Annotated in this window: 39 protein-coding genes (1 of these 39 running past the window's edge); 13 read left to right on the forward strand and 26 right to left on the reverse strand. The window is 69.6% G+C overall.

Translation table 11 applies throughout. The features are described from left to right. Positions 1-227: 227 nt before the first annotated feature. Complete coding sequence (locus ACFWP2_RS15490; protein WP_380451218.1) at positions 228-626, reverse strand: hypothetical protein; 399 nt, start codon at positions 624-626, stop codon at positions 228-230. Between the two features lie 315 nt (positions 627-941). Between ACFWP2_RS15490 and ACFWP2_RS15495 the strand changes: the two genes are divergently transcribed. Then, the gene (locus ACFWP2_RS15495) at positions 942-1,511 is read left to right on the forward strand and encodes a hypothetical protein (RefSeq protein WP_380451220.1); all 570 of its coding nucleotides are present in this window, start codon (positions 942-944) and stop codon (positions 1,509-1,511) included. A 196-nt stretch (positions 1,512-1,707) separates the two neighbouring features. Here the strand turns inward: ACFWP2_RS15495 and ACFWP2_RS15500 are convergent, their stop codons facing one another. The 4 genes from ACFWP2_RS15500 to ACFWP2_RS15515 form a co-directional block, all read right to left on the reverse strand. Further along, the gene (locus tag ACFWP2_RS15500; protein WP_380451222.1) at positions 1,708-2,343 is read right to left on the reverse strand and encodes a hypothetical protein; all 636 of its coding nucleotides are present in this window, start codon (positions 2,341-2,343) and stop codon (positions 1,708-1,710) included. A gap of 38 nt (positions 2,344-2,381) precedes the next feature. Further along, entirely contained in the window at positions 2,382-3,515 is a 1,134-nt protein-coding gene (locus ACFWP2_RS15505) for a radical SAM protein (RefSeq protein ID WP_380451224.1), read from the reverse strand. A 34-nt stretch (positions 3,516-3,549) separates the two neighbouring features. Further along, positions 3,550-3,744 (reverse strand): hypothetical protein, encoded by a 195-nt coding sequence (locus ACFWP2_RS15510; RefSeq protein WP_380451226.1) that lies wholly within the window; start codon positions 3,742-3,744, stop codon positions 3,550-3,552. A 202-nt stretch (positions 3,745-3,946) separates the two neighbouring features. Continuing rightward, positions 3,947-4,579, reverse strand: a complete 633-nt coding sequence (locus ACFWP2_RS15515) for a helix-turn-helix domain-containing protein (RefSeq protein ID WP_380451229.1) — start codon at positions 4,577-4,579, stop codon at positions 3,947-3,949. 109 nt (positions 4,580-4,688) lie between these two features. On the opposite strand from ACFWP2_RS15515, the gene ACFWP2_RS15520 reads away from it, so the two are divergent. Then, positions 4,689-6,125, forward strand: a complete 1,437-nt coding sequence (locus ACFWP2_RS15520; RefSeq protein ID WP_380451231.1) for an aminopeptidase P family protein — start codon at positions 4,689-4,691, stop codon at positions 6,123-6,125. A gap of 154 nt (positions 6,126-6,279) precedes the next feature. Here the strand turns inward: ACFWP2_RS15520 and ACFWP2_RS15525 are convergent, their stop codons facing one another. From ACFWP2_RS15525 to paaK, 4 genes are all read right to left on the reverse strand, one after another. Beyond that, positions 6,280-7,587 carry an RNA-guided endonuclease InsQ/TnpB family protein gene (locus tag ACFWP2_RS15525; RefSeq protein ID WP_380451233.1) on the reverse strand — a complete coding sequence of 436 codons (1,308 nt, stop codon included), beginning with the start codon at positions 7,585-7,587 and terminating at the stop codon, positions 6,280-6,282. 143 nt (positions 7,588-7,730) lie between these two features. Further along, entirely contained in the window at positions 7,731-8,210 is a 480-nt protein-coding gene (locus tag ACFWP2_RS15530) for a GNAT family N-acetyltransferase (protein ID WP_380451442.1), read from the reverse strand. A 69-nt stretch (positions 8,211-8,279) separates the two neighbouring features. Continuing rightward, positions 8,280-8,951 carry a class I SAM-dependent methyltransferase gene (locus ACFWP2_RS15535; RefSeq protein ID WP_380451235.1) on the reverse strand — a complete coding sequence of 224 codons (672 nt, stop codon included), beginning with the start codon at positions 8,949-8,951 and terminating at the stop codon, positions 8,280-8,282. 140 nt (positions 8,952-9,091) lie between these two features. Next, positions 9,092-10,441, reverse strand: a complete 1,350-nt coding sequence (gene paaK / locus ACFWP2_RS15540) for a phenylacetate--CoA ligase PaaK (RefSeq protein ID WP_380451237.1) — start codon at positions 10,439-10,441, stop codon at positions 9,092-9,094. Positions 10,442-10,717: 276 nt separating this feature from the next. On the opposite strand from paaK, the gene ACFWP2_RS15545 reads away from it, so the two are divergent. The 3 genes from ACFWP2_RS15545 to ACFWP2_RS15555 all read left to right on the forward strand — a co-directional run bounded on the left by ACFWP2_RS15545 (position 10,718) and on the right by ACFWP2_RS15555 (position 14,174). Beyond that, positions 10,718-12,364: a hypothetical protein gene (locus ACFWP2_RS15545; RefSeq protein WP_380451239.1), complete on the forward strand. Its 1,647-nt coding sequence runs from the start codon at positions 10,718-10,720 to the stop codon at positions 12,362-12,364. Further along, on the forward strand, positions 12,361-12,765 hold the full coding sequence (locus ACFWP2_RS15550; RefSeq protein WP_380451241.1) for a hypothetical protein: 405 nt from the start codon (positions 12,361-12,363) through the stop codon (positions 12,763-12,765). The genes ACFWP2_RS15545 and ACFWP2_RS15550 overlap by 4 nt, the downstream gene beginning before the upstream one ends. A gap of 245 nt (positions 12,766-13,010) precedes the next feature. After that, entirely contained in the window at positions 13,011-14,174 is a 1,164-nt protein-coding gene (locus tag ACFWP2_RS15555) for an ROK family protein (RefSeq protein ID WP_380451244.1), read from the forward strand. Positions 14,175-14,205: 31 nt separating this feature from the next. Here the strand turns inward: ACFWP2_RS15555 and ACFWP2_RS15560 are convergent, their stop codons facing one another. The 3 genes from ACFWP2_RS15560 to ACFWP2_RS15570 all read right to left on the reverse strand — a co-directional run bounded on the left by ACFWP2_RS15560 (position 14,206) and on the right by ACFWP2_RS15570 (position 15,766). Beyond that, entirely contained in the window at positions 14,206-14,454 is a 249-nt protein-coding gene (locus tag ACFWP2_RS15560; protein WP_380451246.1) for a hypothetical protein, read from the reverse strand. Continuing rightward, positions 14,451-14,861: a hypothetical protein gene (locus ACFWP2_RS15565; protein WP_380451248.1), complete on the reverse strand. Its 411-nt coding sequence runs from the start codon at positions 14,859-14,861 to the stop codon at positions 14,451-14,453. The genes ACFWP2_RS15560 and ACFWP2_RS15565 overlap by 4 nt, the downstream gene beginning before the upstream one ends. 113 nt (positions 14,862-14,974) lie before the next feature. Further along, on the reverse strand, positions 14,975-15,766 hold the full coding sequence (locus tag ACFWP2_RS15570; protein ID WP_380451250.1) for a GntR family transcriptional regulator: 792 nt from the start codon (positions 15,764-15,766) through the stop codon (positions 14,975-14,977). Positions 15,767-16,106: 340 nt separating this feature from the next. Between ACFWP2_RS15570 and ACFWP2_RS15575 the strand changes: the two genes are divergently transcribed. Continuing rightward, entirely contained in the window at positions 16,107-16,901 is a 795-nt protein-coding gene (locus tag ACFWP2_RS15575; protein ID WP_380451444.1) for an exodeoxyribonuclease III, read from the forward strand. 318 nt (positions 16,902-17,219) lie between these two features. On the opposite strand, the gene ACFWP2_RS15580 is transcribed toward ACFWP2_RS15575, so the two are convergent. The 9 genes from ACFWP2_RS15580 to ACFWP2_RS15620 form a co-directional block, all read right to left on the reverse strand. Then, positions 17,220-21,383, reverse strand: a complete 4,164-nt coding sequence (locus tag ACFWP2_RS15580) for a hypothetical protein (protein WP_380451252.1) — start codon at positions 21,381-21,383, stop codon at positions 17,220-17,222. Positions 21,384-21,505: 122 nt separating this feature from the next. Beyond that, positions 21,506-22,771: a TIGR02679 family protein gene (locus ACFWP2_RS15585; RefSeq protein ID WP_380451254.1), complete on the reverse strand. Its 1,266-nt coding sequence runs from the start codon at positions 22,769-22,771 to the stop codon at positions 21,506-21,508. Next, positions 22,768-27,075, reverse strand: a complete 4,308-nt coding sequence (locus tag ACFWP2_RS15590; protein ID WP_380451256.1) for a TIGR02680 family protein — start codon at positions 27,073-27,075, stop codon at positions 22,768-22,770. The genes ACFWP2_RS15585 and ACFWP2_RS15590 overlap by 4 nt, the downstream gene beginning before the upstream one ends. Next, entirely contained in the window at positions 27,072-28,502 is a 1,431-nt protein-coding gene (locus ACFWP2_RS15595) for a DUF2398 family protein (RefSeq protein WP_380451258.1), read from the reverse strand. The genes ACFWP2_RS15590 and ACFWP2_RS15595 overlap by 4 nt, the downstream gene beginning before the upstream one ends. Further along, the gene (locus ACFWP2_RS15600) at positions 28,502-30,091 is read right to left on the reverse strand and encodes a TIGR02677 family protein (RefSeq protein WP_380451260.1); all 1,590 of its coding nucleotides are present in this window, start codon (positions 30,089-30,091) and stop codon (positions 28,502-28,504) included. Before ACFWP2_RS15600 ends, ACFWP2_RS15595 begins: the two co-directional genes overlap by 1 nt. 417 nt (positions 30,092-30,508) lie before the next feature. Further along, positions 30,509-31,468 (reverse strand): hypothetical protein, encoded by a 960-nt coding sequence (locus ACFWP2_RS15605; RefSeq protein WP_380451263.1) that lies wholly within the window; start codon positions 31,466-31,468, stop codon positions 30,509-30,511. A gap of 673 nt (positions 31,469-32,141) precedes the next feature. Then, positions 32,142-36,776 carry a trypsin-like peptidase domain-containing protein gene (locus ACFWP2_RS15610; protein WP_380451265.1) on the reverse strand — a complete coding sequence of 1,545 codons (4,635 nt, stop codon included), beginning with the start codon at positions 36,774-36,776 and terminating at the stop codon, positions 32,142-32,144. After that, a complete protein-coding gene (locus tag ACFWP2_RS15615) occupies positions 36,773-37,165 on the reverse strand; it encodes a CU044_2847 family protein (RefSeq protein ID WP_380451267.1) in 393 nt (130 codons plus the stop codon). Before ACFWP2_RS15615 ends, ACFWP2_RS15610 begins: the two co-directional genes overlap by 4 nt. 729 nt (positions 37,166-37,894) lie before the next feature. Beyond that, positions 37,895-38,542 (reverse strand): DCL family protein, encoded by a 648-nt coding sequence (locus ACFWP2_RS15620; RefSeq protein ID WP_380451269.1) that lies wholly within the window; start codon positions 38,540-38,542, stop codon positions 37,895-37,897. Positions 38,543-38,851: 309 nt separating this feature from the next. On the opposite strand from ACFWP2_RS15620, the gene ACFWP2_RS15625 reads away from it, so the two are divergent. From ACFWP2_RS15625 to ACFWP2_RS15645, 5 genes are all read left to right on the forward strand, one after another. After that, a complete protein-coding gene (locus ACFWP2_RS15625; RefSeq protein WP_380451271.1) occupies positions 38,852-39,151 on the forward strand; it encodes a hypothetical protein in 300 nt (99 codons plus the stop codon). A 359-nt stretch (positions 39,152-39,510) separates the two neighbouring features. Continuing rightward, positions 39,511-40,146, forward strand: a complete 636-nt coding sequence (locus ACFWP2_RS15630) for a hypothetical protein (RefSeq protein WP_380451273.1) — start codon at positions 39,511-39,513, stop codon at positions 40,144-40,146. A 191-nt stretch (positions 40,147-40,337) separates the two neighbouring features. After that, positions 40,338-42,566 carry a hypothetical protein gene (locus ACFWP2_RS15635; protein WP_380451275.1) on the forward strand — a complete coding sequence of 743 codons (2,229 nt, stop codon included), beginning with the start codon at positions 40,338-40,340 and terminating at the stop codon, positions 42,564-42,566. Between the two features lie 631 nt (positions 42,567-43,197). After that, complete coding sequence (locus tag ACFWP2_RS15640; protein WP_380451277.1) at positions 43,198-44,061, forward strand: hypothetical protein; 864 nt, start codon at positions 43,198-43,200, stop codon at positions 44,059-44,061. A 48-nt stretch (positions 44,062-44,109) separates the two neighbouring features. Beyond that, on the forward strand, positions 44,110-46,992 hold the full coding sequence (locus ACFWP2_RS15645) for a hypothetical protein (RefSeq protein WP_380451279.1): 2,883 nt from the start codon (positions 44,110-44,112) through the stop codon (positions 46,990-46,992). 802 nt (positions 46,993-47,794) lie between these two features. Here ACFWP2_RS15645 and ACFWP2_RS15650 read toward each other — a convergent pair. Continuing rightward, a complete protein-coding gene (locus ACFWP2_RS15650) occupies positions 47,795-49,009 on the reverse strand; it encodes an FAD-dependent monooxygenase (protein ID WP_380451281.1) in 1,215 nt (404 codons plus the stop codon). 126 nt (positions 49,010-49,135) lie between these two features. On the opposite strand from ACFWP2_RS15650, the gene ACFWP2_RS15655 reads away from it, so the two are divergent. After that, positions 49,136-50,077, forward strand: a complete 942-nt coding sequence (locus tag ACFWP2_RS15655; RefSeq protein WP_380451283.1) for a TetR/AcrR family transcriptional regulator C-terminal domain-containing protein — start codon at positions 49,136-49,138, stop codon at positions 50,075-50,077. Positions 50,078-50,409: 332 nt separating this feature from the next. Here the strand turns inward: ACFWP2_RS15655 and ACFWP2_RS15660 are convergent, their stop codons facing one another. Both ACFWP2_RS15660 and ACFWP2_RS15665 read right to left on the reverse strand, forming a co-directional pair. Continuing rightward, on the reverse strand, positions 50,410-50,898 hold the full coding sequence (locus ACFWP2_RS15660) for a SitI3 family protein (protein WP_380451285.1): 489 nt from the start codon (positions 50,896-50,898) through the stop codon (positions 50,410-50,412). A gap of 21 nt (positions 50,899-50,919) precedes the next feature. Further along, positions 50,920-51,168: a hypothetical protein gene (locus ACFWP2_RS15665; protein WP_380451287.1), complete on the reverse strand. Its 249-nt coding sequence runs from the start codon at positions 51,166-51,168 to the stop codon at positions 50,920-50,922. Between the two features lie 211 nt (positions 51,169-51,379). Between ACFWP2_RS15665 and ACFWP2_RS15670 the strand changes: the two genes are divergently transcribed. Beyond that, the gene (locus ACFWP2_RS15670; protein ID WP_380451289.1) at positions 51,380-55,024 is read left to right on the forward strand and encodes a DUF4132 domain-containing protein; all 3,645 of its coding nucleotides are present in this window, start codon (positions 51,380-51,382) and stop codon (positions 55,022-55,024) included. A 368-nt stretch (positions 55,025-55,392) separates the two neighbouring features. On the opposite strand, the gene ACFWP2_RS15675 is transcribed toward ACFWP2_RS15670, so the two are convergent. Next, a complete protein-coding gene (locus tag ACFWP2_RS15675) occupies positions 55,393-56,745 on the reverse strand; it encodes a cytochrome P450 (protein ID WP_380451291.1) in 1,353 nt (450 codons plus the stop codon). After that, a protein-coding gene (locus tag ACFWP2_RS15680) for a hypothetical protein (protein ID WP_380451293.1) crosses the window boundary here: on the reverse strand, positions 56,745-57,671 show its 3' portion. It continues 84 nt past the right edge of the window; the window shows 927 of its 1,011 coding nt (coding positions 85-1,011); its start codon lies off the right edge, out of view; its stop codon occupies positions 56,745-56,747. Before ACFWP2_RS15680 ends, ACFWP2_RS15675 begins: the two co-directional genes overlap by 1 nt.

Raw genomic sequence — 57,671 nt, forward strand, 5'->3', positions numbered from 1 at the left:
ACCCCCCTGGGGCCCCCCCCGCGGCCAACCCCCCCCCCACCCCCAAAACCGCCTGGGGGGGGGTTGGTGTCGGGGGGGTGTCTCCTCCCACCCCCCCCCCCCCACGCCGTCATGCGCGCGCTCTCAGCCACCCCGCCGCGAGCATGAATCCGCCCGTCGAGGCGGCGAGGCGAACGAGCACGAACACCGGGGCGCTCACGGCCGGGGTCGTCTGAACCCGCCGCCGGTCAGCGGCCTTCGGCGAGCAGGAAGCGGCCGGAGCGCCAGTGGAGGCGGGCCGGGCCGCCGGTGGGCCAGTCGTGGTTCAGGTGGCGGCGGCCGCGGCCGAGGGCGCCGAGGTCGTGGGGGCGCAGGGTTCCGCTCCTCAGGCCGGTGGCCTCGTCGGCGGTCACCGGCATGATCGTCACATACTGGGCGTCGTCGCCACCCATCCAGTCGACGACCTCGGTGAAGATCCACACGAATCGCTGCGAACAGTCCCGGCAGCGCCGCACGTTGACGGAGAAGCGCGAGCCGTCCACCACCTCCGCCTCGTGCTCGAACCCCTCCCGCTGCCGGCCCCACACCTCCCGCTCATCCTCGCCGTAGCACTTCGCGCAGCCGAACTCCGCCATCGGCCTTCCCATCGGTCGACTCCTGTTCCGCGACGTCCCGGTCGCGGCCCATGATGCCCCCCGGGCCCCGCCGGCCAACGGCGCCGTCACCCGACCGGGGAACAATTCACGGACCGTTCCCGCAGCGTTCCCACCCCAAGACAGAAACCGGCACGGCCGGTTGACGGCCGCGGCGACGGCACGCCGGCCGACAAGACAGTGACGCGTACATGTCCTAGATTTCTAGGATTCTCCTCGCCCACCGGCCTCGTCCAGAATCGGCGACAGGCGCTCCGCCGCGTGCGGGCGCTCGCCAAGTCACCTATCTGAACCGGGAGTTGATCAACCATGACACACTCCTTCAAGCGCGCCGGAGCCGTCCTCGCGGCGGCGGCGATCGCACTCTCCCTCTCCGGCGCGGCCACCGCCGTCGCCCAGCCCGCGGCGGCCGGAGGCTCGGCCGGGCACTGCGTGGTGAGCGCGGAGGGCGGGCCGTCGCAGTGCTTCGGCACCTACCGGGAGGCCATCGAGTTCGCCACCGCCGGGCGGGTCGTCGACGCTCCGGTGAGCGCTGCCGCGGCCGCCCGCGACACCGCGTTCGCCGAGGAGCTGAACAGCCAGCAAGGCCTCAACCTGGTGGTCCTGGGGACGATCTACGACGACTTCTTCTTCGAGGGCCAGTCGATCACCTACACCGGCCCGCACGGCTGCTACGACGGCAACAGCGCCGACTACTCGTTCGACATCGCAGCTCCGCTGACCAACCACGTGTACTCCGTGCGCCCGTACGCCAACTGCTGGTTCAACCTGTTCACCGGCGTCCAGGCCACCGGCTACGCGAGCCCCAGCTACAAGGGCGAGACCGTGCAGGTCGACGAGGCCTGGCGGACCCACTCCAGGTCGCTGACGCTCGGCTGATCAACGGCCCGGCACGCCCCACGCCGTAACCGCGAGGGCGGGGTCGGACGGGGGGCGGCCGGCCGTGCGCCGGCCGCCCCGCCGCCGCGGGCAGTGGCTCGTCGGCGACCGGTCCGCCCCGCCCCCGCGGGTCCGGCCCGGGCCTGGGCAGCGCCGACCCGCCCGGCAGCTGCCGGGAGCTCCCGGAGGCCGCCGCTCATACCTCCAGGAGGACGGCCGGGAGCGCGGCCTCCAGGACCAGGGTGCGCGGCAGGGTGAGGCCGAAGTGGCGGCCGAGGACCTCCAGGCAGCTGCGGTGGAGGTCCTCGCTCGCCCGGTCGTGGTCGGGCAGGCCGACGGCGGCCAGCTCGGCCGTCAGGGCGGCGACGGTGGCCGGCTCTCCGTCGACGCCGTCGGGACCCCAGCTGCCGTCCAGGTGGAGGTTGAGGAAGCAGGTGCTCCGGCCGTCCCGGTAGCCGTGGAAGAACGGCGGCACCGGCTTGCCGTTCTCCTCCTCGAACTCCAGGTGGTAGATCTCCGCGCCGCCGCGCGAGGCGGACGGCGGGACGCTCAGCTCGCCCTGCCAGTAGCCGTACGCCACCGCGAAGGCGAGGTCGCCGGTGCGTCCGTGGTGCAGCGCGATGTCCTCGACGTCGCCGGGGAATTCGAGCTCGTACTCCTCGACCAGGTCCTCGGCGGTGAGTTCGCCGAGCGGCCGCGCGGTGCACCCCGGGAACCCCTCGGCGATCCGGGCCACGAGTTCTTCCGGTGCCAGGCCGCGGGCCAGCACGACGCTGTAGCCGCCGAAGGCGATCGACTGGGGTTCGGCAAGCCAGGTGAGTGGGTCCGTCATGGCGGTCATCCTGCCGCACCCCACCGACAACCGTGCGGTCAGAGCACCGGCTCGGCCGCCGGGGCCGGTCGCGTGCCGATCTGCAGCAGGGCCGGTGCCCGGCGGCGCTCCATGCCCACGTACGGGCAGTGCACCGCCTTCTCGTCGCCCGCCGCCCACCCGCGCACCCACGGGGCCAGCAGCTCGTTGTCGACCCGCAGCGTGCCGTCCGGCAGCAGCCGGCCGATCGCGTTGGCGGGGTCGGTGAGCGCCACCGTGCACTTGGCGACGGTGCCGTCCGCCCGGATCACCAGGGAGTTCGGCCGGGCGGCGTAGCAGACGGGCAGCTCGGCGGGGTCCGGCGCGGCCGGCAGGCCTTCGTACGCCACGGCGGTCAGCTCGTCCAGGACCTGCGCGCGGACGTCCCGTTCGAGGATCTCCATCGCCTGGTCGTTCGGCCCGCCCATCCGCTCCACCGGCTTGAGGTGGAGCGAGAACCGCTCGTCCCGCAGGAAGGTGTCGCGCAGCCGGGCGAGGAATCCGGGCATCAGCGGCAGGTTGGCGGGCGTGAGGTGGACCCTCAGCAGCACGCCGACGGGCAGCCCGCTGTCGCGGATCGCCAGCAGGTTGCGCCAGATCCGGTCGAAGGAGCCGCGGCCGTCCGCGCGGAGCCTGGTCGTGTCGTGGGCCTCGGCCGGGCCGTCCAGGGAGATCTGGTACCGGTCGACGCCGAGGGCCGCGAGCCTGCCGGCCGTTCCGGCGTCGAGCAGGTAGCCGTTGGTCGTCATGTCGGCCCGGTAGTGGAGGCCGGGCCGCTCGGCGGCCAAGTCCGCCATGTGGCCCGCGAGTTCCTCGACGACCGGGCGCGCCAGCAGCGGCTCCCCGCCGAACCAGGAGACGTCCAGGCGCCGCAGGCCCGCCGCGCGGCGGTCGATCAGCCGCTTGATGCCGCCGACCACGGCCTCGCCCATCCGCCCGACGGTGAAGTCCTCGTAGCAGTAGGTGCAGCGGAAGTTGCACTGTTCGGTGGGGAGGACGATCAGGTGCAGGGTCTGGTTCGTCAGGGCCGCCGCGAGCTGCGCCCGGAACGCCGGGGAGGCGCTCCCGAGCGGACCGGACGCACCGGCCGGACCGGGCGTACTGTCTGGACCGGGCGCACCGGCCGAACCGGGCGCGGTGAGGGTCTGCGTCATGGGTGTGGGTCTCCGTCGGGCGGGGCGGTCCGAACTAGACCGGGGTGCCGCAGCCCGCGACCAGGTTGGGGCAGACGTTGATGACGCCGTGGCCGTGCGACTGGGGATCGATGGGGACCTCGCCCCCAGTGCTCACGAACCTGGCCAGCTGAGTTGTGGTCACGACGATGCGGCCCTGCTCGTCCAGCTTGACGTCGACGCCGCCGGAACCGGTCTGCGGAGTGCTCATGGCGACTCTCCTCGGGGGTTGGCGCGAGGGTCCGGGCCCCTCGCCGCGTCGAGAACTCTTCCGCACGCCCTCGGCCTCTGCCACTCCTGGCGCCCACCCGGAGGACGAGCGGGGACGGGTGCCCGGCCGGGACGGCCAGCCGGAACCCCTGTTCGGCAAACCGAACGATCAGCCAGGCCGAACGATCAAGCAGGCCGAACGATCAGCCGGCGGACGAGCCGGACGGGCCCCCGCCTCCGTGCCCGTCCGCCGGGTCGGCGAGGTGCAGCCGCTGCTCCGCGCGGTACTGCAGCAGGAGCACCGAGCGCACCGGCTCCCCGCTCACCGCCGTGTACGAGTGCGGCAGCGAGGCGTCGAAGCCGACGTAGTCGCCCGGTCCGAGTTCGACCTCCCGGCGGCCCGCCCGCACCCGCAGCCGGCCGGACTGCACGACGGTGTGCTCGGTGCCGCCGTGGCCCGCGGAGATCTGGGTGCCGTCGATCCGGATCTGCTGGTCGTAGATCTCGAACACCGCCTCCCCGGCCTCGATCCTGCGCAGCGGCCGCAGGTCCACGCCCCGCCCGCTGAGCACCTCGGCCTCGGCCGCCCGCACCACCGTCACCTCGTCGGCGGGCCGGGCCTCGACCAGGTCGGAGATCGGCACGCCGAGCACCCGGGAGAGCCCGAGCACCGTCTCCAGGGTGGGGTTGCCGGCCCCGGACTCCAGCTGGGAGAGCGTCGCCTTGCCGACCCCGGCCTGCCGGGACAGCTCCGACAGCGACAGTCCGCGCTGGGCCCGCACCCGCTTCAGGTTGGCGGCGAGGACGCCCCGGACGGATTCCTCGGAGTCGTTCACGCTGAACCTCTTCTCTCCCGGCAATGTTCGATATACCGTACGGGACGCACACCGACGGACGGGCAGCGTAGCGGAGTACCGCGCTTCCCCACCCTCACCAGGAGACCGCGTGACCGAGCCCGCCGAGACCATCAAGTACCGGAAGAACGGCCTGACCCGCGGGGTCACGGACGAACTCGCCGAGAGCATGAAGCAGGGCTGGGCCGACACCGAGCGCACCGCCCTGGAGCCGGTCCCGCAGGCCGCGCACACCGCCCGGCGCCGCGCGGAGCTGTCCGCCGCCTTCCCCGGCGAGCTGCTGGTCGTCCCGGCCGGCAACCCCAAGGTCCGGGCCAACGACACCGACTACCCGTTCCGCCCCTCCTCCGACTACGCCTACCTGACCGGCGACAAGTCCGAGGACGGCGTCCTGGTGCTCACCCCGACCGGGGAGAGCGGCCACGAGGCCGCGCTCTACCTGCGCGACCGCTCCCGCGTCGACAACGGCGAGTTCTGGCTGGACACCCACGGCGAGCTGTGGGACGGCCGCCGCAACAGCCTGACCGAGAGCGAGCGGCTGTTCGGCCTGCCCTGCCGGGACGTGCGCACCGTCCGCGCGGACCTGCGCGCCGCCACCGGCCCGGCCCGGGTGCTGCGCCGCCACGACGCGGGCGTGGAGGAGGCCCTCGCGGACCGGACGGCCGCCGAGAAGGACGAGGAGTTCAAGGTCTTCCTGTCCGGACTGCGCCTGGTCAAGGACGAGTTCGAGATCGAGGAGCTGCGCTTCGCCTGCGCCGCCACCGCCCGCGGCTTCGAGGACGTGGTGCGCGTCCTCGGCACCGACTCCGAGACCGCCGAGCGGCTGATCGAGGGCACCTTCTTCGTCCGCGCCCGGATCGAGGGCAACGACGTGGGCTACAGCACCATCGCCGCGGCCGGCCCGCACGCCACCACCCTGCACTGGGTGCGCAACAACGGCCACGCCCGCCCCGGCGACCTGCTGCTGCTCGACGCGGGTGTGGAGACCAACCACCTCTACACCGCCGACGTCACCCGCACCCTGCCGGTCAGCGGCCGCTTCACCGACCTCCAGCGCAAGGTCTACGACGCCGTGTACGCGGCCCAGGAGGCCGGCATCGCGGCGGTGAAGCCGGGCGGCCGGTTCCGCGACTTCCACCACGCCGCCCAGCGTGAGCTCGCCGAACACCTCACCTCGTGGGGCCTGTTCGGCGACCTGAGCGCGGACAAGGTGTACGAGCTGGGCCTGCACCGCCGCTTCACCCTGGCCGGCACCGGGCACATGCTGGGCATCGACGTCCACGACTGCGCCCACTCCCGCACCGAGGAGCACGTCGACGGGCCGCTCCAGCCGGGCATGGTGCTCACCGTCGAGCCGGGCATCTACTTCCAGGAGAACGACCTGACGGTGCCGGAGGAGCTCCGCGGCATCGGCGTGCGGATCGAGGACGACATCCTGGTCACCGAGGACGGCAACGAGAACCTCTCCGCCGGCCTCCCGCGCCGCTCCGACGAGGTCGAGGCCTGGCTGGAGGGCCTGCGCGGCTGACGGCCGCCGACGCCGGGAGTGCGGTACCCGGGGCGTGTCCCGGGTACCGCGCCCGTCACCGCACCCGTCGGTGCAGCCGTCAAGCCGGACAGTCCGAAGTCCTTGGCGAAGCCCCACACCAGGTGGATCCGGTCGGCGTGCCCCGGGTACGCCTTCAGGGCCACCTCGCTGGTGAACGGCATGGTGCCGGTGTCGAGTTGGGAGTGACATTGACATCCTCGCCCGCCTGGAGGAGGGCGATTCCCGTCTGACCCGCCGTTGTCGGGCGGGGCTGCGGGTGGGTTCCTGCTTCTTCGCGCTGTGCCGGTACGAGTACCGGTCCTACCGGCGCTCCACAGGCCGGCACCGCCAGTCCGGCGGCCTTGGCGACGTTGACCGCCGCGTTAATGTCCCGATCGAGGACGGTCCCGCATGCCCCACAGGTCCACTCGCGGACGTCGAGGGGTTTGGGGCCGTCCTTGATCCCGCAGGTCGAGCAGACCTGTGAGGTCGGCTCGAAGCGGCCTATCCGGTGGAACGCACGCCCGTACCGGGCGGCCTTGTACTCCAGCATGGTCACGAACCGCGACCACCCGGCGTCGTGCACGGACTTGGCCAGACGCGTGCGGGCGAGTCCCTTCACCGCCAGGTCCTCCACCGCGACGGCTTGGTTCTCGCGGATCAACGCGGTGGAGAGCCGGTGGTGGAACTCGCGCCGCGCGTCGGCCACCCGTGCGTGCGCACGGGCGACCTTGACGCGGGCCTTGTCCCGGTTCTTCGATCCCTTCACCTTCCGGCTCAGGGCCTGCTGCGCCTTCTTGAGCTTCTTCTCGGCGCGGCGCAGGAACTTCGGGCTGTCGATCTTCGTGCCGTCCGAGAGCACCGCGAAGTGGGCCAGTCCGAGGTCGATGCCGACCGTGGCGTCGGCCTCAGGCATCCGCCCGAGATCGGCAGCCGGGTCGGTCTCGACCACGAAGGAGGCGAAGTACCGCCCGGCGGCGTCCTGGACCACGGTCACCGTGGACGGCACCGACGGCAGCGAGCGCGACCATTTCACCCGTACGTCGCCGATCTTCGGCAGGCGCAGCTTCCCGCCGTCGGTGATCCTCCATCCGGCGTTGGCGGTGAAGCGGATCGCCTGCCGGCTGTCCTTGCGGGACTTGAAGCGGGGCGCTCCGGTCTTCGGCCGTTTGCCCTTGACGCCGTCGAAGAAGTTCCGGTACGCGGTGTCCAGGTCCCGCAACGACTGCTGCAGGATCACCGACGACACCTCACCGAGCCAGGCACGCCCGGGGGTCTTCTTCGAGGCCGTCAGCCGCCTGGACAGCTCGGCCGACGTGACGAACGGCAGACCTGCGGCGCGGGCGTCCTCACGCACGCGCAGCGCGTCGTTGAAGACCGCCCGGGCACACCCGAACGACCTTGCCAGTGAAGCACGCTGACTGACACTCGGGTACGCGCGGAAGCTGTACCGAAGCTGCATGACAGTCACCGTAACATTTTGGTTTATGTCACCACGTTGGAATCCAAATCCAGACGAACTTCACCTCCGGCGTGAACGCCAGAGCACTGGCAAAGCTCAAAGGTAGAAGGCGAGGGCCTATTCGCGGTCAGGCGGGCCGACGCTCAGGCCGGGAGCGGCTTGACCCAGCGGCTCCACTGCGGCTCGGGCCGGTAGCCGGCCGCCTGCCAAGTGCGGTGGCCGAGGGCGTTGTCGTCCAGCACCATGGCGTCGGCGCGCCGCCCGCCGAGCGCTGCGAAGCGCTCCTCGGCGGCGGCCAGCAGCGCGGCGCCGATGCCCCGGCGGCGATGCTCGGGGTCGACGGCGAGGCGGTAGAGATGACACCGCCAGCCATCCCAGCCGGCTATCACGGTGCCGAGGAGGGTCGCCGGGTCCTCGGCCGGGGTGGCGACGATCAGGCAGTCCGGGTCCCGGGCGAGCAGCGCGGCCACGCCCGCCTCGTCGTCCGTGATGCTGGTGCCCTTGGCGGACCGGGCCCAGAGGGCGAGCAGGGCGGGGATCTCGTCGGGGACGGCAGGGCGCACGGCGATCTGGTCGGTCATGCCGGCCTGTCTAGCAGGCCGTTCCGCCCGGCCGCCCGGAATTCCGCGACGTGGACGGGCCTTGGAGCGGCCAGGACGGGACGGTGACCGGCCAGGACGGGCCGTGGTCCGTCAGCCGAGGCGCCAGACCGTGGTGGTCTTGACCGCGGTGTCCTCCAGGTCCGCGACCACCGGCACCTGGTACGCCGCCACCGCGGTGAACCGCTCCCGGGGCAGGTAGGCGCGGCCCGGGTCGCCGACGATCACCGTGGCCCCGCGCGCGGCGGCCCGCTCCAGGAAGGGCAGGAAGCGGGCGGCCATGGCCCGTTCGTAGAAGACGTCGCCCGCGAGCACCACCTCGGCGGGGCCGCCGTCGCCGTCCACCAGGTCCACCAGGGCTCCCGCCACCCGCACCCCGTTGGCGTCGGCGTTCAGCCCGATCGCGGCCACCGCGTAGGCGTCGATCTCGGCGGCGCGCACCTCCGTCGCCCCGCGCAGCGCGGCGGCCACCCCGACCAGCCCGGAGCCGGCCGCGACGTCCAACACCGTGCGGCCGGCGACCAGTTCGGGGTGGTCCAGCACGTAGCGGGCGACCGCCACCCCGCCCGCCCAGGCGAAGGCCCAGAACGGCGGCGGCAGCCCGTCCGCCCCGCGCGCCCGCTCGGTGGTCTCCCACAGGGCGATGGCGTCCTCGGCCATGTGCAGGCTGATCTCGGGCACGAAGGGGACGGGCTTCAGCTCGGTCTCCCGCCTGATGAAGGCGAGGTCCTCGGCGGGCTGAAGAGTGCGCAGCTCACTCGGCATGCCCGCAGCATAGGGCCCGCGAGGGGTGCTCCCGCACGAACGCCCGCCGCCCCCGGCCGGGTTCACCCCCGCTCGGGGTTCACCCACGCTCGGGGTTCACCCACGCTCGTCCACCACCCGCTCGTCCACCACCCGCTCGTTCACCCCCGCTCGTCCACCACCCGCTTGATCTTCCCGACCGAGCGCTCCAGCGTGTACGGGTCCACCACCTCGGCCGCGACGGTGATCCCGACCCCGTCCTTCACCGCCCGGACGATCTCCGTCCGGGCCGCCTCCCGCTGCGCGGTGGAGGCCTCCGGCCTGGCCTCCACCCGGACGGTCATGTGGTCCAGCCGCCCCTGCCGGCCGAGCCGCAGCTGGAAGTGCGGCGCGACGCCCGGGGTGCGCAGCAGGATCTCCTCGATCTGGGTCGGGAAGACGTTCACCCCGCGCAGGATGATCATGTCGTCGCTGCGCCCGGTGACCTTCTCCATCCGCCGGAAGGCCGGCCGCGCGGTGCCGGGCAGCAGCCGGCTCAGGTCGCGGGTGCGGTAGCGGATGATCGGCAGGGCCTCCTTGGTGAGCGAGGTGAAAACCAGTTCGCCGCCCTCCCCCTCGGGCAGCACCTCGTCGGCCCCCAGCCGATCGGACAGCGGGTCGACGACCTCCGGGTAGAAGTGGTCCTCCCAGATGTGCAGCCCGTCCTTGGTCTCCACGCACTCCTGGGCGATGCCGGGGCCGACCACCTCGGAGAGGCCGTAGATGTCGACGGCGTGCAGGTCGAGCCGTTCCTCGATCTCGCGCCGCATCTCCTCCGTCCAGGGCTCGGCTCCGAAGATGCCGATCCGCAGCGAGGTGCCGCGCGGGTCGACGCCCTGCTTGTCGAACTCGTCCAGCAGGGTCAGCAGGTAGGACGGGGTGACCATGATGATCTCGGGCTCGAAGTCCAGGATCAGCCGCACCTGGCGGGCCGTCATGCCGCCGGAGGCCGGGATGACGGTGCAGCCGGCCCGCTCGGCGCCGTAGTGGGCGCCGAGGCCGCCGGTGAACAGTCCGTAGCCGTAGGCGATGTGCACCTTGTGGCCGGGCCGGCCGCCGGCCGCGCGGATCGAGCGGGCGACCACGTCGGCCCACATGGAGAGGTCGTTGTCGGTGTAGCCGACCACGGTGGGCAGTCCGGTGGTGCCGCTGGAGGCGTGGATCCGGCGGACCCGGTCCATCGGGACGGCGAACATGCCGAAGGGGTAGCCCTCGCGCAGGTCGGCCTTGGTGGTGAAGGGGAAGCGGGCGAGGTCGTCCAGGGTGCGGCAGTCCTCGGGGCGGATCCCGACGGCGTCGAACTTGCGGCGGTACAGCTCGACGTTGTCGTACGCGTGCCGCAGGGTGGCCCGCAGCCGGGTGAGCTGGTGGGCGCGCAGCTCCTCCGGCCCCATCCGCTCACCGGCGTCCAGGAGCTCCGGCGGGAGCGGCTCCCCGAGGTGTCGGTGCGGGACGGGTGCGGTGCCGGTCATCATCGCTCCTTCGCTGCTCTGCCGATCCGAGGCAACCGACCGATCGTTCGGTCAGCACCCCTTCGGTCCATTGATCCAGTACCCGAACCACCTGTCAAGGGATCGCACAAGGCTTCCGGAATGTGAAGTTCCGACCGCTTCGGGGTGACTTCACCCCGACAGTTTGGCTGTCCGATATGAAAATCATTACAGAAGTTTGACTTGCTACCGGATCTCCGCGCCCCGCCCCCGTGGTTCAGTAGTGCGGTTTCCGCCCCGCACCCCGGAGTGATCACCGTGCCCACGACTCCCGCCCTGGTCAGCGCGCTGCGCGAACTCGGCGACCGACCCGCCGTCGTCGCCGACGGGCGCGCGATCAGCGGCATCGGCCTGCTGCTCGGCGTCTCCCCGCCGGGCGGACTGCCCCGCGCCCTCGCCCGGCGCGTCGCCGAACACGCCGCGCTGCCGCCCGCCGCCGCCCGGGCCGCCGAGCAGCGGTTGCGCTACTGGGCCGGCGTCCTCGGCACGCCCCCGATCCGGCACACCGTGCTCCACCCGGTCACCGACCTCGCCGTCGACCTCGCCCTCGCCACCCTGCTGGCCGGCGGCACCGTCCACTGCGGCGACCCCGAACAGCGGCCCGAACAGCAGCTCGAAGCCGTCGCCGCCGCCCGGGCCACCCACCTCAGCCTGCCCTCCGCCCTGCTCTGGCCGCTCAGCCGGCAGCCCGGCCTCACCGCCCACGACCTCGGCGCGCTGCGCCTGGTCCTGCACGTCGGCCCCGAACCCCGGCAGGAGGACGTCTACGCCGCCGTCGACGCGCTCGGCGCCGTCCTCGCCCACGTCCGCGCCCCGGACAGCAACGCCGAGGCCGCCGACCGCCGACTGCGCGCCGACGCCGAGAGCGCCACGGCCGCCGCCTGGAAGCACGGCATCGGCATCACCGCCGCGCACGTCCGCGACTTCGGCGCCCACCTCGACCGGGCCGTACTCGCCGCACTGCTGCACACCCTCCAGCAGAGCGGCGTGCTCACCGACCCCGCGCGCGGCTACCCGGAGGCCGAGATCCTCGCCACGGCCATGGTCACCCCCGCCCAGCGCCCCCGGGTCGCCCGCTGGCTGGACGCGCTCGCCCGGCACGGCCTGATCACCCGCCAGGACGGCGGCGCCCAGGGCCCGCTCTTCCACGGCGGACCCGGGCCGTCCGCCGCCGCCGACGTCCGGGACACCTGGCGCCCGGCCGTCGAGACCTGGGCGGACGGGCTCGGCCCGGCCGCCGCCCTGACCCGGGTGCGGCGAGACGCCCTGCGCCTGCCCCGGGTGATCACCGGCCAGGAGGCCCCCCGGCCGGCCGCCGCCCCGGTCCGCCGGGCCGCCGCCCGCGGCTACCTCGGCACCGCGCTCGGCGCGCTGGTACGCGGTTCCGCCGAGGCCCACCAGGGGCCAGGGCCGCTGCGCGTGCTCGAACTCGACCCGGAGGGCGGCGAGCCCGCCGTCGCCCGGGCGCTCACCGGCCGGCCACGGCAGGCCGTCGAGCACCACACCGCGCCCGACGGCGAGCGCTACGACGTCGTCATCGCCACCGCGACCGCCACTGCGACCGCGACCGCCACCTCGGCCGCCACCGGCACCGGCGTCGCCACCGGGGAACCGGAACAGGAGATCCCCGCCCTGGTCCGACTGCTCGCCCCCGGCGGCCGGCTGCTGCTGCTCGCGCCCACCGCCGAACAGCTCGACCTGCTGATCACCGGCGACGCCCACTGCTCCACCGCCCGCCCGGCGGAGCAGTGGCAGGCGGCACTGACCGCCGCGGGCTGCCCCACGGTGCTCACCCTGCCGGAGGACGGGCACCCGATGGCCCTGCTCGGACAGCGACTGTTCGCAGCCCGGGTCGGCCAACGGGCAGCGCCCGGGGGTGGGGCTGGCTACGCTCAAGGGTCATGACCGCTTCCCTGCGTCCGTCCCGACCCGTCCGCGGGTCCATCGCCTCCCTCGGCTCCCTCGGTTCGCTGCTGTCGATCGAATCCATCGGGTCGATCGGGTCCGTCCTGTCGATCGGCTCGATCGGGTCCATCCTCTCCGTCGGTTCCATCGGCTCCGTCCTGTCCATCGGTTCCATCGGGTCGATCGGGTCCGTCGGATCGATCGGGTCGATCGGGTCCGTCGGGTCGATCGGTTCCATCCTGTCGATCGGCTCCATCGGCTCGATCAGGTCGGCCTGTTCCACCCTCGGCGCCCTGTCGGCCGAGTCCCGGCGCGGCCTCGGCTCGCTGCTGTCGGAGCGTTCCCTCCGGTCGGTGGGGCCCCGGTGGCTCGCCCACCGGCCCACCGTGGCCGAGCGGTGAAGTCCGGATCACGCACCGCCACCCGATCCGTACCATTTCGATACCGAAGCCTGGATGAGCTGCGATGATCCTCGCCGCCCGGCCCCGTCCCCGGGTAGGCTCCGCTTGTCCTCCGGCCCTCGCGCAGGCGGCCCCCGCCGCCGTGCCGTGTTCTCCGGGGGCGCACCCCCGCGGGCCATTCGGTGGGCACCGCGCACTCGACACCGCGCGCCAGGGCAGTCGCGCGAACGGCGAAGGGCATCGCATTGGCGGATCGGCTCACCGGAGGAGACTCCTCGCTTCTGCGGCGGATCAACGCGGCGGTCACGCTCCGGGCGCTGCGCAACGGCCACTCCGTGACCCTCACTCAGCTCGTCGGCGAGACCGGGCTCTCCCGCCCGACGGTCGAGGGCGTGATCGAGGGTCTGGTCGAGACCGGACTGGTCGCCGAGGTCGAGCAGCCGCGGGAGGACGGCCAGCCGGGCACCGGCCGCCGCGGCCGCCCGGCCCGCTGGTTCCGCTTCCGCGCCGAAGCCGGGCACATCCTCGGCATCGAGATCGGCGTGCACGACATCCGGGTCATCCTGGCCGACCTCACCGGCGAGGTGGTGGGCAGTCACTTCAAGCCGGTGGACGAGACCCTCGACGCCGAGGACCGGCTCGCCGCCGTCCGCACCGCCGTCGCCGAGGTGCTGCGCAAGGCCGGCATCTCCCGGGACAACCTGTGGTCGGTCGGCGTCGGCACCCCCGGCATCGTGGACCGCGAGGGCACCGTCCAGCTGGGCACCGCGATGCCCGGCTGGACCGGGCTCGACCTCGGCGCCCGGCTGCGGCGCTCGTTCCGCTGCCCGGTCCTGATCGAGAACGACGCCAACCTGGCCGCCATCGCCGAGCACTGGCAGGGCGCGGCGGTCGGCGCCGACGACGTCGTCTTCGTGATGGCCGGCCTCAGCCCCGGCGCCGGCTCCCTCATCGGCGGCCGGCTGCACCGCGGGTTCGGCGGCGCGGCCGGCGAGATCGGCGCCCTGCACCTGCTCGGCCAGGAGGTCACCCCCGAGCGCCTGCTGTCCACCACCGGAAAGCCCCTCAACCCGCTGGACGAGGCGGCCGTGGCCCGTGTGCTGCGGCTGGCCCGGGAGGGCGACGAGGTGGCCAAGGTCGCCATGGACCGCTTTCTCACCCGCCTCGTCCAGGGCGTCGCCGCGCTCGTCCTCGCCATCGACCCACAGCTGGTGGTGATCGGCGGCTGGGCGGCCGGCCTCGACGGCGTCCTGGACCCGCTGCGCGAACGCCTGGCCCAGTTCACCCTGCGCGCCCCGGAGGTCGCCCTGGCGGCCCTCGGCTCGGAGGTGGTCGCCATGGGCGCCCTGCGCGTCGCCCTCGACCAGGTCGAGGAGCAGCTCTTCGCGGTGGACCCGCCCCGGGTCTGACGCGGGGCCGGGGGTCGGCTCGCAGTCGTCCCTACCCCCGCAGGCGTCGCTCCGCGACGTCGAGCGCCCAGCGGACGAAGTCGACCGGCAGCGCGTCGACGTCCGGACGGACGCTCAGCACGGCCTCCTCCCAGGGCCCGCCCTCGGGTACGACGACCGCGAGCACCGGGCCACGGGTGTCGAGGTGCCCGTCGCGGAACTCCCACACCCAGGTGTCCGGGTCGGACCCCTCCGACTCGATCACCTCGACCGGCCGGTCACGGAACCGCTCCGCCGTCACGACGCGTAGTCCGGGTCGGTCAGATCGAGGGTGAGGACGGTGCCCCAGTCGTTGACGAAGTGCGCCGACGGCCAGTCGACGGACACCCGGAGGAACGGGTTGCCCTCCGTCGACGTCAGCACCCACAGCAGCCTGCGCTCCCCGTCGAGCCGGGCGAAGAAGCCCTCGTCGCCCAGGGCCCCGCTGCCGCAGCAGACGTAGCCCCGCCCGTCCGGCAGTTCGGCCTCGCCGTCCACCGTGATCCGGTGCGCGTACTCGGGTTCCTCGGCCTCGAACGGCTCGCCCAGCTCCAGGCGCAGCGAGGCGGGCCCGTCGATGAACACCTCCCGCGCCGTTCCGTCCGCCCGGTACAGCGCGCCGTACTCCGGTATCTCCGACCTCGCCCACAGCTCCACGACCAGGCTCACAACCGCCCCCGCCCCCTCACACTGCCGGAGCCGCCCATGCTACGCCGCCAACGGCAAAGGCCCGGACGCCAGTTGGCGTCCGGGCCTCGACCTGAGGGTGATCGGAAAGTGGTTCAGGAGGCGGTACGGACCTCGGCCGGGGCGCCGACCGCGCCGGCCGGGGCGACCGGGGTGACCTCGACGAGTCCGGCCTCGCCGAAGGTCAGCTTGCAGGTGTCCGCCCGGTAGGTGGAGACGGCCAGCGCCACCAGCCGGCCGGCCGCGGCGTACTGGGTGGTCATGACCAGGACCGGGGCGCCGGGCGGGCGCTCCAGCAGGGCGGCCTGCTCGGCCTCGGCGACACCCAGCTCGACCGAGCGGGACTCGCCGTCCACCTCCAGGCGCTCCAGCTGGCGCAGCACCGAACGGGCGCGGTCGCTCTCGGCGCGAAAGCCCGGCAGGTGCGGCAGAGTGGCGGCCGGGACGTGCAGCGACTCGGTGGCCACCGGGCGGCCCTCCACCAGGCGGACCCGGCGCACCGTGTGCACGGTGGCGCCCTCGGCGATGCCCAGGCCCTTCGCCAGCTGCGCGGAGGCGGGGGCGGTGGTGCAGTCGAGCGTCCGCCAGGACTGGCTGCGCGCGGCGCCGGGCCAGCCCTCGTCCTGCCGGCTGACCGGGACGCCGACCCGCGGGGCGGCGATCAGGGTGCCGATCCCCCGGCGACGCACCAGACGGCCCTCCAGCTCCAGCTGGTCGAGCGCCTGCCGCAGCGTGGCCCGGGCGACGCCGAAGCGGGCCGAGAGCTCGCGCTCGTTGGGTAGCACCTGACCGGTGGAGAACTCCGAGTCGATGGCCCGCAGCAGCACCGTGCGCAGGTGCCAGTACTTCGGCTCCGGCACCGCAGAAAGCTGTCCTGTCGTCCCCACCGCGTCCTCCACCCTGATGCTGTCCGCCCTGCGACAAGGAGGGCGGATCCCGGGCCCACTGCCCGCTGTCGCGGCAGGTGGGAGAGCGGGCCTTTATCCGTCCTTCTTTATTAAAGGTCCTTGCAGTAAGTGACCCTAGGCGCTGCGTCCGAAGATGGTCAAGACCAATGGCGGGGCTTGATGGGGCTGCCGCACATCTTCATGCCGCGTTCACGACAGGTCCTGTCAGCCGCTGTCACCATCCACCTCCACCCCCGCATCCCCCGGAGCCGGCCGCCCGGCCCGCGCGTCACGATTCCGGCCGGGAACGTCCAGTCGGTAGGCTGCTCGGGTGATCGTGGTGACGAGTGTGAACGTGAACGGAATCCGGGCAGCGGCCAAGAAGGGCCTCGTCGAGTGGCTGGCCGGCACCGAGGCCGACGTGGTCTGCCTGCAGGAGGTGCGCTCCGAACCCGAGCAGTTGCCCGTCGAACTGCGCGACCTGGACGGCTGGCACGCGGTCTGGGCCCCCTCCGCCACCAAGGGCCGGGCCGGCGTCGCCATCCTCTCCCGCCAGGAGCCGCAGCGCACGGCGATCGGCTTCGGCTCGGAGGAATTCGACGGTGCGGGCCGGTACGTCGAGATCGACCTCCCCGGCCTGACCGTCGCCAGCCTCTACCTCCCCTCCGGTGAGGTCGGCACCGAGCGCCAGGACGAGAAGGAACGCTTCATGGCGGAATTCCTCGTCCACCTCACCGCCCTGCGCGCCCGCGCCGCCGCCGAAGGGCGCGAGGTCGTCGTCTGCGGCGACTGGAACATCGCCCACCGCCCCGAGGACCTCAAGAACTGGAAGGGCAACCAGAAGGCCGCCGGCTTCCTCCCCGAAGAGCGCGCCTGGCTCTCCCGCGTCTACGACGAGGCCGGCTACGTCGACGTCGTCCGCGCCCTCCACCCCGACCGCACCGGCCCCTACACCTGGTGGTCCTACCGCGGCCGCGCCTTCGACAACGACTCCGGCTGGCGCATCGACCTCATCGTCGCTACTGGAAACCTCGCCGAGAAGTGCGTCGAGGCCTACGTCGAACGCGCCGCCACCCACGCCGAACGGTGGTCCGACCACGCACCGGTGACCGTGGTGTTCGACCACCAGTTCTGACAGCTCTCAATGGGCAGGGCTCTAAGGAAACTGGGAGCTCTGCCCAGACATCTCGACCGTAACGACTCGGGCAAAGGGCCAGCCCTTGGGCGCGCGGGGCCGCGTCGCTGCCGGAGGGCCCAACGGGGAGCAATCCCCGCGCGTACGAGTCCAACCTCGTTTCGCCCCTTCCCACCATGCACGTCACAACTACTGGCGGGCGTGAAGACCTTGTGGCACCAACACGGTCAGCCGAGTTCGCTTCCCGAAGTCCCCATTGGCATCCCCTCGCCAACGAGCATACGCCAACGGGGAATTGTGACTGCTTCAATCACCACATCATTCACGATCGATCTTCTTCTTGGCGATAGCAAGATCAGACACTCCATCATCCGACAGAATCTGCTGCGCCACAGGTTTGAGCGCCGCAGGAGCCGTACAGCGAACGGCTTCAAGGCAGTCACGCCAAGAGCCTCTACTCAATGCCTCAATGGCGAATCGGCGACCAACTGCGGTGGAGCCCCAGCTCTCGGCAAGGCTGGCCATGCTGGCTACTTGCCCTTCGGAACGCGCAAGTCCGCTGGCCTTATCAGTAAGGTTACTCGCGAGCGTGGACCGCCCTTCCTGGGCGGCGGCAGCGGCGAGCGACCCCAGGGCCCTTACCTTGTGGGCGGGAGCACTAATAGCATCCGCGATTTTCTCGGCATCCCCATAAGCCCTTTCCTTGACTGCAGCTTGTGCTGCGATCGCGAAGGCCCATGTCTGGTGGTCGAAGGCGTCCACTGTGGCAGCCAGGCCAGCTGCGATTTGGTATTGCGACGCACTCGCCGCCAACATGATCACTGCTGCCAGGGCATGGTCTCGTTGTAGCCGATCACCAATCGTCTTCGCGACTTCGCCGGCGCGATCGTATTCGCCTCCTGCGGCCAGGGCCTCAGCGATGACAGTCAGTGCATCGCCTCGTATGTATTGCGGCGAGATGCCGGACGCGAGGTCCATGGCACGTTCATAAGCCCCGGTCCACGCCAGCGCCCCCACAACCGCAGATACCTTTCGGTCATGTTCATGCGAATCGGTGAGCCGCTCGACCAGGAAGGCGCACTCGACAGCGACATGTTCGGGATCCTCAGGTCCCTTCTCGCCTGGCGCAGTACCTGCGGCCTCGGCCACAGCCGACATAACGGCAGTACGAATGACGGGGTCAACGATGCGCCCGCTGAGCGCCACAGCGAGCTGATTCCGGCGGTCGAGCACCAGCTTTGAAACACGCCTGGCCAGGGCCTGGTCTTGCCACTGCGGAATAGTGACGATGTCCGCCAGCTCCTTCACCGGAGCCTCGAGCGCGGCAACAACACGATGGTCTCCTGCCTGGACAAGGGACTTCGCGAGCACCTCAAACGCCTTAGCACGCCCGTCGAGCGAAGGAGTGGCACAAAGAACAGCGAGGGCTCTCGAGTGCAGGCCAGCCCGCGAGAGCGGCAGCGCGACTGCGGCCAGTGCAGGTCCGGGCCAGGCTGATTCGGCGATGCTATATGCGAGGAGCCCGGCAAATTCGACCTCGCCGGCCCGGGCCATCGCTGCAGCAACACGAGCCAGAGCCTCAGTTCGGGTCCTCTCCCCAGCGCCATGATGGGCTACGCGAATAGCCTCCTGCGAGCGGCCAGCCTCCGCGAATGCCTCAGCCAGAGTAATGACGGCTCTGTCACGGTAGTCGTTGGGATAGAAGCCCTGGGCCTCATGAGCCTGTTCGAAGGCGAGTATCTCCTCGATAAGCTCGGCCGCCAGGGACAGTTCGCCGGCACGTGTGGCAGCACCAGCCGCCAGCGCCAGCGCACGTTCCTGCTCCTCTGAATCAGCGACCGTACGGGCGATTCGAGCAGCCTCACGAAACTCACCAGCGGCAGAGGCCTCGCCGACAACCAGCCTCAGGGTCTCGGCCAGACTGTCAGGACTCACTAGTCTGCCAGCAAAGCTAGCTGCCAACCCGGGTTCTCTCACCGTGGCCAGCGTCACAGCCAGATCGGCTATTCCGTCGATGCTCCCCGTTCGAGTCAGTGCAGATGCTGTGCGGGCAAGCTCCTCGGCCTGGGCGTGGTCCCCGCGATCAGCGATGACACAGGCGATCTGTGCCAGCGCCTCACCGCGGCTGCGCACATCGGTGATCTCCTCGGCCAGCGCCAAAGCATCGTTCAACCGGCCAGCGCTCGCCATGGCCGCAACCAGCGCCACCAAGCCCTCTTCCGGGGAGTGCCCGTTAGAGACACCCTCGAGAAGGCCAACTGCAGTGTCGGTTTCTCCAATGAGCACAAGGGCCTGTGCGGCTACGACAAGCCCCTGATAGCGCAGGTTATCGGCAGTCACACGATCTGCAAGGCCAGAAGACTCCATCGCAAGTATCCGGGCACTAACATGATCACCCGCCTGAGCCAGAACGGCAGCCACCGAGGCGAGCGCCATCATCCGCCGATCGGGCTCCGATAGGCTACGAGCTAGCTCGACGGCGCGATCAACCTTCCCGACATGAGCGAACGCCATAGCGACATCATCTCGCGCCCAATCCTCCCGGACTGAATCCAGCGCTTCGTTCACCAATTTCAGCGCTCGCTCGCCCGACTCGGATCGACTCACAGTAACTGCTAGCGAGGCGAGGGCAATAGCTCGATAGTCACCTTCAAGAGTACGAGCCAGATCGTAGGCGTATTCTTCGCCACCGTGGTCGGCGATGGCCGCGATGACAGGCACCAGAGCACCAGCCTGATACACATCGCGCCGCGCCAGGCTTACGGCGCCTGAGTAGTCGCCTGAGCGTGCCAACCATTCAGCCGTCCAGATGAGAGCTCGGGACCGCCAGGAGTGGTCGTCGATGGCCTCGGCGACCTCGGTTGCTTTGTCAAACATCTGCGCGGTCGCCATCATCAGTACGACATTCCCCTGGGCTTCACCCAGCCAGTGTGAAATGGTGATCGTTGAGGCGAGCTCCCGGGCTTCGACCACGACCTCGGCCGCCTGCTCCAGCCTCCCTTTACCCGCCAGCATCTGCACCACCCCAGTCAGTGCTCGGAGTGCGGCCACCGGGTCCTGCCGAGAGCAAGCCAAGCCCACAGCTTGCCGAGCATGTCCAAGCTGCGCCCAGAGCGCAATGAGCTCGTCCGAGAAGCGGTTGTTGCAGGCGACGAGCTCGGCGCGCCGGATCGAAAGGATCAGCGCACGTTGAACGTCCACATCCTGGTGGTCATCACAGGCGAGGTGAAGCTCAAAGGTGGACGCGATCTCGGTGAGAGCATCAAGGTCTGAACCCGTCAGCTGCCATAGGCACTCATGCCGATGGGGATCGCAGGCCAGTGCCGATATTCGTGTGATGTCCCGCTGGTCACGTAGGAGTTGCGTGTAACCACGCAGCAAATACTCAGGAGTGCGCTCGGGCCATCTGGATTCGCGGTAACTGTCAGCCCAGTTGTGCAGCCGCTTCCGGTACTCACTCAATTCTGCATGGGTTAGAAGGTTGAGGGCTGCCTGTTGGATCTCCTCATGTGCGAGCAGGTAGATCACAGTATCCGGCACACTCGTTGACGTCGATGCCCAGAAAGGCGATTGAGAGCGGAAGACACGCCCGCTGACCGAACCCAGTTCACGTTCGACCAGCCGGGGACGGCTACTGGCGAGATCGGCCAGGTCGAGTACGGTGAGTCCACCGCCTGAGGCTGCGACCAGCCCAACCAGGTCACGGCCCAGCCCTCCCCCGTTCAGCAAGTGCAGCAGGCCGTCCTCCGCCTCGCGTCGCACAGCCTCTGCGTGGGGAGACGGGTTAAGCCATCGGTCGATCGCAGCACTGCGAAGTGCATGCCCCATCGGCACATCGTCAGGAGTCGGCGGGTGGGGCCTACCGGCGACAAGAACACGCATCCCGTGCGCAGGCACCCGAGGCAGCAGTGAAGCAATGCTGAGGCTGTCAGGCCCGGAGAGCACCCCTCGGTCCTCATCCAGGCCGTCGACGACCAGAAGCAGCCGCCGGCCGCGGGCCGAGCACTGCTGGGCGGCGCGGTCGAGCGCGAGCAGCAGTTGCTCGTCCCGTGTGTAGTCGGAGACTGGCGGCTCCTCCTCGCCCAACAGCGCGTACAGCTGACGGTGAACCACTTCACAGAAGGCATTGCGATCGTTCTGGCGGGCATGCCGGGAGGTCACAAAGAACGACACCACATCCACGCCGGATGGAGGGTTCAGTACGAACTGTGCCATCAACGCAGTCTTGCCAGCCCAGGGGGCCGCAAGCCATCGCCAGTACGCACCCGTGACATCGTGCGGCCCTAGATGCGGCACCGTGGCGAAGGCTGCCATCGAGGCCAGCTCACCCTCTCGATCGAGCAATACGGGCGCAGCATGATTCGCCACCTGGTGCATGTAGCCAGACCGCGCGGGTCGTCTGCTGACGATCTGGACGGAACCGGCCTGAATGACAGGACCGTTGAATGTCCCGCCACTGATTTCGTTTCGTACGATGTCCACGAGCCCCCTGGAGACACGATCGGTTCATCATGCCTTATCAGCCAAGCTCCCGGCAGTATCGTGCATGTGGTGCAGCAGCGCGTCGGCGTCGCCTTCATGGGGTGCGGCCGGGAGATGTGTTGTCACCGGGAGAGTGTTCTGGCCAGGTCGTCAAGCAGGGTATCTGCGACCGCCTCTTCGTAGACGGCTTGATTGGTGCGTTGCATGGCTTCGGTGAGCCATGGATCCCAGGGAGTTGGATACGGCTTGCCACTGAGCGGGATGTGGTCATCGCCAGCAGCATTGGTGCCGGCCAGGTAGTCATCGGCGTTCATGCGCCAAGGGTGGGCCCTGTAACGCGTGATGAGCTGGTTGGTCATGTCGATGCCGGGCCAGTCGAAGTCACCGTGGTAGCGGAGCGTTGCCCCGCCTTTGCTGATAGCGCGGGCAAGGCGGTGGAAGGCGGTTGAGGGTCGGCCTTCGGTGCAGACCAACGGTGGGCTCTTCGGGCCGATTTCTCCGGCGGCCCGTCGTAGGACGGCGGGGTTCTCGCATGCGTAGACGATCGGCTGGTTGACGGAGATCGGCAGGGTGACGAGCTGATGGAGGGAGATATGGAAGGGTGTGCCGTGGCGGGCCGCGCCCGTGAGCCATTCGCCCAGGCCTTCGCCGTCAGCGGGCAGGTTGAGCACCAGAACACGGCTGGCGAGGTCGTCAACGATCACGTCGAAGGCGTCCCAGAGGTCGCGGCGCGCCTCGGCGCCGCTCGCGAGGGTGGTGTCCTTCGCGATAGCCAGGGCGCGGAGCACCAGGGTCGGGAGAGCACCGCTGCCGTGGTTGAGGGCTTTGGTGTCACCGGTGGTTGCTTCGGCAAGGACTGGGAGCATGAGCGGTGGCGCGTTGCCTGGGCGCGTGTGAAGGTGCTCGAGGACGCGGATGGCGCGGGTCAGCGCGGCGCCGTCGTTCTTGTTGACGAGGCTGGTGAGGGTGCCGTCTGCTGTGATCACGGTGAGCCAGCTTCGGTACCACGAGTGCTGTTCGTGGAGCGGGCTGGCTTCGGCGGCGGCGGCCAGTTCTGATCGCGCCCGACCCTGTGCTTGCTTCTGTCCCGGGCGATCGACGAGCGGTCCTCCGAACCGGCTGAGGAGGGCTGCCAGTGGGGCGCCGGTGGCAGCGTGGATGGCCGCTTCGAGGTCGGCGAGCTTCACCGTGATTCGGGCGATGCCCGGTGGCCGGTAGCTGCCCGTGATGCCGATCAGTGCCTCGCGTTCGGCTTCGGTGGGGGCTGTGATGCTCACCGAGCCGTCGAGCCGACCACCGGTGCGTTCGAGAGAGCGGCGCGCTGCCGCCAGCAGCCGCTGGTACTCGGGGCCGCCGTAGAGGTCCTGCGGGTCTGCCGGTGTCATCATTCCTCGTCGTCTTGTCCTTCGGTGAGGTCGTCGAGGTCGGTGTCGGGGTTGATGTCGGTGAGGAGGCCGTCACTGACGGGCGCGTGGCGGCGAGGTGCGAACCCGAGGATGTCTGCTGCCAGTTCGTCGGAGCCCGGGTAGCCGAGGTCGTCGTGGATCTGTTCGCCGTCCCAGAGCATGAGCATGGCGGAGACGGTGTGGGTGGCTTCGTCGTGGAGCATGTCGTAGTGCGAGATGCGCGGGACAGACGGGTAGGTGATCCACAGGTCGTGGCCGGTCATGAAGAGGTCGAGGTCGAACTTGACGGTCAGGGCGAGGAGGTCGGGGCGGTAGCGCTCGTCGATTCCGGCGAATGCCTCGTCCAGCGCGATCAGGCGCGGGCATGTGGGGTGGGCTGAGCCGTACTGGGCGTTGGCGGCGGCGAAGAGCGGCAGGTGAATGGAGGCGGACTTCTCACCGCCGGACATTTGGCTGTGCTTGGAGCGGGTGAGCTTCTCTTCCTTTCCTCCGGGGCGGGACAGGAGCAGCTCGAACCGGCGCCAGGATCGGTAGTCGAGGACCTGGGAGATGATCTGCTGGTAGGTCTTGCGGCGGTCGCGGGCTTGTGCGGCCCGGATCTGGTTGCGCAGGTGGGAGCGGAGTTCGGCGAGCCCTGCGGGCCCCAGTGCCCTGGCGTCCTTCTCGAGGAGCTTGTTGACGGCGCGCTGGGAGTCGGTCAGGTTGTCCGACTGGACCCAGCGGATTCCGACCCTGGTTCCGGAGGACATGGGTTTGGCCCGGGTGTCGGCGTCCATGTCCCTGACGAGGTCGCGTGCTTCGATGGTCCGGGAGTGGACTTGTTGGGCGAGGCCGGTGAGGAGGGTGTCCTCAAGCACGGTTCGCTCACGTTCTTCCAGGAGTACCTTCTGGTCTGCCACTTGCTCGGCCAGGCGGACGGCGAAGTCAACGACGGGCGCGGGACCGTCGTTGTCGCGGACGCGGGCGAGGATGATGTCGCCGTCGGGTTCCCATTCGAAGTGGTATCCCTGGCCGGAGGATGCCAGGGCGCTCTCGAGTGTGCTGAGGGCAGTGGACAGTTTGCTGGCGGTGCTCTTGAGGGCGCTGTCGGTGGCTGTCCGGCCGCGGGTGGCCTCGTCGAGGGCGTCATAAAGGGCGCACGTGGCATCGGGGAGGGCGCCGCGGGCTCCGGCTTCGGGGGTGAGGTCGGTGCTCGGGGCGGTGAGCCGCACCATAAGATCCTCTGCGGCCTGATCGGCTGTCGGCCACAGCTCGATGGGTGTCCAGTTGCTGTTGGTAGTCGCGCCCAGGACGCGGAGCAGGTCGGGCCTGCTGTACGGCTGGAGGGCGGCTGCCGTGCGCAGTTGTTCGGCGAGGGCCGTGGCGAGGGCCTCGTGGAGGTACTGGAGGGCCTTGTCGGCGCCGGCGAGTGCGAGCTGCTGGGCTGAGTGGTCCTTGTCGGCTTGTCGGTAGGCGTTCTGAGCGTCCTCGAGCTGCCGCTTCAGGGTGTTGATCTCTTCGTGGATCCGGCGCAGCGGTGCGCCGAGGGTCTCTTCCTGTTTCCGGAGGCGCTCGGCGAGCGCCGTGTGGTCGATACGTCGTTCTTCCAGCGCCTCGGCCTGTTCCTGGCAGGTGGCGGTCTGTTCGTCGACGGTGTTGCGTCGGTCGGTGAGGTCTTTGCGCAGGTCTGTGATGGTGCTCCTGGTTGTCTCCAGGGCGGCTGCGGCGGTGGTGAGGTCGCGGAGGGCGAGGTCCACGGCCTTGAGGCCTTCGGTGTCGGGGGGAAGCTTCAGGGCTGCTGCGCTCTTGTGGAGTTGGCGCTTGCGCTCGTGGGCTTCCGCGATGGCGTTGTCGAGTGCCTTGCTGGCGGTGGTGAGCCGGATTCGGGCGTCGGTCGCCTTGTTGGCGGCGATGACCACCTGTTGGGCTGCGGTGACGATGCTGGTGGTGCTCGGCAGTTGGGCGCGGGCGGTTGCGAAGGCCGCGAGGTTTCCGGCCGCGTGCTGGAGGTCGGCGGTCAAGGTCTTCAGGGTGCTTTCGAGGCCGGCGATGGCGGCGTCGTAGGCGTTGATCCGCTCGCGGCGGCGGGCGGCGCGTGCTGTCGCTCCGATGTACTCGGGCTGGTGCTTGGGGTGGGCGCCGCGGTGGACCCCGAGGGAGAACTGGCCGCGGGTGCTGACGGTTGCGGCCGAGTCGTGGTGGGTGCTCGGGTTCGACATGGCGAGGTCGTCGGTGAGGGCGATGGAGGCGAGGACGGCGCTGATGGCCTGCGCCTCGACATGTTCCTGCTCCTCGGGGACGAGGACGTCGGCGAGGGTGCGGCCGGAAGGGCGCTGTTCGGGGGGAAGCGGGTACAGGAAGCCGTCGGCCTCCTGGTCGGCGACGGCCTGGCGTGTGGCGCTGGGGTGCGGGTGTACCCATGCCGTGAGCAGGCCCGCGCCGTACAGGGCTCCTTCGAGCGCGGCTGTGTGCTCGGGGCTCAGGTGGTCGGCGAAGCGGACGAGCTGCCACAGCGGCGCGCCGGGGCGGTCGGTTCGGTCGGCGGGGCGCAGGTCGCTGGGCGGCGGGGCATCGTCGCGTTGCGCGGCCACGCTTGCACGTTCGGCCCGTGTAGCCTCCAGCGTGGTATCGGTCTCGTCGTACCGGAGTTGGAGTGCATCCTGGTGTCGGCGGGCCTGGGTGCGGCGCTCGTCAGTGGCGTTGTGAAAGACCTCCTGCAGGGAAGTTGCGCCGGGCTCGTCGGCCGTTGCCAGGGCCCGGGTGAGCAGAGCGGTGTCCTCCGGTCCGAGTACGGCGTGCGGGTCGGCGCCCATCCAGCGGTTGATGAATGCTGCCAGCTCGGCGGCTGCCTGCGTTCGCGTGTTGGCCAGTGCTCGGGCTGCTGCGTCGCTTTCGAGTTCGCACTCGGCAACCTCGGCCTCGGCCTTGTCGAGGGCGTCTTGGGCGGTCTTTTGCGCGCTGGCCGCGTCCTGGTAGCGGCTCAGGTGGCCCTGGACGACTCCGATGTCGTGACGCCGGGTGGTGGCTCGGGCGGCGGCTTGGGTCCTGACGTCCTCGGCCAGATCGAGCGGGTCGTCGTCAATCGGGATGCCCGCGTGACGGGCGTGTTCAAGCAGCGCGGTGACGTGCCGGCCGGCGGTCTTCTCCGCTGTGGTCAGCCTTTCGGCGAACCGTTCGGCTTCCTCTTCGAGCTTGGCTACATGCTTCTGGGCCCCTGTGAGGTTGGTCTCGGTCTCCTGAATGGCGCGGTCTTCCGCGCTGACGCGGGCGCGCAGCTCGTCGAGGTCCCGCTCGCCCTTGATCGCTTCGTGGTTCTTGAGGCCGTCCAGTTGAGCCTGTGTCTTCTTCGCCTTCTCCGCTGCCATGTTCCGTTCGGCCTGGGCCTTGGCCAGGGCCGCGGTGGCGTCTCGTCGCTGTTGGGCGGCGTCGGTGATCTTCTGGCAGTGCCCCGCCGTGGCCCGGAGCCGCTCGGCGACCTGGTCGACTCGGTGACGCGCGTGAACACGCATGTAGGCGGTGTACTCGCGCAGGAAGTCCTGGACGGCTGTGTCTGCGCCGATCAGTGCGTCGAGGACGTTCTGGATCTCGGAGAGGTTCTCGAAGTCACCAGCGGCCTGCTTGATCAGGTGTTCATCGAGCGGGCGCAGGCCGGCAGTGAGGGTGGCAGAAAGCTTGTCGGGGTCCAGGTCTTTGGCGAGCAGCGGGCGGCGCAGCTGCAGAAGCAAGTTGACGAGCTGGGCGTAGCGTTCGCGGCCGAGCCCGAACAGGCGACCGTCGACGGCGTCACGGTAGGCGGTGCTGGTGGCGTGGAGTGCCTCCTTCCCGATGAGCTTCTCCAGCTCCGTCTTGCGCAGCGGGCGGGAGTCGGCGGTCAGGAGGCCGAAGTCGACGCCGACGCGGCCGTCGGTGACGAAGAAGACACGACCGGGGCGCTCTTTCGCCTTGTGGGCGAGGAGGCCGATGCCGATGGTGACAGCCTCAAGGAGTCGGCCCTCGGGGGTCGAGCGGGTGAATTCCATCCACACGTAGCCGAAGTTGGACTCCTGGCCGCGGTAGAGCAGGTTGGACTTCATGGTGCGTTCTTCGCCGCTGAACGGGTCGAGGCGGCGGGCGTCGATGCTGCCGTCGAGGACAAGGGGAAAGAGGACTTCGAGGGCTTTGGTCTTGCCGGATCCGTTGTGGCCGCGCAGCACCAGGCGGCCGTCGGCGAAGACGAACTCCTCGTCGTCGTAGTCCCACAGGCCGATGATGCCGGCGCGGGACGGCTTGAAGCGGATGGTGGTGTCGACGGCGTTGGGAGTGGTCATCGGGTGACGTCCTCGGGTGCGCTGAAGTCGAAGGCGAACTGGCCGTCGACGCTCGGGCTGGGGAGGGCTGCGGTGATGTTGCGGTAGCGGCCGGCGGCGGGGCGGATGAGGATTCCGCCGGGGACGCGGTGGACCAGGCGCAGGTCCGCGAGAAGAGTGATCGCTTCATCCAGGAGGCCGGCGGGGTCGGCCTGCCATTTACTGGTGAAGGAGGACGACCCGAACTCCTCGTAGAGTTCGGTGATCATTTCCTCCAGCCGGGCCTGTTCGACGAGAGTCGCGGTCGCCGGCGGGTGTGGCGGCTGCGGGTCGTCGACGTACACGGCCACGGGTGGGTGCTGTCCGGGGGCGGGCGATTCGTCGGCCAGGGCGCTCAGAGTGGCTGTGTGGGGCAGGGCGACGTCGATGTGGGCGATGAGGGTGTGGTGTTCGTCGATGGGGTCGGGCGCGGGAAGCCGACTGAGCCTGCCCGCTTGGGTGGGGTCTTCTTGCAGGTCGGCGACTTTGGCAAGGAGCAGGCCGGCGGTGCGGTTGATCGCGCCGCCGCGTCCGGGGAATCGCTTGTCGGTGAAGTGTCCGGTGGTGTCGACCAGCATGACGCCTTCGGCACGGCGTTCGATCTTCAGGCCGGTGAACCGCGTGAGGTCTTCCACCAGCGCGGGCTGGCGCAATGCGCTGGCCGTCTCGGGGTCGGTGTCGGCGTAGTAGACCACCGGGTGCTCGATGACGGCACGGCGGGCGCGCTGGGCGGTGTAGCGGCGGCGGGCATCGCGGCCGGTACCGGTCGGCGCGGATTCGAGGAGGCCGGCCACGCTGGTGAGGTGCTGAAGGGGCTTTCCGGGCTTGAACAGCGCCGCGCACAGGCTTTGGTCGATGTCGTAGAGCGCGTCGCCGCGTTCGTGGTCCCGGGCCCAGTGCTGGGTGGAGCCGTCGGACAGGCGCAGGGCTCCGCGGTGGACGAGCCAGTCGATGACGTCGACAACGGCGTCCTTGTGTCCCGGGACGGTGGGGTCGAAGCCCAGGTGCTCGATGGTGTTGGCATACTGGGTGAGTTCCCGCACGAGGTCTGCGAGGTTGATCTCGATGCGTGAGTGGTTCAGGCAGGCGAGGACCAGGCAGAGGTAGGCGAGGCGGCGCCGGTCGAAGGGCCGTTTGCTGCTGCCGGCCGCGGTGAAGTCCTGGCTGCCGTCGAGGCTGTCGAGGCGGCGGGTCAGCCGGGCGTGGTAGGAGGTGGTGTGCAGGGTGTAGCCCAGCAGGGAGCGGAAGTCCTTCGCCAGCTCGTCGGCCCAGGGAAGTACGGAGGCCAGTGCGCCCTTCCGTGGATAGCTGTCGGTGACGAAGCTGTACCGCAGCATCAGGCGCGCTGCCTGCTGGTAGGAGCCGAGCTGGGCCGTCTCGACGGTCGCGGCGACACGGTGTGTTGTCATCAGCTGGGCTCCCTGGTGCGGGCGCTTCGGCGAGCCGAGGTGATCTCCAGGTGGAACCCGGGAAGGTGCAGGGTTCCGTTGACGGTCCGCAGTTGGCTGCCTCTTTGGTCGGGGATCAGGCGCAGCGTCATGACGTCGCTGGTTCCGGTGGATGGACGCAGGCGGCCGGCGACCACGGTGCGGCTCTCCAGGGCGCGGGTGAGCAGCTTCAGTACCGCCCGGGTCTCTGCTTCGTCCAGGATCCTGTCGTGGGTGCCGTGCTCGAGCAGTCCGCTCGCGGCGGCTCTCTCTGCGGCTCGGCTCTGCAGATGCTTCTGCCGCAGCGGTGCGCGAATTCCTCGGCTGGTGCGCACCGGTTGCGGCCCGCCGGGGGCGGGGCGTTTGCCGTGCTTGAACAGGCTGACACTGATCTCGACGCCGGGAGCGTCCCACCAGGTCGAGCGGCTGGAGATCTGCTCGTCATCGTCGTGGGCGCCGGCCAGGTGACGCACGTCGCGCAGGTCGAACGCCGCAGCCATCAGCGCGTTCGCCGCCTGCTGGTCCGGCGCTCCGGCGACCCAGGCCGCCAGGTGGCGGAGCTGGGTGGTGCGGCTGACGCCAGTGCGCCGGGATTCGGTGACCTGCCGCAGGAGGGCGATGACGCCGGAGATCGCGTCGCGGGTAGCGCCCTGCAGCTGGACGGCCTTCGGTTCAGCGGGATACTCGGCGACGAACCACTGGCGAAGCCCCGTCCAGCGTCGTCGCCAGTCTTCCCTGCGGGCAGCCACGCTCATCATGGGCCGCCCGTCGACGTCGGCAACGCGGTCGAGCATCGTTTCGATGCCGCTGTCCTCGACCTCGCGGACCGCGTCGAGCAGGCGGGGGGTGTAGCGCTCGAGCTCCGCCGAAAAGTCGCTCATATGTGCGAGCAGGGTGTGCTTGTGGCACAGGAACGTCTCAGGCGAGATGTCGGTGGTGCGGGCCACGTCGTTCAGCGTGAGGTAGAACCGGGCTGAACGTTGGGTCATGTCCTCCAGGACCGCGTCTAGTCGGGAGAGCTTCCGGTAGATCTCCTCGCGGTCCGCGCTGCGGTTCGCCGTCGCCAGGGCCGTCAGGTCCGCGAGGATGTCGGCGAAGACGAGCCGCGAAAGGTTCGCGTCCTCCACTCGGGCCCCGATCACGGCCTCCACCGCCGTGTAGGCCCGGTACCCGATCTCCGTGAACTGGTAGACCGACTGCCGGTTGCGGTACGCGGCAAGCGTTCCAGCGCGGGACGCATCCTCGACCCGGTGAAGAACCTTGCCGCCTTCCCGTCCCCGGTCCTGCTCACCCGAGAGAACATCCAGCATGTTCCGCAGATTCAGATCATCGGGGGCCGGCACATCGGCGTGCGTCTCGCCGAGTTCGGTCAGCGCTCGGGCCACATCAGCAGTGTGAACCTGTACCTGGTGAACCGCACGCAGGACGTTCATTGCCCTCAAGACCCACAAGTAGGCCGTCGAATCGTCGCGTTGGGTGAAGTTGAAGAGTCTGAGCCGGTCTCCCACCGCGAGCGAGTCGAGGTCGAATGATGTCGGCGCCGTGTCGCTCGGGCCCTCGTGTTCTGCCATCCAGGCCACTTCCCCTTCCCTCGTCGGCATCCCGCTCAACGGTGGCATGCCCCAGTGACATTCACGGCCCGGTCAGGCCATCAGCAACCGGAAGAATCCGGGTGGCGCTCGATGCGAGAGCTGGCTCCGCCCGCCGCTCGATGCTCACACTCTCCGCTCGCATCTCCCCGTCCCGAGCCCGCGCATGATCCGTACCGTAACCGCTGGCACCGGCAGTGCGCCGGGAGTTCACCCAACCGGCAGGCTGGCCAGCCAACTTCACGCACGGGCCGCAGGCCACGACGGGGGCGGCTGCGCGAAGAAGGGAAGATCGCCTGGGGACGACACGAAGAAGGGTGCCGGTGACGGGCTGACGGGTGCCCTTTTCCCCGCGGAGCGTCGGCGACCTGCGGCCCGGCACTCAGGCTACGGCTGTCGTCACGCGGCATCCGGCAGCTGCTCCGACGACATCACCGGTTCGCTCACGAGCTGGAACCCGCAGTCTCCCGGACGCCGACCCAGCCTCTGCAGCGTCAGGGCTGCGAGCAGTCCGGCCCCGGGTCCGATCACGGGCGAGCGCTGAGTCCCGACGAAGAAGATGCCGTCCACGTTCGGCTCGGCGCCACCCAGGTCGCTTCCAGAGGCGAGCGCGACACAGAAGCCCCACAGATCGGCACGCAGCCCGCTCGGCAAGCTGGGGTCGACGTAGACGAGCGGACGGCTCTCGCCGTCCTTGTCGTAGCCGAAGGCGACCGCGGCGCCGATGCCCTCGGGCAATGCGGGCGCATCCGAGGGCAGCTCCTCGGCCAGACCATGGTGGCGATCAACGACGATCGCCTTCAACTCGTCGATCACCTCCTCGTCGGTGCGCCAGCCACGCAGCGGGGCCCAGCGGCTCTCCTCGTAGAGCGCCTCGATGTCCGCTGCAGTGTGCCGGTCAGCGTGGGCAACCGCGTCAGCCACTGTGCCTTCGCGCTTTCTGGGGACGCTGAGGATTTCGAACTCGCCGTCGGACTCGAACGCCGGCGCGGCACACATGCCGGTGCCGGGCTTCCCGAGGTAGTACCCGATGAGCTTGCGGATGAGTCGCGAGAGGTCCTGGTCCGTCTGACCGGGTCGCACGTAGATGCGCAGGCCTCTCGACGGATCGCCGAGCATCGCGCCGAGCGCGTTGTACGGCATCTCCGCTTCGCGAGCTGTGGCGTTGAGAAGGTCAAGGAGGACCTCGAGCGGCAGGGCCCAGGCGTCGTGTGCGCGCAGCACATCGGCCCGCTCGCAGACCTGCGGCTCCTTCGAGCTCGTACGGCCCTCGGAGGCTCGCGGCTCGAAGCTGGTGACATTTTCGGCCATGTCGTGTCCCTTCATCGCAGTGGCGATCGATGAATCCAGTTTCTGCACGACCGACGTGCTGCACGGCCTAATCTGGAGAAGCGTGTTCAGCTGCGCTCTGGCCCCGCCAAGCTCCGGGAGCATTCCTCGGTTGCCGTCGGAGGATTAAGATCGCGTGGAGACCAGCTGTTCGATCTACCAGCTACCGAGTTCGCCACCGGGCAGGCCGAGGTTCTAACCCTGCTCTGAGCGTGAACCTGACCGGCTCGGACAATACGCTCGTCGCCGGATCGAGGTTCGCGAGCCTGGTAGCGAGTGTGGCCATGGCCAGGCGCTCGGGGAGTGCCTCGTGGAACTTCAGACCGCACATGGCCTGCCTTCACGTCGACATCGGGCAGGGCGCAGCCGTGCGGCCGCGTCGGCCGTGCCTTGCCTTCCACATCTGCGGAATGAGGTCGGCGCGTAGGCACAGGTATGAGCCCGACGAGGGTAGCTTTGAGTGGCCGGGAGTCGCAGACTGGCCTGACTATCCACCAGGCCAAGCGTCCGTAAATGGACCCGTCACGGCCAGCCTCGACCACAGCGACGCTCAGGCCCTCCAGAACGGCCCGAACCGCGGCAGCGAAGACTACTGCAAGGTGTACATCGCACTCCCATACGCCATCGAACCCTCGCGGTGTGATCGGAGGGATCGCCTATCGAGCTCGTGGTGGTTCGATCAACTGGTGGGCTCTGCTGGTCGCTAAGGTGTCTGCGGGTGACGCCGGATGATCAACGGCGCGTCCGCGACCCATTGCCGGGTGTCGGAGGACAGCGTCGCGTCTGCCGCCATGTTGGTCAGCGTGGCGACGGTGATGCCGCCGCAGGCTGTGTCGATCATCAGCATGAGCCTGGCTGCTTCAGAACGATGGGCGTCCGGCAGCGTGTGGTCCAACGCCAGCCCCGAAAGGCGGGTGAGTGCCTGCGCATGCTCACCTGCCAGGGCCAGCTCCATGCATAGCTGGATCGCCAGGAGCGCGGGCAGCTCCTGCCTAGTTGTCAGCATGCCCAGGACATGTCGGGCAGTCAGTCGACACTGGTCGTCATAGGCCGTGAGCTTTCGGGCGGCAAGCGCACGAATAGCCGGGGTCTCGACGTTGGACTCGGCGAGAGCAGTCAGGATGTCTGAAGCACGAACGCCGGCGCCTCGCCACTCCAGGGTGCCGATTCGCCTGACCGCGGCGATACGGTCGCTGTCACCAGGCGACAACGCATGGTCAACGAGCGCGGATTGCGCGGCTTCATGCAGATCCGGCCCCCAGAGCGCGACGCCTTCGAGTGTGCCAAACCACTCAGGCCATCTCAGTACCGCCCGGCCGGACAGGGCACCGATGTCATCGGCCAGACCGGCGCGAGCACGCGGTCCGAGGTCCGCCAACTCCTGCAAGACCCTCTCTCGCGCAATCAGATCGAGATCACCACTCACCAACTGTGCCCGGAGGATCGTATCCGCCACGTCGCGCACGGTCGGGTCCATATGCGCGAGATCTGCGGCCAGCGCGGCGAGTTCCAGTGGTTGCACTGCCCCGCGCACAGCATCTAGGACGTGCAGTGCCGCCTGAGCATCCGAGCCCTCCAATGTGCTCAGGAGCAGTGCGGCATTCATCTTGTCGATCCCCGCGGTGCCAGGGCCTTGCGCGATTTCGCTGGCATGTGCAATAGCTGACTCAGGGTCATGACTGGCAAGAGCGATCGCCATCGTCAGCCGCTCCGCGGGGTTTCGGGAGCGAATAGCAGCTCTCTTGAGCAGACGGAGTGCTTCATCACGGTCAGCGGCAACAGTCGTGCGGATCAGCTCGTCGACCGCCTGGCACCAACTACTCGCAATATTGGTGAGGCCTATTGCGGCTCGGCTGTCCAGGTAGCTGACGGCATCAGCCCGGAATTCCCCGCCCAGCCCCAGAAGGGTGGAGACCACGATGTAAGGGTCGGCGGTGCGGCGTCGGGTGAGGAAATGGACTGCAGCATCGAGATCAAGGAGGCGGAGCGCCTGGACGATCGCGGTACGGGCGGTATTGGGCAGTTTGAGGTCCAACGCGATAAGGCAGACCCGCTCCGTAACTTGGCCGCGCATCTCGGTGGACCTTGATGCGAGCGTACCTAGCACGGCGGTGACAGCCACGAAGTCCCAGGCGGTCATTTCGGGCGTCAACAACGCGAGGCTTGCCCGCTGGTGCACGGCGTCTCCGTGGGCCAGAAGCGCCGCCAGTAGGAGCCGCTTCGTCCTGCTGAGCGGCGCTGTGTTGGGGGTTACCAACGAGGTGAGGGCCGGTGTTCTTTCCAGCAGTTGCTGAATGTGATCTGCGAGTCGAGATCCAGCGGCTGGTCGGTGATTGGAAAGCCAGGCCGCGACCAGCGGCCAGTACTGAACGCCTCGGCCTCCCGTAACTCGGGATTCGCCGTGGCCTCGTAGCCCGTTCGCAATCGCGTTGACCAGTACCTCAGCCACCGCATCAACCACGTCCTCGGCACGTGCTCGACTATCCAAAGAGAGGAAACTTCCGATGCCCCCTGGCACCTCTGAGTCCTGCTGCCTGTCTGCAACCGACTCCAGCCCCGGCGACGAACAACGATGCGTAATCGGATTAGGCCATCCGGCCGGGCTGAAGCCACTGCGCTCTTCGGGGTGGTTGTCCAGGTTGAGTGGATCGACCACCATCGAAAACGAATGACCCTGCATGTCGCCAGGCTGGACAGGCCGCAGTTCCAGGGGCATAGCCTGAGCAACTTCGCCGGCCAGCATGTCCCCCGCCCACTGACGGTGGAAGGGATGGACAGATGTACCGCCTCCGGCAAGGCCCATCAGGCCGTCTTGCGCCATCTCTGGTTGTCCTGAATCCAGCAGCAGTCGGGCGGCCTCGAGTCGGCGCCCACCGGAGACACCGGGGTCAGCAAGGAGGCGTTGCAGCACCTTCAAAGCGTGTGACCGGTGCGGCTCGCCGCACCGTAGGAGGGTTCGTGAGGCGGCGATGCGAAGTGGCTCCGGTGCTGCAACGTCGTCGATGACGGTGTGCAAGACTCGCTCGACGGGGCGGGATACCGCACGGAGCAGATCGAGCACGGCAATGGCGTGATCATGAAACTGCCGGTCGTGTGTAGCGCGCCAGAGCCAGTAGTCGAGGGTTCGAGCAAGCGCGGCGTGCTGCCCTCGAGCTGCTGGCACACCGTTCGACAGCAACTTGACGGCCAGGATTCGGGCGAGATCGTTGCCGGCCAGGAGCCAGTCGAGGAGTTCCTCGGCCTCTTTGTTGAGCAAGGCACGGTGAAGAATGGTTCGTTGATGCGCTGCGCCACCGGGGGCACAGGCGAGCCGCAGGACTCGCCACCACGCCGCCTCGTCGGGATCGAAGCGAGACGGAAGGCGCCGGGCATCCAAGAGATCACAGATGTGCTCGGCGAAGGTGTGGTGGGTGAAGCGCAATCCATCGCCGTCGTGTGCGAGCAGCCCGGTGGAGGTCAGTACGGAAGCGACGACAGCCGACCAGTCGGGCGGCAGTGGCTGAGGCGCGATGCCTTCGCGGCGAAGCCAGTCCAGAGCAGTGGCCAGCAGGGACCGGGTATGCAATGCATGAGGCGCGAGATACTCGATGAGATTCACACGTGCTTCGATGAGGGCCTGCGCGATACTCTCCGCCTGCGGCCAGCCTGCCAGGCGCGCACGAATATCATCCATCAGTTGCCGGGCCCGCGAGTCGTATAAGTAGGAGAAGTAACGCTCGTACAGGTCGAACCGGCTTGCGGGCAGTGGGTGTTCCGGGTCTTCTTCGAAGACGATGGCAGCAACGGTGATCAGCAGTGGAATAGAGGCAACTTCCGCGAATCGCGCCTCCCCCAGTTCAGCAAGGAACCGGTGGGCGAGACCCTCATCCTGGGCGAACCACGCCTTAGCGAACTCGGCACGCTGGTCATGGCGAAAGGGCTCAATCGTGTATTGGGTGAGGTCCTTGTCCCTCTCCCACGCCCGGCGTTCAGCCATTGGCAGGGGACGTGTCGTCACCAGTAGGTGGTAGTCGCGAGACTGCTCCATGAACACCATCAGCCGCTGGGTGAGCTCGTTGCGCTCCAACGGGTCTGTCACCTCGTCGAGCCCGTCGATAATGATGAGCCATCGACTTCCGGGTGCCTGAGACTCCAACAGGCCCGGATCCAAGCAGTGGGGCAAGAAGCGGGCCAGGCTCACGCGAACCGCGTCTGCGACGGCGGTCATCAGCCGAGTGCGCGGGCGAGCCGCCAAATCCCGGGCCAGAACACGGACGGGCAGAAGCGTGATGTCGCTCCGCCCGCCGGTTAGAAGCAGCTGCCGGGTCGCAAGCTGCAGGGTGAGGCTGGACTTCCCGGAACCGGCCTCCCCGATGAGCAGGACGTGGCGGTGTGCAGCCAGTGCCGCCTCTACGGTCTTGGGCTTCAGGGCTTCTAGGTCTGGTGCTGCGACATTGGTGTCTGGGTGAGAGGCCATGGCACCTCCGGCGACGAGCGATGTCGAGACCTGCTGACGCACATAGACGGTGGCAGGATCCTGGCGGTGAAGTCCCACCGCCCGATAGGGAAACGCCCGGGCGGCGCTGCGCTGGGCCTGTAGCAGTGCCTGTACGTCAGACGACTGGGCTTCAGACTGACCTCGGGACGATCCGAGACAGTGCTCCGCGATCGCATCTGCCCGGATCGCGTAGCTCTGCCGAGCCGGATCGGCGCTATTCAGCTTGGTGTAGGGCAGGACGTGATGCGCACTGACGAGCATGCCGATGACGACCTGGCGCTCGCGGTCCCACAACGGACTTCCGCTGTAGCCGGGCTGCACAGCATGACCGGTCGCCGACCCGCCCAGCACCAGCCACTCATCGGCCACTCCGGTAACCCGTGTGGACACGATCGTTGTGGGTTCACCGCTCCCGAACCATGTCCAGGCCTCCTTCCCAAGCTGCGGGGCGGCGAGTGTGATAGGTCGACCTGGAAGTGAAAGCACGTCAGCTACGCGCAGCAGGGCAATATCTCCGCGCCACCGCTGGTCAGTGCTACGGAGTCTGCTCCCGGCGCCGCCTAGCGAGCGTGCCGGCCACCAGCCGCTGACGCGTGCTCGTGCCCGGACGCCAGGGGCCACAGGGAAGGCCACCGTCACCGTGTCTGCCTCGTTGGGCTCTTCGGCAGCGAACTGGCCGCGCCCCAATGCAAGGTTGACCACATGTGCGCATGTAAGAATCTCCACCTGCCCCGGCTCGGCAGACGCCACAAGGACTCCGCCGCCGACTACCCGTCCATCGGGCTGCAGCACCGAGGCAAACGCGGAACGAATCGGTTCATCCGCTGTCGGTGGATACACCGTTCCAGCGCTCCGGCTCACTCAGATACTGCCTCGGGACCACCGACTTCGCTCACACTTGTGCTGTTCAAGCGCCAGGTTGCCGAGACGTTGAAGCTGGCCTCGCCACCACTGATGATCGCGAGCTTCAGCCCGGCCGTGAGCTTGATCCCGAACTCGACGGTCAGCTCTTCAGGTGCCTGCGGAAGCCGCGTGACCTGGTCGTGCAAGCTCCTGAGGACTGGAACCAGTGGGGCAAAGGCGTCATTCAGGCTCTGGCCTGCATGTTGCACGACACGCGCACCGATCCCCACCGGCTCGATCGCCGAGCTGCCAGGCATCTGGTGGAGCGCATCGGCAGCAGCCGTCGCATGCTCGGTAGGCCACACCTCGACCAAGACGTCAGTACCGTCCGGGAAGTTGAACTCCACGAAATCAGACACGGTCCCCCCGCATTCGCCATGATATGAGCAGCTGTGTGCGACTGCCCCAGGAGCCTCAAGCTCAGCTGAGGGTACCGCCTCAGCTCGCCCAGCCCCGTCGAATCACCCAACTACGGCAAACGGCTACCTCGCGGGATCGCCGGCTCGGCGGCGTTCATCAAATCCCTCGCCTACTACAGAGGGCAGTTCTGCAGCCTCGTACCAGGACCCTCTTCTGCCGTTGCCGCGCCAGGGCCGCGGTGGAGCCCGACCTCCTCAGTGGGCTCAGCCAGCCTCCACACTCGTCCTTCCCCTCCTTGGACCGTGTGCCTATGACCATCGCCCATGACCGAGGCCGCTTGAGGGGCTCCCGAACACGGAGGTCTTGGCAATCCGAGGCTGGGCGTCACTGTGACGCCGTACGAACTGACCCTCCTCGATCAGCTTCCGCTTCCTCTCCTCATGGTCCGGCCACATGTCGGGCCCACGCACGCGGAGGTGCCCTGGGGAACAGGATGGCGACCTCGTCAACGGTGTCGTCAGCTCTGCCCATGCGGAGGCACCCCGCCTCGCCCGTCCGCAGCCGCCTGCCACCGTCACCACGCTGCATGCTGTCCCGGCTGCCACTACGTCGACCACCGATATCGCTCCTGGCGCGCAACCGGTACAACCGACAACCCGGCAGAAGGAACAGCGCGGCCCCGGCCCTCACCCAGAAGCCGGGGCCGCAGTCGGCGATCAGGCGCGCAGGCGGCTGCGGTTCTCCGCCTGGGTCAGGAGACCGAGGACCGCCCGATCCTGCCAATGCGCGCGCCACCGGTCGGCCTGGTCGCGATCGACGAACAGCCCGAGGCCGTAGTCGGTCGAAGGGGTCAGCTCAATGGCCTCCCACCCGCCCTCGGCGGCGGCAAACCCATCGGCGATCTGGGCGAACGCCGGGCCCCGGAAGTGGCTCACGGCGGTGTCGCTCGTGTCCAACGGCACTCCGGACAGGTCAGAGGTGAACGTCCCGGCGGCGCGCCGCGACTCGAAGTAGGCGGTCTTCTTGTCCTCGATCTCCACCTGCATCACGTTGTGTACCTGGGAGCGGAGGCTCGGGGTCGTGAGGCAGGTCTTGTAAGAGAAGTCGATCGCGCTGCCGTCCGTCCGCACCACCTCGAACCCGGGGTATTTGCCTTTCTGCGGAGGGGCGATCCGGATGCCGGCCACACCTACGCCGATCTTCTCCTCGGCCTCGTGATGCATGTCGAGAAGGTCCCGCACAAGATCGAACTCCTCATCGACCAACTCAGTCCCGATCGGGTTCCCGTGCAAGATCTTGCGCACCGCGTCGGCAGCCGCCGTCTTCGTCGTGTACCGACGTCGCCCGATCCAAGTCACTGCCATCAGATCAACCTCCTGATCATCCGCACGCCACATCCGGGTGCCCCACAACGATGGACCCGCCGAACGGCACAACGGAAGCGAGCATCGGATGTGCAAGGGGAGTTCGCACATCCCACACCATCCCTTCGGGTGCGCCCTGGCAGGCTCTCAACCCCTTCGAGCGCATCCTGACGAAGCGCCCCTGCCCATGACGGCCGGACCACCCCACGGGGCAGAACCGTCCCAGCGGCCGTCTGGCGTGCCCTACCCGACGCCGATCCGCTCTGTGCTTCGCCTGCCGGGCCGGCACGTCCGCCCGACACCACGCGGGTGCCGGGCCCGTCCGCGAGGAGCCCCCGGTCCGACCCCTGGCACGGCTTCGTCCGCCCCCTGGAGTCCTGCGGAGCCGCGCAGGAACAGGACCCGGGTTACACGGAGACCGTCACCGCGATCGTCGGCGGCAACACCTTCGACGCCTACTCAGGCTCGGCGGCCCCGCGCCAACCGATCGGCGGCGTACTCCTCCCCGCGCGCCGCAGGGCCGGCGCGACCGACCTGGAGTTCGCCGCCGCTTCCTCACTCCGGGGCGAGCAGGCCACCGTCGTTCACGTGGACAGGTGGACCATGTAACTCAAGTCTTACTATAAATAGTTGAATTGACCGCGTGAAGGCAGTGGATCTAGCCTGGGCGTGTACGAGCCCTCCACGACCTAGTGACCGGCATTCGGCAGGCGGCCGAACGCTACCCGGAAACTCTGACTGGCGGACCTCACAGACTCGTTGAGTCTCAGCAGGCCGTCGAGACAGGGCCCGGGGAGCCTGGTAGTGGGGAGACGCAGCACGTATCGCCCGAATCCGTGTGTCCGACCGTGTCTCAGCCCGGTTGGTCGATCAGTTCGAAGCGGTGCAGCCGCAGATCATCCTGATCATGTTCGGATTCGAGCGAAAGGCCGGGAACCACCATCAACGCCCATCAGTCGGTCGACCGTTTGTGGTACGTCGACGATTCCGGGATCCCCAAGACCGGCCTCGCGCTCTACACCGCGATCGGGGCCTCCCCCGTACTGGCCCCTGAAGTCTTAGCCGACTGGCGGAACATGCGCCGCCGGTGGAACCACGAGCACAGCGTGCCAGTCGGTTTCGAGCTGCACGCGACCGACTTCCTCGGAGGGCGTGGCCGTCCGGGCGGTTTGAATCCCCGCAAGATCGAGCGGTACCGCATGGCCCAGGAGGCCCTCTCCGTGATCGGTTCCTGGCCCTCACTCGACATCGTGACGGTCTACGCCGAAGAGCCCTCGCACTGGGGGACGGCGAAGCGGCGGGCTTACGAGGGGCTGCTCCGTCGCCTGGACCGGCGGCTGGCCGAGATCGGTGAACCTGCTGGGCTGATCGTCGACGGGGACGGGACCGAGGGGCTCTACGAAGAGGTCCACCGGCTGGTGAACCCCCGGTGGATCCCACTGCCGGCCGCGCAGGCTCCGGCCGACACCTCGGAGTGGCTCCAGATGGCGGACCTGGTGGCACACGCCGCGTGCCAGTCGATCGCCAGGCAGGAGGCGAAGCGGATGATGTGGGGCTGGTTCGGCCGGTATCTGCCGAAGGCCCCGGCTCCGGAACGGAGTTGACCGAGGGATCGGACAGGGCGGCGGCATGACGAGACCCCGGCCGTCGGCCGGGGTCCGTGAAAGCAGACCTGGCACGCGCACGGGGCGCGAGCCCTGACTGCGCTCCCCAGTCTAACTGCCGAGGCAGTGGCCAGCCAGTGGAGCAATCGAGGGAAATCAGCCAACTTTGACAGTCTCTTGAAAGGAAAAACATGTCTTACGCCAGCGAATCCCATGTCATCGATGAGGAAGATGGCGACCACGGATCCAGTGTCGTGACACCGGCGAGTAACCCCGAGAGCATCTCGTTCCGTTTCGCGGGGGAGGAGTTCACGGTATCGGGATTCGAGCGGACCCTGCCGACTCCCGCCACCGCAGGTGATCGTTCCGCACTGGTTCGAGCGGGTCTGGCAGCCGAGGGCGCTTCACTGGACGAGGACGGGTGGCACGTCGTGGCTCGTGCCGTCGTCTCCCCCGACGCGGCGGCAGCCCAACTGCGCTCCTCCAAGGGGCAAGCGCCCGCATTGATCGAAGAACACGTGGAGGGGGCAACGCTCCGCTCGCTCCACACCAGGGTATGGCTGACCGAACTGTTCCCGGGGCACCAGCCGCGGACCAGCCAGGGAGCACTGCCCGTGAACGATCCGGAGGTTCACGGCGATGTGGACGAGGACGGACGACCGTACGCCCGTGTCGTCTACCGCTACCGCGACCGCGACCATCTGCGGGACCACCTGACGCAGACCATCGAGCAGACTCGACACGCCAATCCGAATCCCTACGACCGGTCGATCCTGGCCCGGCGGATCACCCGTGCCGTCATCGCGCACCCGTGCCGGCTCGAGTTCGCCGACGGCAGCGAACACATCGACGTCCTCGCCGTGCGCGACGGCATCACGCGTCTGACCAGTGCCTGGGCACTGCTCACCGAAGGGGAAGCACCGTACGCCGACGACATCGCCGCGACGGCTCTCAAGGTGCTGACCGCCGAGAAGCCCCAGCGACGCGGTGCCAGCGAGAAGGCGCTCAGCCAGCGCATGGCGCTCGGTCGGCAGGAGGCACTCGTCGGCTTCCTCGCCGAATTCCAGCGCGGAGTGAACGAGGCGCAGCCGACGGACCGCGCGGTGCGCCTTGGCCAGACCCTTGTCCTGCCGGCCCAGGTCACGGTCGGCGTCCACCGGCACAGCTCGGCCGGGCTCTCCGCGGAGGAGGTCTTCGACGACGCGATCCGCTCCATCCTCGCCTCGATCCACGTCGAGTTCCGGCATTGGGACGCGGCAGCGCAGAACGTCGAGGTCGGTACCCGGGCGATCAGCCGCATCCGCCTTCCCGGGCTGCCGCAGCACAATCTCCTGGAGGAGATCATCGGGCTCGCGATCGGTCGCCGGAAGCCAGCGGAACTACCCGCCGTGTTCCAGAACAACCGCATTCCGGGCACAGCACTCTGGCGGGCCGTCTACCTGGTGAACTTCCTCACCCGGCCCGAGATCTTCGAGCAGGTCAAGCGGTTCGCCAAGGACATCAAGGGCACCAGCAAGATGAGGACGGCCGGGTACGCGGAACTCCTCGGGCCAGTCATCGACCTGCCCTGGCGCGGGTACAAGGCGGGATCGCTCCAACAAGCGCGGAACGCCTGGGCGAACGGCGGCGTGCTCACCAAGGGCGTCATGGGGAACTGGCAGCCGGTTCCCACGGCGGACTTCGCCGAACTCGTCCAACCCGCGTTGAACGGCAACGAGAGTGCGCGGCAGACCCTCGCGGTGGCCGGAGGGGTCGCGCTCATCACGGACAAGCTCATCACGCGCAACGTCGGGTCGGCGGTGGGTCGGACGGTCCCGTTCCGCGCCAACGCGGACCAGATCATCGCCGGGCTCACAGAGTCTGAGGAGGGGTTGTGGACCCTGGCCTTCGCCGCCAAGGCCTTCGACCCTGAGCGGGAGTGCCTCAACGCCTTCACCGACACGCAGCTCCTCGGACGCAACACGGCCACGATGTACTCCGTCCCAGCGGTCGACCTCACGGCCGAGGACAAGATCCGCAAGGACGCGGGGGGTGTGGCCCCCGAAGCACTCAGCCAGTGGAGCATCGTGGTGCTCTCCGACCCGGGGAAGGCTCGCGAGGTCGAGGACGAGCAGAACTCGGAGAAGGAGAAGGCCAGCGCCGATCAGTCCATCCACGCCCAGTTGGCGGCCGAGCGGCGAGCCCTGCGCAATGCCGTGAACGACGCGCGGCAGGCCGTGAAGCGGCTGATGGCCCTCGCGGAAGCTCCTGAGGCACGGGCCACCACCTCGCACCCGTTCGGATCGGCCGAGGAGCAGAACCGCATCATCGACGAGGTGCGCAAGTTGGGTGGCGACATCCTCGTGAACTCCCCGGCCGTGGATCGTCGAGATGACGAGGAGCACGAGGACGACGACGAGGAGTACGAGGACGTCGAGTAGCCGGGGCCGTCGGGACGCGTGGGGTGGGGGTGAAATTGACGGGGTGGGTGAGGGGTGGGCCGATAGGTGGGGCGAACGGGAAATTCGTGTTGCTTCTGATGAGGACTGGCCGAGCATCTATTCGTTCCACTCCGTGATCACGGCCGAGGGACGGACGTACGCGTTTCCCGAGGGGCAGGAGTTAGAGGAGGCACGGCCGTCATGGACGGGAGGATCGTGAGCTCGGCGAGTATGGAGCTGAACAAGCCGGGGCACTGGGTCGCCGCGATCCGTCGAGTCGCGGATCATCTTGTCCGCCTCGCGACCGACCGGACCGGCATGGGCCGTGCGAAAGCGATCCATCTCGTTACCCCTGCGGCCATGCGGTCGGACCTGGGTCGGACGTGGGCCTTGGAAAGCGCCTCGTAGCTATGACGAGAGAAGGGTTGAGCGTTGGGGACTTCCGGCAAGGCAAGGGTGTCGGGCAAGGGTGCGGGGCAGGCGAAGCGCAAACAGCCGAAGCCAATCGCCACCGATCTTGACGAGCTGTTCGCTCAACTGCGTTCGGGGACGGCGAACGTGGCTGGTGTCACCTACCAGGTGGCCTTGTCGGCCATGCTGCTGGCGGCCGGGTACGGTTCCCGGGCTGCTGGTGCAGAGCAAGGAAAGGGGACCGAGTGCCGCGAAGATCGGGGCGGCAGAGCTCGCGGGGATCCTGGCCCACTCTGCGTTCGGCGTCAAACTCAGCGATGAGGCGGCGAAGGCCGGTCCCGGCGCGACGGGGCCGAGCACTCGTCTGGCAGTGGTCACGAACGGCTCCTTCGGCAGTTCCCTCCCGCTCACTGGGTGGACGCAGACCCTGGATGCCACCCTTTCTGCGCTGCTGGCCGGTGCCGCGGTCCGACAGACGTTGCTGACGGCCTTGAAGGCTCAGTTGAAGGGAGCTGGCCTGGACGAGGGGCTGGCGCCGATGGTGGTGGCGCGCACGCACCTTGTCCATCAGGATGCTCCAGGGCAGGCCGCCGTCACGCATCTGCTGGCCGGCCTCGGCTTGCATCCGGCGTTGGCCGTGAGGCTACGGCGGGAATTGCAGGACGACCTGGAGCAGGTCGCGGCCCTGCAGCGCCAGGCCACCCGGGCCACCGTCGGCGTCCGCACGATCGCCGACCTCGATCCCGTGGCCGCCCGGCTGGCCCGAGAGGTGAGCGTCGACGCCCTCGAGGAGGCCGTCAAGGCCGGGGGCTGCGAACCCGTGGACTTCCTGGCCCCATCGCCGCAGGACGCCCACAGGTTCTACGAGCGTGTCAGCGTGCTCCTCAGCCACATCGCGGCAGGGCTGGACGTTGTGCGGCCCGCTCGTCGCAATCGCGGTAATCCTTACCGTCCGGGCACTCAAAGCAGCACCCACTGCCCGCGCCGAAACGGGACCAGGCCAAGCAGAGCAGATGGAACTCCAAGCTGGTTCGCACACGGGGTCACGATTCGCGCAACAGCAATGACTGTTGGTCAGGTCTGACATATCCTACGCCGCAAACAAGTGACGGACCGATCGGGCGGTAACCCAGTGGCAGCAGTCGACAGCCGGCGCGTACAGACGGCCGTCATCGGGGGCCCGGACTCGGACCGGCCCGTCATCGCCCCCGAGGAACCGCACAATCTGGACGAGTTCCGACGCCATTTCGGAACCGACCAGTTCTGGTGCGGCACACACTTGGGTGGCTGCGGCGAGAAGCTAATGACCAAACGGTACGAGTGGAAGGTCTGCCACTTCTCGCACTACCCGGACCGCGACGGCAGCAAGCCCACCTGCCACCGCAGCGCAACCGGCGTGGAAAGCGCCGACCACCTCTTCATCAAACGCGATGTGAAAGCCTGGCTGGCCGACCAGGGCCACCTGGCCCAGGCCGACCTCCGCAGCCTGGGCCACGGGCCCGGGGACGCCGTGGACTTCTGGCTGCGCGCCACCGAACAGCACCTGCGATTCGCACTCCACCCCGGCGACTACCGCAGCTGGCGGCGAGCCGTGGAAAGCCTCGGCGCGAAGACCGGCCGGGTCGAATGGGTCTTCGGACGAGACGGCGTCGTGGTCAACGACGTGGTGGCACGGCGCGGCTACGCCCTGCGGGTCCGCTGCGAGACGCAGGGAACCGACCGCCACGTCCTGATCGGACTGGTGACCGCCGATACCGGGGCCATCCCGTGGGCGCCGCTTGAGTCGTGCCGGATGAGCAGCGAGGGCCTGATTCCCCCCGCACTGGACACGTTGCGAGCCGAGGGCTCGTTGCCCACTCGCGCCGTGGGAGAGACCCCGTTTCCGGCGAGCCTGCCGCTCCGGGGCGCGGAGGTCGTCTTCGCGGTGGACACGGCCGCGGCTTCCCCAGCCGCGTCGCACTTCGCCGTGCCCGGCCGCTACTTGGTCGCGGCGTTCGTGAAGGCGGCCGCCAGCCGAATCGTCCGCTCCTACGTCTCGCTGCCCGATGCCGTGCCGACCCCCACCGAGCAGTACGTCTACCGGCTCAACGGGGTGGCCCGGTTGCTCGTCGACGACCTCGACGCCTCCGGTGGGAACACCGGCTGGGCCGTCCACGCCGACGGCCTGACCCGACTGTCCGGCCTGGAGGCCGAACGAACCGGCCTCTGGCGCCCCGAGGTCGCTCTGGAGGACCCTGCCGCCGCCCTCCCGCTGACCCCAGCCTCGCCGAAGGCGGCACCAACCCGGGTCGAGACCAGACCCGACTCTGCCCCGCGCAGTCGGCTGGCGGAACGCCTCCGACAGGCGCTGATCGAGATTGCCCAAACGGGAAACACCACCTCGTGGGAGGAACTCTCCCAGCGGGCCAGCTTCGATCTGTCACACCTGCCCGACCCCAAGCGGCGGTCCCTACTGGTCGAGGTCGACCGACCGCTCGCTCGGGGCCGAGCCCCGCTGTGCGTCCTGGTCCAAGGCCGGTCCGGACGCGTCCTCCCCTACCTGCGAACCGTGCTGCGTCAGCTGGACGCGGAGATACCGATGGCGGAAGCCGCCTTCCAGCGCTGGTGCGAGCAAGCCGTCCAAGCGGCCCACGACCACTACCGGATCGCACCGACCTCGGCCGCTGTCCCGCTCTCTCGGGTCGACAACGCGGAACCGTCGAGGATCCGGGAGCTACGGCGAGTGCTACGCGAGGCCCAGGCCCTCCAGCCCCGCACCCAGGGCAGGCGGGCGGAACGACTGGCCACCGCGATCCGGCAGGCGGAACGACAACTGCGCAGCTTCGAGACAGCCCGTGCTGAGGGCAGCCTCGTGCTGCCGAGTCCCGCCCTCCTCGAAGAATTCGCCCGGGTGCTCGGGCATACCGTCCAGGCACGGCTGGCGACCGCCCGCTCCGATCCGACCCGATCCGCAGGAACCACGGTCACCGGCCGGGCTGGCGCCCCCGGCTCAGGGAGCCACCCAACCCGACCCGACAGCCGCGCTACTGGAGTGGCACGCACCACCAAGGCCGAGAACGTCGACCGGCCCGAAAACATCGCCAAGGATGGAGACGCTACTGAAGTGCGGCAAGCCCGAATCCCGGCCACCCGCCAGGCGGACTATCCCTCGTCCGGCCACGCCGTGCGGGCCGATGACCTGATGTCCCGATTCTCGAGGGCCAAGGCCGCAGACGACGTATTCGCCGCAACCGAGATCCGCGAGGAGGCGGTGCGTGCCCTCGGCGCACCCGGGGTACCGGGCTCGACGGCCAGGACGCTTCGGCGGCTGCTGAAGGACCTACACAAGTGGATCAGTCCACGCGAGGCGGACGACATCCTGGCCCGCATCCACGGCTTGCTGGAGAACGCCCTCCGGGCTGGCGAGAACGGGGAGTCACTTGTCCTGCGTAGCGATCTCGCCCACGCCAAGATCCTCCGGCGCAAGCTCATCGGTGGTGTCTCTCAGGATCTTCAGGAGCTGTTCGAGATCTGTTTTCGGCTGCAGGCCACTGCGGCGGCACCGGCCTCCCCACGCCCGGAACCCACGGGCTCGACGCCGCCGGCTGCCACCGCGACGGCGACCAAGGAGGCGAGCGTGACGGCCGAGGCGCCCTCCGGGGAGGTGGCGCAGCGTCACGCCCTAACAGAGGCCGCGCTCAGTGAACTCGCCGGGGCCGTGGGGCGCGTTCTCCGTGATGTCGCCCGTCACCAATCCACCATTACCTGGTCGGGAATAAGCCGCCGGGTGCATCGCGACCTGCCCTGGTTGCGGGGATCGGAGCAGCGTGAGCTGCTCACCCACGTCGACGGTGACACGCCAACTGGCGAACCGTTGCTGTCTGCCCTTGTCGTCACGGGTGACCACGCCCCGACGGGGGTCTACCGCGAGGTCGCGGCTGCGCTCGGCAGAGAGCTGCCGCACCCACAGAACGGACTCCAACAGCACTGGCAGATGGATGTCCTGCGACTGCACTCGCTGTGGCGTCACCGCTGAGCCGACAGCAACACATGCACCTCACAAGAGCTCACTCGCACGTGCCTCAGTTCTGCCGCTGCCCCCACGCTCCACCGCAGCTGCCCAGCCTCATGTCTGATCTTGAGACACGCGATATGGAGAAGGATCCAGACCATCCGAGCTATGCCCTGCTTCCGGCGCACTCCAGCGTCGATGCTCGTGCTTCGAGTTCGGCGGGCAGGTACCAGCCTTCGGTGGTGGGTGTCATGTAGAGGCGGGCCTTGAGGCCGAGGAGGAGTTGGCGGCGGTGTTCCTGGTCGGCTTGGGTCCAGGCGTCGGCGAAGGGGTAGACGACGAACAGGTCGTCGACGGTGGGGGTGGGTTCCAGTGGGTATTCCGGGTCGTGGGTGAGTTCGAAGTGCCAGACGCCGCCTGGGGCCGACCATCACCATCGGCGATCTCCTTGGGGTCTGCCTCGCCGCGCATGACGCGGCCGGCTGGGGCCCGAAATCGACGGGCTCCTCGATGGCCTTCGGCAGTTCCGGGCGGTCCTGCCCGGTGAGGGGGAGGGACATGGTTGTGCTCCTTGTGTGGTGTGTGGGTGGTTGTTGCGGTGAGTTCGCCCCGATGGCGGGGCGGGTGTTGCGGGGTGTTCTTTCGGAGGGAGCGGGTCAGAGGCTGCGGGCGGTGATGTCGCTGTGGTGGTGGCGCGGATGGGAGGTCGGGGAACGAGCGAAGGGCTCCTTCGTTCCGCGGCGGAAGGCCGCAAAATCCTCCACACCGGAACCGGAACCACCCCGAACGGAACCGCCACTTCGATGGCCCCGTCGAGCCCTGCCCGTCAGGCGCTGCCCATGGACGTTGCGGCTGCCGCCGAATCGGGCGACGGCGATCCGGTGTAGTTGCGCAGTCGGATCGGAGCGGTGCGGGTGTTCTCGGGCGACTGGGCGGCCAGCATGTCCAGGATCTCCTGGGTGGGGGCGGGCATGAAGAACCGCTCTGCGCCCTCACGGCCCGCAGTCTGGTGTTCCGTCACGTAGCCGCGCATCTCGCGTTCGTACGCGGCGAAGGCCGTCGTGTGGTCGCCGCCGGAGGCGGCGAGTTCACCGGCCAGAATGTAGGCGCCGATCAGGGCCTGCGAGGTGCCGCGGCCGGAGGTCGGGCCGGCGCAGTAGCCGGCGTCGCCGAGCAGCACGACCCGCCCCTTGGACCAGGTGTCCATCTCCACCTGGGCGTTGGCGTCGAAGAAGAAGTCCGGCGCCTGCGCCATCTCGTGGAGCAGGCGCGGGATCTCCCAGCCGTCGTCCGCGAATCGTTCGGAAATGACGCGCTGCTGCCCGGCGCGGTCGTGGCGGTCGTACTCCAGGTGCTCGGCGGCGAAGTGGAAGGCGGCTCGGGCCTCGGTGTTGGCGCGGGCGGTGAAGATGTTGGCGGCCTTGCCGGGGGCGGCGTAGAGGCGTCCGGTGTTCTTCAGATCGAGGTAGTTGTCCAGGCTGAAGATGGCGGTGTAGATGCCGAGGTGGCGCACGAACTGCTTCTCGGGGCCGAATGCGAGCGCGCGGGTCCGCGAGTGCAGACCGTCTGCGCCGACCACCAGGTCGAAGCGGCGGGCAGGGCCGCGCTCGAAGGTGACCTCGACGCCGTACTCGTCCTCGGCCAGGCTCGTGATGGAGTCCCCGAAGACGTACTCGACGTCGTCGCGGGTGGCCTCGTACAGCATCCCGGTCAGATCGCCCTTGAGGACCTCCAGGTCGCCCGCGAAGATCACGGCCGGCAGGGTCGCGTACTGGCGGCCCTCGGCGTCCACCATCGCCGCATCGCCCATCTCGGTGTCCAGTTCGCGGATCCGCTCCAGCAGGCCCATCCGGTCCAGCACGTCCAGTGCCTCGCCGCGGAAGTCCACCGCGTAGCCGCCTTCGCGCACCGCTTCGGCGCGCTCCACCACGGTGGGGGCGAAGCCGTGGCGGCGCAGCCAGTAGGCGAGCGCCGGGCCGGCCACGCTGGCGCCGGAGATCAGCACGGTGTGGGCGGCGGGAGTGGTGGCGCTCTTGCTCATTTCTGGTTCCCTCTCTCGGTTGATGCGTACAACGTATCGACGTCAAAAACTGCTTTTGAAGTGCATAGTTGAGGAAGGCATGCTAGTGCGCTAGCTTTCGTGCACTAGTACACCAAGGAGTGCATCATGTCCGTAGAGCCGCCGCCGTACGCCAGGATCGCCGCCGAGCTGCGGCGGCGCATCGAGGCTGGTGAGCTGTGCCCGGGTGACCGGGTGCCCTCCACGCGGGCGATCACCCAGAGGTGGGGGGTCGCCATGGCCACGGCGACCAAGGCGCTGGCCGTCCTGCGGCAGGAAGGTCTGGTCCGGGCGGTGCCGGGGGTGGGAACCGTGGTCTGCGCCGTCCCCCGCGCGCCCCGGTCGGCCGCAGTGGCGGCGGGCCGGCTGATGGAGGGGTCATCTGAGGAGTCGGCGGCGCGCCGGCGCCTGGTGCGTGCGGGGATCGCGATCGCCGACGCGGAGGGGGCCGCCGCGCTCACCATGCGCCGGCTGGCCGCTGAACTCGGCACCTCGGCGATGTCGCTGTACCGGCATGTGCAGAACCGGGACCAGCTCCTCGCGCTGATGGTCGATGCGGCGTACGGAGAGGCCGCGCTGCCCGCCCTTGCCCCGCCGGACTGGCGGTCCTGCCTGGAACTGTCGGCCCGGGCCCAGTGGCGGCTCTACCGGAAGCATCCCTGGCTGGCGGCCGCGATGAACCTCGCCCGCCCGCTGCTCGCCCCGAACGGCATGCGCCATGTCGAATGGGCCTTGGCAGCCTTGGAGGGCCTCGGCCTCGACGCCAATACCCGGATGCACGCGGCGGTTTCACTCTTCGGGTTCGTCCGGGGCTGCGCCGTCGACCTCGCGGCGGAGCAGGAGGCCGGTCGTGCCAGTGGTGTCACCGGCGACCAGTGGATGCAGGTCCAAGAGGCCCGGATGGCCGCGCTGCTGTCGGACGGCACCTTCCCGGCGTTCACCGCCGCCCGCGCCGACGCCGGCCTGGACCTGTCCGGCGAATCCCGGTTCACCTTCGGTCTCGACCGCCACCTCGACGGCCTGGCGGCCCTGATCGCCGCCGCGGCATGATCGCCGGCTTCCTGCTGTCCCGTACGGTCGGGCTGTAGGGCTATCACGAGGACGGCTGGGATCTTCCGTACCGCCGCTCTCCCTGGCCGTGGCGGCGCTGTTCGTCATCACCGTTCGCCGTCTGGCTCGGCCGGCCCCGCAATGTGCGCGTTGCCGAGCCGCGCCCTGGAGTGGCCCGCCGTGTGCGCTGTCCGGGCGGTCCCGCTACGCTCGGCAGCCGCGACAGGCGGTGCGGGCGCTCAGACCTTCGCCCAGGCAGCCGGCCTGGCCGGTGGCCGCGGCGCCCGGGACAGGCGAGGGGCCGGTCCGGGTTCCCGGCCGGCGGCTGGTGGTCAGTCCTCGTAGAGGAACTCGTGCGTCTGACGGCGGTAGGGCCCCGAGACGGCGGCGAGGCGGTTCGGCGGCCACAAGTCGGAGCTCTCGCTGAGGGTCAGTTGGCCGTCCTGGCGCACCATCCAGACGTCCTCGTAGTCGAGGTGCAGGACCGCGTCTCCGGGGACCTGTGCGAGGAGGGCGTCGGCCAGGCGGGTCATGTCGTCCTGCTGGGCGGAGATGTCGGTGTCCTTGCCCAGCCGGAAGTCGATCGAGACGGTCGGGGTGAATACGCGGCCGGCGATCTGCGGGTCCCCCCAGGGGATGGGTTTGCGCGGGGTCACCCGGATCCAGGTGCCGTACGCGGTGAGCGCGCCGTCCTCGAGCAGTGTGTCGACACTCGCGGGGATGTCGAAGATCCGCATCGGCTGGGCGACGTCGACGAGTTTCTGGGCCACGTGGGCCGGGGCCCACGGGGTCACCAGCTCAAGGCTGTAGGAGATTGCCATCGAATCCGTCTTTCTCTTCTTCTACGGGTAGAGGGAGACCACGCTGCCGGACTTGTCGATCACGGTGACCTCCTTCAGCCCGTTGATCGGCCAGTCGTTCAGCTGCTTGCCCATGCCGGCCACGCCGACGCAGGTGGCGATGACACCGGCGGACAGGACGTTGACCGGCACCCCGATGACTGCGCCGGCACCGGTCAGGTCCAGGCCGACGCCCAGGATCTCGCCGCCCGCGCCGAGACCGAGCCCGCCCGCGAGTGAGCCACACCCCAACGCGCGGGAGGACGACGCCGAGACGTGGCTTCAGTCACTGATCGACGCCGGCAATACTTCCAGGGCGTGTACGCCGCTCGCTGAGGCACGAGGCGCCGGCGCACGGTGACATCGGCGGGAGGTGAGTGCGGGGGTGGTCGGCCGGGGACTTGTCAGTGGGACTCACTAACGTTCGTCTCCTGATCATCAGTGCGAGGAGAGGGGCGGGGCTGTGCGGCGCTGGGAGTTCGTCGAGGGCGGCTCGGACAAGTTCTGGGAGGCCGCGGTCGACGGTGTCGCGGTGACCGTGCGGTACGGGCGGTCCGGTACGAACGGGCGGGAGCAGGTCAAGGCGTTCCCGACCGTGGAGGAGGCGCAGGCGCACTTCGCCAAGGTGGTCGCCGAGAAGGAGCGCAAGGGCTACCGCGAGATCGGTGCGGGGGCGGGTACGGAGCCGGGTGCGGCGGCGGATCCGGTGCCCGTGGCGCAGCCCGGCGTGTCCGCGCCCACGGCCGAGGCCGCCGGTCCCGAGGACGAGGACGTCTTCGTCATGCCGGACGCCTGGCGCCGGGCGCTGATCCCGCGCCGGGGCGGCGTTCCCCGGAAGCCGTCCGCACCGGGGAAGGGCCCGGTGACCTCCTACCGCGACGGGCTGCGGCAGATGGGGGACTGGCTGGAGCAGACGCTCACCTCGGAGCGCAGTGACCCGGAGCTGGTCGCGGCCGCCCGCGCCCACCAGTCCGGCAGCCGGGACCCGCTCGGTGCGGCGGTGCTCGCCGCCGTGTTCTCGTATCCCAGCAACAACGGGGTCCGCGTGGCCGTGGACGCCTGGGTGGCGGAGTTCGGCCTGCCGTTCGCGGCCAGGGCCACCGTCGAGCTGTTCACGACGGCTGTCGAAACCGACTGGATCCACCAGAGGTCCGTCCACCCCCGCGTCCGGCGCGGGGCCAACCAGAGGCACGGCGGGTACCGTCCCGCCGCGGACCGGGTCCGGTCGCTGCTGGCGGCGTGCGACGAGGAGACCCACCGCGCGGCGGTCGAGGCCCTGGCGGGCTGCCGGACCGACCTGTCCCGCCTGGTGGTGGCGGCGTACCTGGTGCCGTCCGAGACCGCCTGGGTCGAGGAGTGCCTCGCGTCGGGCTCCCGTCTGGCCGCCGTCGAGTGGTCGATGTTGCTGTGCTCGCTCTCCTCGGCGGAACCGTTGGAGAAGCTCCCCCCGCTGCCGAGTCTGGGCTATGCCGGTTGGTCCACCGAGATCATCGCGACCGTGGCGGAGGGCCTCGGCGGCGACGCAGCACCGGTGATGCTGCACGACCTGACCACCAGCTACCACAACAAGGACGGCAAGAAGCGGATCCTGGACGCGCTCGCCGAGCTCCCCTCCGACGAGGGCTTCCTGGGTCTACTGGCCCAGCAGGACGGCATCAAGTCCACCCGCGCCGCCCTCATGGCCGGTCTGCGCCGCTTCCCCCGGCGTGCCCTGCGCCTGCTCGCCGAGGCCGCGGTGGCGTCCGCCGCTCCGGCCGCGCAGCGGCTCGCCCGTCAGCTCCTCACCGGCCACGTCGCCGTCCACCGCGCGACCGCGCTCGAGCTGCTGCCGGAGCTGTCGCCGGAGCAGGCGGCCCTGGTCGAGCCGCTCACCGATCTCGGCGAGCGGGTGCCGGAGGTCGGCCCCGACTCGCTGCCGGAGCTGTTCACCAGCCCGCCGTGGACGCGGCCACGCGCCGCCGGCAAGCCCCGCGTGCTGACCGGCCTCAGCGCGCCTCGGGAACCGCAGATGCGGTGGCTGCCGGGTGAGCGCGAGGCGTGGGCGGCGACCTCCGAGTCCTGGTACACGAGCTGGTCGGACGACGACTGGCAGCGGGTCGCGGCCACGATCCGGGCCAGGATCGGGCAACCCAAGGACGCGCGGCTGCGCGGCGGACAGCACGCCGAGCTCGCGCTGTTCGCTTACGGCGACGAGGAGTTGGCCAGGCCCCTGCTCGCGCAGTGGCGCGCCGGTGAGCGTATCTGGCACTCCGGGGACTCCCTGCGCCGGGTCGCCGCCCGCTTCGGGCCGGACGCCGTCGAACCGATCCGGGCCGCCGCGGTGGGGAACCCTGCCACGCACGCGTCCCTGCTGCTGCCGTACCTGGACGCCCGGGTCGCCGAGACCATGGCGGACTGGCTGGTGCGCCTCAAATCGGCCGGGAGCACAGCGCGTTCCTGGTTCGCCCGGCACGGCGTGGACGCGGCCCGGCTGCTGGTTCCGGCCGCGGTCGGGAAGGCCGGGCCGGCCCGGCGGGGCGCCGAGCACGCCCTGCGGCTGATCGCCGAGGCGCACGGCGCGGCGGCGGTGAGCGCGGTGGCCGGCGAGTACGGGCCGGAGGCGGCGGAGGCGGTGGGCGCGCTGCTGTCGGCCGACCCACTGGTGACCGCGCTGCCGGCGAAGCTGCCCCCGCCCTGCGACTGGACGGAAGCGGTGATGCTGCCGCAGCTGCTGGTGCGCGGCGGCGGGGGCGCGCTGCCCGCCGACGCGGTGCGGCACGTGCTCACCATGCTCGCGCTGTCGAAGCCCGGGGCGTTCTACCCGGGCCTCGACCAGGTGGCGGAGGTGTGCGAGCCGCGGTCGTTGACGGAGTTCTGCTGGGCGGTGTTCGAGCAGTGGCGGATGGCCGGCATGCCCGCCCAGGACGGGTGGGCGCTGCACGTGCTCGGCCGGTTCGGTGACGACGAGACGGTCCGCCGGCTGACGCCGGTGCTCCGGGCGTGGCCCGGCGAGGGGGCGCACCACCGCGCGGTGGACGGCCTGGAGGTGCTGGCCACGATCGGCAGCGACGTCGCCCTGCTGCACCTGCACGGCATCGCGCAGCGGGTGAAGTTCAAGGCGCTCAAGACCCGGGCCCAGGAGAAGATCTCCGAGGTGGCGGCCGGTCTCGGCCTGTCCGGGGAGCAGCTGTCCGACCGCCTGGTCCCGGACTTCGGGCTGGACGCCGACCGCACCACCGTCGTCGACTACGGCACCCGGACGTTCACCGTGGGCTTCGACGAGCAGCTCAGGCCGTACGTCCTCGACGCGGACGGCGCCCGCCGCAAGGACCTGCCGGTTCCCGGGGCGAAGGACGACGCCGAGCTGGCGCCTGCCGAGCGCAAGCGCTTCGCCGCGCTGAAGAAGGACGTCCGCACGGTGGCGGGGGACCAGATCCACCGTCTGGAGGACGCGATGGTCACCCGGCGGTCGTGGACGGCGGAGGAGTTCGATCAGCTGTTCGTCGGGCATCCGCTGCTGTGGCACCTGGTGCGCCGCCTGGTGTGGCTGGCCGAGGCGGACGGCACGGTGACGGCGTTCCGCGTCGCCGAGGACCGCACCCTGGCGGACGTCCGGGACGAGGCGTTCGCCCTGCCGGCCACGGCTTCCGTCCGGCTGGCGCACCCGCTGCTGCTCGGCTACGGCCTCGCCGCCTGGTCGGAGCTGTTCGCCGACTACGAGATCCTGCAGCCGTTCCGTCAGCTCGGCCGCCCGGTGTACGCCCTGACCGACGAGGAGCGGGCCGGCCACCGCCTCACCCGCTTCGAGAACGGTCCGGTGCTGCCCACCGCCCGGCTGGTCGGCATGGAACGGCGCGGCTGGCAGCGCGGCGAGCCCCAGGACAACGGCGTCGAGCAGTGGCTGTCCCGCCGGGTCGGGCCCGACCGCTACGTGGTGCTCGCCCCGGAGGAGGGCATCGCCGTCGGCATGTTCGACTCGTATCCCGAGCAGCAGGTGGAGACGGTGTGGCTCGACAGGCGCCCGGGAGACTACTGGACCCACAACCGCACCTTCCCGACCTTCGCCGAGCTCGACCCGGTGATCGCCTCCGAGGTGATCGCCGACCTCACCGAGCTGACCACGCTGTGACCCCTCGCCACCCCTCCGACGACCACCTGGGATTGGCCGCCGTGACCACGACCACCCCGAGGAGGATCGCCGGCGGCCGCCCACCGAGGTCCGGTACGCCGAGGAGCTGGCCGCACTGCGCGCCGAGGACCGCGACCACCGCCCGCCGGGCTGGGAGCTGAGTCTGCGCTGGTCCGACCACGCCCCCGTCACCGTGGCGTACGACCACGACTTCTGACAGCCCTCCACGGCAGAGTCCCGACGGCGGCTTCGCGGGGAACGGATGGGCGACGCGCTGGTCGGGCGCGCGCACGAGCTGAGGCGGTTCGGCGCGGGCGCGGTGGGTGGTCGGCGTGCGGCGCAGCGCCGGCTTCGGCAGGCCTGGCTGCTCATCGCGGTTCGGCGATGAGCAGCGGGCCGCGCGGGCGGACGGTGGCGGCGGTGGCGTTCTCCCTGACCGGGGTGGCCGTGGCAGGCCTGAGCCGTAGGCGGGCGAGGACGGCTGCGGTGATGACGAGCATCTCGGTCCACGCGAAGGACTCGCCGACGCACTTGTGGTGGCCGGCGCCGAAGGGGAAGAACAGCCTGGCCGGGGCACGATCCCCGGGACGGCGCCAGCGGTCGGGATCGAATCGCAACGGGTCGGTGTGGAGCTGCGGGGAGCGGTGCAGTGCGGTCGGGCTGAACAGGATCTCCGCTCCCGGGGGCAGGAGGACGCCGCCGTAGTGGAGCGGCGCCACTGCCCGGCGCATCAGGATCCAGTTGGGGGTGTGGAGCCGGAGGGTCTCGCTGATCGCGTGCCCCGTGCGTTCCAGGCGCGGCAGGTCACCCATGGACACGGCGCCGTCGGCGGCGATGGCACGCACCTCCTCGCTCAGCTCGTTCTGCAGGTCCTGGTGCCGGGCGAGTTCGTGGAACAGCCAGGCGAGCGTGGTGGCGGTCGTCTCGGTGCCGGCCAGGAGCAGCGAGACCGCCTCGTCCCGGACCTGGGCCGGTGACATGGCGAGGCCGGTCTCTTCGTCGCGGGTGGCCAGCAGCAGGGAGAGCAGCGTGCCGTCCGGGCCCTGCTGCCGGCCGGCGGCCTGGGCGACGATCTCGTCCACGACGGTGCGCAGGCCCTGGACCGCCGCATCGAAGCGCCGGTTGGCAGGCACGGGCAGCTTCTCCAGCAGCGGCGAGGGGTAGAGCGCACGTCGGACGAATCCGGTGAGGACCACGGGCACGGCCCGGTCGATCATGTTCTTCTGGTCGCGGCTCAGGTGGGTGGCGAACAGCGCCTCGACCACGATGTCCCGGGCGAGTTCGTGCATCCGCGGCTCGATCGGCGCGGCCCGTCCGGGCTCCCAGCGCGACACGGCCGCCGCTGCCGCCCGTGCGGCCAGCGTGGCGTACCGGCGGATGCTGTCGCGATGGAAGGCCGGCTGGACCAGCCGCCGCTGGCGGAGGTGGAACGCGCCCTCGGAGGTGAACAGTCCGTTGCCCAGCAGTCCACGGGCCTTGTCGAAGACGAAGCCCTTCTCGGTCTTCGCGGCGTCTTTGACGAGCAGCCGGTGGACCAGTTCGGGGTCGGTGAGCACGTGAACCGGCTTGCGCCACAGATGGATCCGCACCACGGGGCCGTGGTCGGCCAGTGACTGGAGGAAGGGCAGGGGGCGGGTGAGCAGCGGGACCAGGTGCCCGAGCAAAGGCAGTCGGCCCGGAGCGCACGGCACTCCGGTCGGCGCGGCGTCTTCCTCGGACATCAATGCCTCGCCACGGGCGCTGGTGCGTCGAACCGCGAGCTGTTGCGGGACCAGTCGATGTGGCCCCGCAGCCACAGACCGAGGCTGCGCGCGTACGCCGCTGTCGCAGGACTCCCGGTGGTGCGGACGGTCCGGCTCAGCTCGACGAACGCGGCCATCTCGGCGTCGCGCATGGCGACGGCGGACTCCCGGGCCTCGGCCGACGAACAGCGGTGGTGGCGGGCGAGAACCTCGACCAGGTTGTGGCGGCCCTGGCCGCCGGCCGTCTCCTTGGCATGGGAGTAGAGGTCGTTGTCCCAGCTCACCAGGTTCGCGGTGATGTCCCTGAGTCGACGCAGCGCGGGGCTGTCCGCCTCGGCCGAAGGCACTTCGTAGCCCGCCGCGACGTCGACCAGGGTGAGACAGGTGTACGTCGCTCCCGCGTGCCGACGCATCGCCACGTACTCGGCCGGTCCCGGCACCAGTCCGGCCTCCCGGTTCGCGGCCTCCCATACCTGGGCGTGGAGGTAGTCGCGGACTGAGCACTCCCAGCGGAACAGCTGTGACGGCGACGCCTGTGCGGCGACCCGGTCCCGTATGTCCCGCAGGGCCGCGGCGAAGGTGTGGGCCGGTCCGTCCAGGTCGGCCTCGGTTAAGTCCGCGTCGGCCAAGTCCGCGTCGAGCACCCGGGCCAGCAGCGCGGTCGTCCGTGCCAGCGGCGCAGGACGGGCGCCGCGTTCGCGGTCCTCGCAGTAGCCGTCGTCGAAGGAGAAGAGCCACACGTACCAGTCCGACAGCAGGCGCAGCATGTCGGCGGGCACCTCGGGATTGGTCCGTGCGGCCAGGTGGCCGCTGCGCTGACGCCCGATCCGCATCGCCCGGTGCGGCTGCCCGTCCAGCAGCCGGTGCCGTGCCAGCCATGCAAGGCTCTGCCGGTCCGCCTGGTC

Source organism: Kitasatospora sp. NPDC058444 (assembly GCF_042721415.1).
Classification (GTDB): Bacteria; Actinomycetota; Actinomycetes; order Streptomycetales; family Streptomycetaceae; genus Kitasatospora.

Coding starts and splice junctions, on each gene's coding strand:
- ACFWP2_RS15490 (WP_380451218.1), bottom strand. CDS start 626: ATGGGAAGGCCGATGGCGGAGTTCGGCTGCGCGAAGTGCTACGGCGAG.
- ACFWP2_RS15495 (WP_380451220.1), top strand. CDS start 942: ATGACACACTCCTTCAAGCGCGCCGGAGCCGTCCTCGCGGCGGCGGCG.
- ACFWP2_RS15500 (WP_380451222.1), bottom strand. CDS start 2,343: ATGACGGACCCACTCACCTGGCTTGCCGAACCCCAGTCGATCGCCTTC.
- ACFWP2_RS15505 (WP_380451224.1), bottom strand. CDS start 3,515: ATGACGCAGACCCTCACCGCGCCCGGTTCGGCCGGTGCGCCCGGTCCA.
- ACFWP2_RS15510 (WP_380451226.1), bottom strand. CDS start 3,744: ATGAGCACTCCGCAGACCGGTTCCGGCGGCGTCGACGTCAAGCTGGAC.
- ACFWP2_RS15525 (WP_380451233.1), bottom strand. CDS start 7,587: ATGCAGCTTCGGTACAGCTTCCGCGCGTACCCGAGTGTCAGTCAGCGT.
- ACFWP2_RS15535 (WP_380451235.1), bottom strand. CDS start 8,951: ATGCCGAGTGAGCTGCGCACTCTTCAGCCCGCCGAGGACCTCGCCTTC.
- paaK (WP_380451237.1), bottom strand. CDS start 10,441: ATGACCGGCACCGCACCCGTCCCGCACCGACACCTCGGGGAGCCGCTC.
- ACFWP2_RS15550 (WP_380451241.1), top strand. CDS start 12,361: ATGACCGCTTCCCTGCGTCCGTCCCGACCCGTCCGCGGGTCCATCGCC.
- ACFWP2_RS15585 (WP_380451254.1), bottom strand. CDS start 22,771: ATGATGACACCGGCAGACCCGCAGGACCTCTACGGCGGCCCCGAGTAC.
- ACFWP2_RS15590 (WP_380451256.1), bottom strand. CDS start 27,075: ATGACCACTCCCAACGCCGTCGACACCACCATCCGCTTCAAGCCGTCC.
- ACFWP2_RS15595 (WP_380451258.1), bottom strand. CDS start 28,502: ATGACAACACACCGTGTCGCCGCGACCGTCGAGACGGCCCAGCTCGGC.
- ACFWP2_RS15600 (WP_380451260.1), bottom strand. CDS start 30,091: ATGGCAGAACACGAGGGCCCGAGCGACACGGCGCCGACATCATTCGAC.
- ACFWP2_RS15620 (WP_380451269.1), bottom strand. CDS start 38,542: ATGGCAGTGACTTGGATCGGGCGACGTCGGTACACGACGAAGACGGCG.
- ACFWP2_RS15635 (WP_380451275.1), top strand. CDS start 40,338: ATGTCTTACGCCAGCGAATCCCATGTCATCGATGAGGAAGATGGCGAC.
- ACFWP2_RS15650 (WP_380451281.1), bottom strand. CDS start 49,009: ATGAGCAAGAGCGCCACCACTCCCGCCGCCCACACCGTGCTGATCTCC.
- ACFWP2_RS15655 (WP_380451283.1), top strand. CDS start 49,136: ATGTCCGTAGAGCCGCCGCCGTACGCCAGGATCGCCGCCGAGCTGCGG.
- ACFWP2_RS15660 (WP_380451285.1), bottom strand. CDS start 50,898: ATGGCAATCTCCTACAGCCTTGAGCTGGTGACCCCGTGGGCCCCGGCC.
- ACFWP2_RS15675 (WP_380451291.1), bottom strand. CDS start 56,745: ATGTCCGAGGAAGACGCCGCGCCGACCGGAGTGCCGTGCGCTCCGGGC.